Source organism: Rhodococcus sp. T9N (assembly GCF_024436645.1).
In the GTDB taxonomy this organism is placed as follows: domain Bacteria; phylum Actinomycetota; class Actinomycetes; order Mycobacteriales; family Mycobacteriaceae; genus Rhodococcus_F; species Rhodococcus_F qingshengii.
The window spans coordinates 169,447-221,784 of the sequence record NZ_JAMSKS010000013.1; the positions used below are offsets into that span (position 1 = coordinate 169,447).

Sequence of the window (52,338 nt, forward strand, 5' to 3'; positions counted from 1 at the left end):
TTCTTCTGGGGCGTCCCCACACCGACGAAATGGATGTCCGCAAAATCCGCGGCATCGGAGTAGGAAGTCGTGAACTGCAGCCGACCCGACGCCAGATTCTTCTCCAGCATGTCGGTCAGACCCGGCTCGAAGAACGGGACCTCCCCACGAGACAACTTGTCGACCTTGGACTGGTCGATGTCGACTCCCAGCACGTCGTGGCCAAGTTCGGCCATACACACTGCGTGGGTCGCCCCCAGGTATCCCGTTCCGAACACGGTCATCTTCATGTGTTGTTGGTATGCGTCCGAACTTTCCGAAACGCGTACGCCAGGTGGGCGCGAAACCAACATCGGGCGTACGACGAGTGCGTCGCGTGTGCAACCTATGCTTCTGCCATGCACGTTCTCTTCGTTTGTACGGGAAACATCTGCCGATCACCCACGGGCGAACGCCTTGCACGTGCTTATGCCGCCGAAGCCGGGGTCACCGGATTCACCGCCTCGAGTGCCGGAACCCGGGCGATGGTCGGACACCCGATCGAGCCAACTGCTGCGAGGGTTCTCGCGGGGCTCGGCGGCGACCCCACGGAGTTTCAAGCCCGACGCATGACAGCAGCGCTGGCCTCGGACGCCGACCTCATTCTCACGATGACCGAAAGTCAGCGAGACAAAGTCCTGGCGATGGCTCCGGCGCGGCTCAAGCGCACGTTCACACTTCGAGAAGCCGCACGGTTGGGCTCGCTCGCAGATGCAGGAACTGTCGAGGACCTCGCCGCCGCCAGACCCCGATTTCGTGCCACCGAACCCGAGGACGTCATGGATCCGATGGGTAAGGAAGAGAACGTGTTTCACGAGATCGGACTCGAGATCGCCGATCTCCTCGGCCCGCTGCTCAGCCGACTTCGCTTCGGTGAGCGTTGAGCGCGGGCACCGCGGTCAACTGCGGTAGCGACTTGTCCGACTCGTAGTAGTAGCTGTACTCGTACGCATTGCGTCCGCGAGACGGCGTCATCGTGATGACAGTGCCCAGGACGTGCGCACCCACACTCTGTAGGTTTCCGACCGCGCGCGCCAGTTGATCGCGTTTCGTGGAGCCGTGTCGGGCGATCACCAGGGCACCGTCCGACATCGCGGCCAGGACCGCGGCATCCGTGACGGGTAGCAACGGCGAGGCGTCGATGATGACGTAGTCGTATCGCGCCCGCAGTTCCTCGAGAACATGTTTGGCCGTGTCCGTGCCGAGTAGTTCGCTCGGGTTCGGCGGGATCGGTCCGGAGGCGAGCACTGTCAGCCCGTCGAACTCGGTCGGCTGAAGCACATCGTCCAGCGTCGCTTGACCGGAGAGCACCGAACTGACGCCGACACTTCCGAGCAATCCCAAATACTTCGATACTCGCGGCTTCCGGAGGTCGCCTTCCATCAGGCACACTGATTTGCCGGCCTCCGCCAAGACGAGAGCGATGTTCACGGCCGTGGTCGTCTTACCTTCGGAGGGAAGCGAACTCGTGACGACGATGACACGCGGCGGATGGTCCACCTCGAGGAACTGAAGGTTGGTGCGCAACTCACGGAAGGCTTCGGCACTCACGGAACTTCCGTCACTGAAAGCGATCGCGTGATTGACTTCGACGTCCTTGTCGAACGGGATCGTGCCCACCATCGCCGAACCCGCGATCTCTTCTACAGTTCGACGATCTTTCACCGTGTTGTCGAGTCGATCACGAATCAACGCAAGCGCGATCCCCACAACCAGTCCCGCCACCGCGCCGAGCGCGAGGTTGCGCGAAGTCTTGGGTGACACCGGAACAGTCGGCTGTTGAGCCTGCTGTTCGACGACCACACGTGCAGGCGGTGTTCCGCCGTTCTCGGGTGTCTCCAGTTCCTTTGCCAATGCCACGAATTCGGATGAGAGAGTGTTCGCGATCTCGCGTGCGAGTTCCGGTGACGCGTCCTTGACTGCGAGGTCGATCAACACAGTGTCGGGCGCCGACGTCGCAGTGACCTTGGAGGCCAACTCGTCAGCCGACATCCCGCCGACCACCCTCGGTCCCAGTTCGTCGATCGTCCGCTGTGCGAGTGTTCGGCCGGTCAGGAGTTTTGTATAGGACAGAACTCGCTGCTGTGAAAGTTGACTGCCCTGCAGTGCCTCGTTGACCGAGGTACCCGCCGACGTCGAAACGAACAGCCTCGTCGAGGCCTGGTAAACGGGCGTCGAAAGAAGAGAAGCGCCAAGGGCTCCGAGGATTCCGAGCAAGGTTACAGCAGCGACGATTCGCCATCTGGCTTGCAATATCTTCAGGTAGTCGACAATTTCCATCTTGATGTCTCCTTCGGCTCACGCATGTCCACTGCGGGTCTGAGCGGTCTTTGCCGGTCGGACCGCGAGGGCGAACCGGGCTTTATCAATTTCGATATAGATCAGCTGCGACGGACGAGACGTCCTGTGCTCACGGGCGTCCCAGTCCGCGGTAGTTCCAACCTGCGCCTCGCCAGGCGTCGGGGGAAAGGCAATTGCGCCCGTCGACGATCACTTTCTTGCGAACCAACGAATCGAGATCGGACGGCTGCAACTTCAAGAATTCGAGCCACTCGGTCAATACCAGGACGACATCGGCACCTTCGCAGGCCTCCAATGCATTTGCCGAGTAGGTCAGCGTCGGGAACAGCGCGCGCGAATTGTCCATGGCCTTTGGGTCGTACACGTTCACTGCAGCACCTTGGAGCTGAATCTGACCCGCGACGTTGAGCGCCGGCGAATCACGAACGTCGTCCGAGTCCGGTTTGAACGCGGCACCCAGAACTGCGACTCTCGCACCGAGAAGCGATCCGCATGCCTCCCGCGCCAGTTCGACCATGCGTGTACGTCTGCGCATATTGATGTTGTCGACTTCGCGCAGGAACGTCAATGCTTGGTCGGCACCGAGTTCACCGGCGCGAGCCATGAAGGCGCGGATGTCCTTCGGCAAACACCCTCCGCCGAAACCAATTCCCGCGTTGAGGAATCGACGTCCGATCCGAACGTCGTGCCCGATCGCGTCGGCGAGCACTGTGACGTCGGCGCCCGCAGCCTCGCACACTTCGGAGATGGCGTTGATGAACGAGATCTTGGTGGCCAGGAAAGCGTTCGCTGACGCTTTCACCAACTCCGCCGTCGCAAGGTCCGTGACGAGAAACGGAATCTCCTCATCGAGTAGCTCTGCATAAACTTCGCGCGCAACAGATTCCGCTCGACCGCGGACATTTCGATCGACTCCGAGCACAAGTCGGTCCGGGTGCAACGTGTCCTGGACGGCAAATCCTTCACGGAGAAACTCGGGATTCCACGCGACTTCGACGCTGTCACCGATCGGTGCCAGTTCCCGCGCGCGCTTACCGAGCCGTTCCGCGGTGCCCACCGGTACCGTGGACTTTCCGAAGATGACCGCGGGTTTGGTGAGCAGCGGCGCCAGCGTTTCGATCACGGCATCCACGTAGACCATGTCCGCGGCGAACTCACCCTTCTTCTGCGGCGTACCGACCCCGAGGAAGAACACGTCCGCAAATTCTGCAGCTTCCTCGTACGACGACGTGAACTTCAGTCGCCCTCGATCGATGTTTCGTCGTAGGACCTCGCCCAACCCTGGCTCGTAGAACGGAACTTCACCTGCTGCCAGTTTCTCCAGCTTTGCCGCATCGACATCCACTCCGAGGACCTCGTGACCGAGTTCGGCCATACAGGCCGCGTGTGTCGCGCCCAGGTATCCCGTGCCGAATACTGCTATGCGAGTGCTCATGTTGCTCGATCTGCTTTCTCGAGAGTGTGCGAAGTGTGTTGATGGGAAAAGTGATTCAGGTACGTACGGCACCGATGTTGTCGCGGTACCACGAGATCGTCGACGCGATTCCTTCGCGCAATCCGATTGTCGGCCGCCATCCGAGTTTCCGAATCATGCTCACGTCCAGCAGTTTCTGCATCGTTCCGTCCGGCTTCGAGGTGTCCCACCGCGTCTCTCCGGTGTATCCGACCTCCGTGGCGACTATCGAAGCGATCTCACGAATTGTGTGGTCCTCGCCGGTTCCGACGTTGACATGCGATGCACCGTCGTAGTTGTCGAGCAGATGCAGACACGCCGACGCCAAGTCGTCGACATGCAGGAATTCACGTCGCGGATTGCCACTCCCCCAGTTGACAACCGACTGGACTGCCGACGACTGCGCCTCGTCGTAACGCCGAACGAGGGCGGGAAGTACGTGCGATCCGTGCGGCGAAAAATTGTCTCCCGGGCCGTACAGGTTGGTGGGCATAGCTGAGATCCAGGGGCGACCATGCTGCCGCCTGGCAGCTTGAACATGGAGTATTCCCGCGATCTTTGCTATTGCATAGGCGTCGTTGGTCGGCTCGAGATGCCCGGTGAGCAGGTATTCCTCCTTGATCGGTTGCGGTGCCAATTTCGGGTAGATGCAGGATGATCCGAGGAACAGGAGACGCTCGACGCCGTGTGCGAGGGCAGCGTCGAGCACGTTCACCTGGATGCGCAGATTCTCCGACAGGAAGTCGACGAGGAAAGTGCTGTTCGCCGCAATCCCCCCAACTTTTGCTGCTGCGAGGATCACGTTGGTCGGCTTTTCGCGGGCGAAGAAATCGAAAGCAGCTTCCCGGTCACGTAGATCGAGTTCGGCCGACGTCTTTCCGAGCAACCTGGTGAAGCCCGCAGATTCCAGGTGTCGCCACACCGAAGAGCCGACCAGACCTCGGTGGCCGGCCACGTAGAACGGTGCGCCTCGATCGAGTGGTCGCGCTGCGAATGAATCACTCATCGCGTCGCCGACCAGTCGGGAAGTGCCGGAGTGTCGATCCACGGTCGCCCTTCGTGTTCGAGCGCTTCGATGTCTGCCTCGACCATGATCCGGGCCAGTTCGGGTGTGTGCACGCCGGCCTTCCAACCGAGTTTGCGCTCGGCATGACTCGGATCCCCGATCAGTGCGTCCACCTCGGTCGGCCGAAGATACCGTTCGTCGAATCGAACGTGGTTTTCCCAGTTCAGACCTGCATGTTCGAACGCGACGGTCAGGAAGTCGCGCACCGAGTAGTTGCCACCGGTGGCGAGCACAAAATCCTCAGGCTCGTCGACCTGCAGCATGCGCCACATTCCCTCCACGTACTCCGGCGCATATCCCCAGTCGCGAATCGCATCGAGATTGCCCATGTACAGATGATCCTCGATACCTGCCTGGATGCGTGCGACCGCGCGCGTGATCTTCCGCGTCACGAATGTCTCACCACGCCTCGGGGATTCGTGATTGAACAGAATTCCGTTCACAGCGAAGATCCCGTATGCCTCACGATAGTTCTTGGTGATCCAGTACGAGTACACCTTCGCCGCACCGTAGGGCGAACGTGGGTAGAACGGTGTCTCCTCGTTCTGCGGTGGCGGTGTGGCACCGAACATCTCGGAACTCGACGCCTGGTAGAACCGGCAGTCGAGTCCGGCCATCCGAACCGCTTCGAGTAGTCGGATCGACCCGACGCCAGTGGTGTTCCCGGTGTGTTCGGGTTCGTCGAAGCTGACCCTGACGTGAGACTGCGCAGCGAGGTTGTACACCTCGTCCGGCTTGATCTGCGCGAGTAGTGTCACCAGGCGCGCTCCGTCACTGAGGTCACCGTAGTGAAGAAAAAGTCGAGCATCCGCATCGTGCGGGTCAACGTAGATGTGGTTGATCCTCGAAGTGTTGAACGTCGAGGATCGACGGATCAGTCCGTGAACCTCGTAGCCTTTGGAGAGCAGCAACTCGGCAAGGTAAGAGCCGTCCTGCCCCGTGATTCCGGTAATCAGTGCGCGTTTCATCCTGCGTTCCTTCCGTTGCGGGACAGCCCGCCTGATAGTTGCGAAACCACGGTTGTGGTCCGTAGTCCTCCGAATCGCTCGGCAGTCTTGATCTCGCTCATGCGCGTCCCCCCAAACGGCCGAAGACTTTTCGTATGTCACGTGATGCCAGCCGTATGAATGTCGAGTTACCGAACAGGTAGCGCCGCCACAGACGTTTGGGTTCGGATACAAGTCGATACAACCACTCGAAACCCGAGTTCTGGACGAAAGATGGTGCCTCCGAAACAGTTCCGGCCAAGAAGTCGAAGGCCGCGCCGACACCGACGGCCACGTAGTCGGTTCGATCCGCTATCGCCTTCGTGACAAAGTCCTGCTTCGGCGCACCCAGACCGACCCACACGATGTCCGGTGACGTCGGATCGACCTTCGCGATGATGTCGTCGACGAACTCCTTGCTGAACGCGGCAAACGGCGGGGCATATGTGCCGGCCACCTTGATTCCCGGGTATAACTCCTCGACTCGATCCGTCAAGAGACCCAACGTCTCTTCTGTCGTGCCGACAAAATGGTGACGAAGGCTGTAGCGGCGTCCCTTGTCCAGGGTGGCCTCGAAGAACGACGGACCCCGGACTGGTCGAACACCGACGTGATCGGCGGTGCCGCCGATCAGGCGCATCACCCAGCTGACCGGGGTTCCGTCTGCGAAGTTCACACCGGGACCCTTCAAAACCGCGGAGTAGTCGCGATCACTGTGCGCCGCCGACACGCAGTAGGAATTCGACAACCTCACGGAGACTCCGGTTCCGGCTCCCTCTCGTCTGTCGTTGACCACCCAATCGGTAGCTCTCTCGAGATTGGTCGCGGCAAACGGAATGCCACCCACCTCGATGACCTCGAACGGACTGCTCATCTGTCTCACCACTTTTCCGAGTTCGTTTGTCGACGTTCATTGCACTGGCCGTAGCTGCGCGACAAGACCGATGTCAACCGGGACCGAGTCCAATCACGTTGCGGTTCAAAGAGAGAAAGCTCGGTCTCGACAATCGATCGAGCGATACGAGAGGCGAGAGTCGACGCCGGAGCAACCGGGATCGTCACGGCGTTCCTACCTGCCAGTGTCGGCACACCGCCGAGATCCAAACAGACCACCGGCAGGCCCACCGCAGCCGCTTCGGCCGCCACCCAGCCGCCCGAATCGTGCATGCTCGGGAAGAGCAGAGCGGAGGAGGCCCCCATCTCGCCCACCACTTCCGATCTGTCGCGCCATCCGCGAAGCGTGATCTGACCGCGCCGATACGGAAGCGACTTCTCGATCCGCCCGCGGGCGGGTCCCTCCCCGACAAAGGTCATGGACCACTCGGTACCCAGCTGCTCGAGCGCATCCAGAATCAGGTCGATTCCTTTGTATTGCAACAGTCTTCCTACGAACAAGAGTCTTCGTTTCGGTCTGGGTACCGCTTGCTTCTCGATTCCGTCGTAGCCCAGAACACAATTGGGTTGGACGACGACATTGCGTGCCCGCGGTGCGCCACGTCCGCTGTCGGAGTTCATCGCGATGAAAGTGTCAACTCGTCCGGACATGAAGATGTGTGTCAGTGACCGAACGGCTTTCGTCGAGCAGGTTCGAACTACCGTGGATGCCAGATACCGCATACCGATGCGCTTGGCGAGCCGCATCGGCGGGTAGGTGTTGCCCCCAGCAGGCCCCCATACCAGTCGTACTCCGCCGGCTCCACCGAACAGCACCGGTGGGGGCAGCCAGTCGGAGGCGAAAGTTGCATGGTGCAGGACGTCGAAGTTTGCCGCTTCACGCCGAACGAACAGTGAAGTGTGCCAGAGCCATCGGAGGTATCGACCGTACGATCCGGCTTCTTCCGCGGGCAAAGTCGCTATTCGCACGACACGAACCTCGCAACCGAGCTGTTCACACTCTGATTCCAATGCGGGAGCCTCACCGGAGCGAGTCACCACCGTGATCGACTCACACAGTTCGGAAGCTGCCGAGAGAAGCGCCCAACCCGCACCGGATTCACTCCCCTGATTCGGATCGCAGGCGTATGCCGTCATCAACAACCGTGTCATCGCGCTATCACCAGCCTCTGTGCGCGCGGCGTCCGAGAATCGCTGCGGCTGAATCGCTCTGAGAACCAACCGATGTTGCGTGCACCGTTGTCGAGAACCACGCGCTTGATCCGTGGACTGATCAAGGCAACGGGGATCAACGTCGCCGACGCGAGTACGAGCAGAGCGCGTTTGGCACTCTGAGCCGCCAACAGTGGCAGCTCGAGCTGTCCCTGACAGACCGCGAGGATTCGTCCGTTGTTGACATACCGGGCGAAGAGCCAGGAATCCCGACGCCGATCCTCGTCTACCGGTTCGTACGCAAGCGCCTCGTCGCACCACACCAACCGGACACCGCCGGCGCTCATCCTGAGCGTGAACTCGGTGTCCTCGCCGCCAGGTAGATCCCAGTCGTCACTGAAGTTCAAGCCGTTCAAAGCCTTCAGGTCCAACAACAGATTTCCAGCGCCTGCAGACGCAACCGGGGTGCCGGTCGAATGGCGAACGCGAGTGTGCAATGGAAGTTCCGAGGCAGGCAGACCCACCGGAATCACAGGACCGGCCACAGCACCTGCGTCGAAATCTGCGGCGCAGGTGAGGAGATTCGACAGCCAGTCGACATCGACGTACTCGTCGTCGTCGACGAAGACGATGTAACGACGATCTCGTGCACGGGCGAGATCGACCAGCGCACGTCGCGCCGGAGATACCCCGCCGAATCCGAGATGCAGTCGTTCGATCCCGTCGGCAACATACGTCGGCGTGGTGGATTCCGGATCGTTGTCGCCTACTACGACCTGGGCGGAGGCACCGGAAGCCTGGATCGATGCCCGGACGCTCTCGATGCAGACAGCCAGTTCCGATTCACGACGAAAGGTCAGAATCGCCACTACGACGCCGTTGGGATTCTTCATGAGAGGTCAACTTTCGGTCGGGCGTCACGGTTCATCGAAACCAGAAGTGCGACGCTCGCGCTGGCGCACGCCGACACGGCCAATGCTCCTGCGACGTATACGGCGCTGTCGGTCAGTCCCGCCCCGAGAACGATCAGAAACTGTAGAGGCAACAGCATGGCGCGAAATGTGTTGAGGTTTGCGGTCTTGTCCACGACGCGGATCGAGGTACCGACGCCCAGAAGAATCCCGTTGAACGCCACCGCCAACCCGCACAGCAGAATGACCGGTATCAAGTTCGGAAAGTGCGGCCCGACCAGATGATCCATCAATCGCACTCCCGAGAGTCGAATCTCGAGCGTGAGACAGATCAGCGAAACGCAGATGATCGAAACCCAGAAGATCTGCAAGCCCACTCGGCGGCCGAGTGCCATGCACTCGCTCGGGCTCATCGCTTCGACACCACTGCCGAACTTACGCATCAGAATTGGCGAGATGCCCGCGAACATCAAGGACAGCGGACCGAGCAGTGTCTGGGCAGTTCTGATCTCACCGATCATCGAGATCGACGCCACCACAGTGAGTATCAAGAACATCGCCTGCTGAGCAGCTGATCCCATCAATATCTCGATCGCAAACGGCACTGATCTATATCGGTGAGTGCGCGAGTACCTGATCGACGGTACCGGCGGTACCAGACGCATGGATGCGTGACCGAGAGCGAGCGCGACGAAGACACCGACCGTATAGGTCACGAGTGCAAGTGTCAGATTCTCGACCAGGAAAGCTGCAATAAGGACGAACGAGAGTGTCACGATCTGTATCGACACAGAGATCCAACTCGCACCGTCGTGCATCAGCATCGTGCGTATCACGTCCAACACCACGAAACCAGCTGCAGCCAAGGCGTATACCGTGAGATTCATCGAGTCCGAGCCGGCGATCACGAACAGTGCCCACACCGATGTCACCGATACCGCCGCCAGCACGATCGTGGGCGCCAACGCCGGTCCACGCTCGTCGGACCCCGCCCCTCGCGACAGCCAGACGTCGACGCCGATCGCTCTCCCCAGTGCCAGTGCCAACAGACCCGCCGATTGAATCACGGCAACCTGGCCGACTTCGATCGGACCACCGAGTCGTGCCACCGAGGTGAGAACGACAAAAGTGAGGACGCTCGAAAGCCCTTGATCGGCCATGAATGTCACATGCCGAGTGCGATCTTTCACGATCTCACCTCGTCGATGAGCTCACGCATCGACGTCGCCGCTTTGCGCGATGTGAAGCGATTCGAGTAGTGACGATAAGCGGATCTGCGTATCGCCGATCGATCGTCCGCTCCGAAGATTCGATCGAGGGCCTCGCGTATCGACGACTCTTCCAAGGTATGGAGAGGCGTTCCGCCCGGTCCGACGATGTCCGCGAGTGCACCGTTGGTTGCGTAGATGACCGGGGTGCCAACCGACATCGATTCGATCGCAACGCGTCCGAACGGTTCTGCCCATTGAGACGGCACCACGGACGCCGCACTGTCGCGAAGTATCTCGATCACATGTTCGTGCGAAGTGAATCCGGCCAGCGTGACGTTGTCGAGAGCTGCGCTTATGCTGGAGATCTCGCCGTACTGCGGTCCGTCACCGAGAACTGTGAGCGAGGGACTTCCAGCGCCCTGCGGCCAGTTGCGCACCAAATCCAGGACGCCCTTCTCCGGTGTCAGTCGGCTGACGCACACAACCGAATCAGTGCTCCGAAACTCGGGTTCATTTTCTTCGAATCCGAAGTTCGGACGAACCACGACGCGGCCAGAACTGATCAGTCGTCCTTCGACCAGACGTGCTGTCATCGCGCTCGTTGCGACGAACCTGTGCTGCTTCCACCCAAAGACGCTCAGCTTGACCGCCGTAGCGCTCAGGTAGCAGACAAGGCTCTGAAGTCGGCTGTTTCCGTAGCATCCGTTGCGGACACAACTCGTGAAGTATTTGGTGGAACCGCATTCGGTGCACGTGCCATCTGCGCGCAACTTGGCTGACGGTGTGGCGAGGCGATAGTTCCGAACCGCCTGCAACGTAGGAATTGCGGCGGCTCTTAAGGCCACGAGCAACGAAGCCGAGAACGCCGGCCAGAGATTGTTCACGTAGATGACGTCGGGGCGCTCCGAACGGATGATGCGCAACGCATCGACGAGTACGCGAGGACTGAACACTGCGGTGACTGCCGCCCACGGTCCCCGGGAGATCTTGGAATTCTCGGTGGTGCACTGAACCGTCTCGTATCCGATCGATTTCAGGAGCTTGGATTCGTTGGCGAAGCTCTGCTCCTCACCACCCGGATTCCGATAGATCGCATGGAACATCAAGGCTTTCGGCGGCGTGAATCCACCGGCGGACGTCGGGTTCACTTCAGGCTTCGAACGCGCTACATCGAACGACTTGTACATCTCAGTGACCTCCTCTTCGCTCCGGAGCGAACCTGTACGCGTCGTTCTTGTCGCCACGAACCCCACGGATCGACAACTCGGCGTTGCCCGCACTGTGAGAGCGGTGGGTCGAGGGTCCGTACGGCGCCAGGAAGACCCATGCGATCAGCCACATGGCGCCGAAGAAGAGCGTCGACTCCGTCAAGTCCATCGAGAAGACGAGAACCATGATCGCGACGACGGCGATGTACTCCGTTCTGCTGCGGGCTCGCCCGAGCGCCGTGCTCAGAAGCAGGTAATAGCCGGCCAACAGCAGCAGGAATCCGATCCAACCGATCTGCAGCCGAATGTCGAGCATTCCGTTGTGTGCGCTGGTCGCCGGAAAGGACAGCTTTGACCGAATCATCTGCCCCACTGCACTGTCCGGCGCCCACACCGAGCCGAAGCCCCATCCGAGCAGAGGCCGCTGTTCGGCGTAGTAGTCGGATACCGTCCAGAGATGTAACCGGCCGGTCAGCGTGACATCTCGCGAGAGTAGCGCCGCGACATCGGGTCCGAGCACCTTCATCGCGCCGGACACCCCGAGGTACAGGCCGATGATCACAGTCGAGGCGAGGTGAGCGTTCGGTGTCCGTCGAAAGCACCTCAGAGCAACCATTGTCGCCAGCGCAATCCCCGCAGCAACGAGACCGGTCTGGCTCCGGGCCTCGAACAACACGATGCCGGCGACAGCCAGCGCCGCCACCCACGGAATACGCTTGACGTCGGGAAGCATGAGCATGACACCGACAAGTACAACTTCGATGGCAGCCATTCGTCCCAAAGTGTTCTTGTGCGTGAAGATTCCGCGATAAGCAACGGCGCGGGTGTCCACGTCGATGCCAGTCGAAGGATCGAGGAACACGACCATCAACGACAGCACGAGAAGTACCAGCAAGGTGAGGGCAACAGTCCGCACTCGCACCGCGAAGGTCAACTCACGGGCGACGATGATTCCCGTGATCGCCAGGCACACGACGACGATGCCGGCGACGGCGGAGTTCCGGGGCAGTGTCGACCAGTACCAGCTGGTTGCCGGGACGCCGGCCGAGATCATAAGCGTGAAGACAGGCCACGTCGTATTGCGTGAGAATCGCCGGTCGAGGAAGTAGACCAACGCAATTGTCGCCGAAAGAACGGCCGAACCGTGTACGAGCAACGATCCGAGCGCTGTCCTCTGCGTGTACGCCTGAAAGGCTCCGCTCGCGCCGATGACCGCGATCACCAATGCCGTTCGCAAGATCAGCGGATTGTTCGGTGCCTCATTTTCGCAAGGCGCCGGTACCGCCTTCTTGTCAGTAGGCGCCATCACTTCCCACCACCGCCTTGAGCGTCTTCGCGACGATCATGACGTCACCCATCATCGACCAGTTGTCGACGTAGGAAAGATCCAGGCGGACAGTGTCTTCCCACGAAAGATCAGAACGTCCGCTGACCTGCCACAGGCCGGTGACACCGGGCTTGACCAGTAGCCGACGACTGACCGCGTCGTCGTACATCTCGACCTCGCGCCGAAGCGGTGGCCGCGGGCCTACAACGCTCATCTCACGCCGGAGGACATTGACGAACTGGGGCAACTCGTCGATCGAGTATCGGCGCATGAATCGACCGACCGTCGTCACACGCGGATCGTCTCGCATCTTGAAAAGCACTCCGGCGCCTTCGTTCTCCTTCATCAGCGCCGTGACCTGTGAATCCGCATTCTGGACCATCGAGCGGAACTTGAGCATGGGGAACGGCTGACCGTCCAACCCCATCCGCTCGGACTTGTACAGAACCGGCCCCTTGCTCGTGAGCTTGACGGCGATCGCAGCCGCCAGTAGCACCGGACTGATCACGGCGAGTACCACGGTTGAGAAGACGATGTCGAAGGTCGTCTTCGTGAACTTCTGCGCGCCGTGATAGCGCGGACGCTCGACATGGATCAGCGGAAATCCAGCGACCGGGCGCATCGAGAGCCTCGGCCCGGACACATCCAGAATCCCCGGTGCGACAACAAGGTCCACATGATCGCGCTCGAGATCCCAGGCCAGCTTGCGCAGCCCTTCCGGTCTGAGTCGCTCCGACGCCGTCACCGCCACCGTGTCGGCACCGACCTGTTCGAGTGCGTCGGTGACACTGTGCTCGTCTCCGAGCACCGGAATGTCCCGACCGTTCACTGTGACAACTTCGCCCACGTCTCCTCCGTAGCCGGGTACGCAGACTCCGACAACTCGGTATCCATGGGCATCGTCGCGCTCGAGGTTGCGTGCAAGATCGACAACCGCCCCTCGCACACCGACCACAAGTACGGCAGTTCGAAATTCACCTCGGGCTCGCTCACGAGCAATCACCCGTCGCCAGATCCAACGACTCGCGATCAAGGCGGTCAATCCCATCGGAAACGCCACGGCAAGGAACAGGCGCGCGATCTCCAGGTGAAGGAGAAGGCTGGCGATCGCAATCAGTCCGAACAGGCGGAGCGTTCCGACAGCGATCAATCGGTACTCTTCAGGGCCGCTTCCGATCACACGAGGAGATCTGGTCCGAAATACCCTCAGTACGGCAAACCAGCCGATAATCAGGGCGAAAGACAGTGCGGTGTAGCTGAAATGGCCGAATGCTTCACCGTCGACGACATCCGCGTCGCTACCGAATCGCCACCATTGAGCCAGAAACACAACTGCCGCAACGATGATCGTGTCGGTGATCGCCAGACGACGAAGATACGCAGATTGCCATTTCCTGCGTGCGGAAACTCCACCGGCCCTCTCCGGCGTTACTCGTCGGTGTTGTTGTGGCCGCTCTTTCGTGGGCGCGGCCATCTCGAGAACCATCATGTGTTCAGAAACCTTTCCCCATGCACAGAATTCGGCCTGAAGATGTTCACCGGCCGAGGTCCATCGGACCGCCTTGCCGATTCCCGAAACTTCGACAGCGAAGCAACTGCTCCGCATTGCTGCGTTCAGTGCGTATGGTCGCATTACGTGCGCCTTGCAGTTAACCCGGCGACTATTGTCAGGCCTCGGCCCAACTGTCGATTATTGCGGCATTGCCGCAGCTCACACCCCATGATTGAAGCAGAGTCCACTAACAACCCAAACACAGGACGATCGGCGATTTCTCCTCGCCCGCTGACGTCGCCGGCCTCGATATTGCCAGGACTCACATCTTGGCAACTCTTCGGCTAGCTGGTCAGTACCAGTGAGGAGTTTGCCACATTCCGGACAGCGTGGCAATGGCGCTTTCCGAAGTTCTTCCCGACGCCAGCATTGACGTCAGTTATTCACCCTCCGACAAGAAGGAGTGAACATTGCTCACCATTACCATTGCGTACCTATAGTTTTCATCGCCTAGCCCATTTGGGCTCCGCGTTTGGACGGAAACCAGCACGCGGTTGGTAAACACTCTGCAATCCATACTTTGATGCGCTCAGCGTCGACTCAGCCCTGGACGATTGTTCGACACTTCGCCTCTGGGCGTCTTACCTACTCCTGGCCGGCATTGCGCGAACCTACGATCGGGCGACACCGAGAATTCAGACATGCAAAAGGAGGAGTGTGGACCGCCAGCGATCGCCGGTGATGTCCTGAAATAGTTGCAGCACAGCCCAATTAGGGACATGCGAGTTGCGCAGCCGCTCGGCTGCAAAGCGGGGCGACTGCTACCGATGGCTATGGCTATGGCCATGGCAAACGTGTGTGGCCGTGTAGGGTCAACGGACGCTCGACACGCTCGTTCGCACCCAGTAGCGGAGCGTGTCTCTCGAACAACCGACATTGCGGGACAACTGATCAGCTGGGCGCACGCTCTCGAGTAAACCCCCGCACGCTTCGATTGCCTTACGCGAAACCGGGTTCCTTTCGTCGCAGGTAACCAGGACGCGACTGAGCCCCACCGGGTCGCCGACATACGCGAGCGCCTCACCCAGAGCAGTCGACGCTATCCCTTTCCGGCCCTCCGACCGACGGACCCGTGGCCGATATGACCACCGACATCGGCCAAGAACTCGTTCATGCTGAGTCGCAGCTGGCCGACAACCCCCGCACCCGCTGTCCAAATCCATCGAGGGATGCCAGATCGACATCTAGGCGTTGCGAAACTCTCGAGGCCGAATCGGGCTGGTCCGCCTGCGGTCCGCCACACTCGCTACGCGATTCCAACCAAGACGCCCAAGGCCCCGTCGGGCGCAACCAGATCGACAGTCATAGAGGCACTGGTCAAGCAGGGACAGCTCAGACCGCAGCGTCACATCCCGCATGCCCGTGCCTACCCAATTACTGCGACGGCCGATGAACCCGTATTCCGCACTGCGCGTCGCAGACTCAGAGGACCCGACTAGAGAATTGCGTCCGATTCACCACACAGAGAAGGGCCCTCGAGCATTGCTCGAGGGCCCTGTGAGGCGTCGGGATTTACCGTACGACCAGGTCAGATGACTGTCGACGTGACCTTTCGTTCGCCGACTGGATTGCTGTCCACGGACCCTTCCACGGCCACGTCAGCGACAACCGGATCGGAATCGTAGTAGTACTTGTACTCGTAGACACCACGACCGTTCAGCGGGGTCATCGTGATGACAGTACCGAGAATCGTCGCGCCCACACTGTGGAGATTGCCGACCGCCCTGCTCAGCTGTTCCCTCTTCGTCGTGCCGTGACGAGCAATCACTAGCGCACCGTCCGCCAGCGCTGAAAGAACTGCAGCATCCGTAACCGGAAGCAACGGCGAGGCGTCGATGATGACGTAGTCGAACCTTCTGCGGAGATCGGTAAAGACCGCATGGGCAGTGTCAGTGCCCAGAAGTTCGCTCGGGTTCGGGGGAATCGGACCTGAGGCAAGAACCGTCAGGTCAGCATTGCTCGTGACTTGAAGTACGTCGTCGAGATCTGCTTGCCCGGCCAGGACCGAGCTCAGACCAACGCTTCCGATAAGTCCCAGATACTTCGAAACGCGAGGCTTACGGAGGTCACCTTCGACGAGACACACCTTCTTGCCTGCCTCGGCTAACACGAGTGCGATGTTCACCGCAGTCGTGGTCTTTCCCTCGGAGGGAAGAGAACTCGTAACGACGATGACACTCGGTGGGCGATCCACGGCCAGGAACTGCAGATTGGTTCGCAGCTCGCGGTACGCCTCGGCACTTGCGGAGTTGCCCTCGTGGAAGTTGATCGCTTGATGAACTTCGCGTTCCTTGTCGAACGGAATTGTTCCCACCATCGCCGCGCCGGCGATGTCTTCGACCACCTTGCGCTCTTTGACGGTGTTGTCCAGGCGATCACGCACCACAGCCAACCCGATCCCCAGCAGAAGCCCGATCGCGGCACCGAGCGCCACGTTCCGCGAAGTCTTCGGCGACACCGGTTCCGCGGGAGTTTGTGCTCGCTGTTCGACAACGACGCGCGCAGGTGCTGTGCCACCATTTGCGGGCGTACCCAGATCTTTGACCATCACCACAAACTCGTCCGAGAGCGCATTTGCGATTTCACGTGCCAGTTCAGGCGACGCATCTTGCACGCTCAAATCGAGCAGTACTGTATCCGGCGCCGATGTGGCGGTCACCTTGGACGAAATCTCCGCAGCGGAAAGCCCGCCGAGTCGATCGGGCCCGACTGAATCGATCGTTCTCTGTGCCAGTGTCTCGCCGGTAAGGAGCTTGGCGTAGGAAGTGACCAACTGCTGTGAGAGCTGGTTACCTTGGTAAGCCTCGTTCACGGTTGTTCCGGTAGAAGTCGACACGAACAGGCGCGTGGAAGCCTGGTAGATCGGCGTGGCAATCAACGAGGCGCCCAATGCGCCCAAGATCACGACCACAGTGACGACAGCGACTATCTTCCACCGTGCCTGCAAAATCTTCAGGTAGTCCCGTACATCCATCGTCGAATCTCCTTCGGCTCGAACACGTATCACGTCTTCGAGTAGTAATCGACAGCCGCTGTCGAGCCGCTGCACTCAATGCAGGCTGAACGAGGCAGCCAATCTTCTATCGCGTGTCCCTGCGTCACAGCGCGAGGTATTTGCCGAAACAGCCAGGGGGGAGAGTCCTTCACGGCATCTCACACATCTCACTTCCTGGCCGATGCATGATCGGGAAGTGGCGAACACGCGACACTGACAAACCCGCGACACTGACATCGGGCCCACTCACACATCGCGCAGAGCAGACACAACGTGCAGCCAGGCTGAACTCTACTGCGTCATTGGTCTTTTCACCACCGCAACGGAGCCTCGAAACTTCCTAGACATCGTCAGTCGACTGTGCCGACCATGAAAGGGTCACATACCACAGCGGGCCGTAGGACCAACGTCCGTCGACGACCAACTACGCAACTTGCCGCCGGAAGTTGATGCATACCAACCGAACAAGGCAACATGCCCCTCACCCTGTGATGCACGAGCGGCTATCCCAGCATCTCCCCCGGCCACAGCTCGCTCGCTGACGGACTTTGGTCCCGGGCACACGGCCACTTCCCCTCGATGCCTACAACACCCACCCTCCGTGAAGGTTTCACCGGTTTACGGCCTTCCGAGACCTCGGTAGGTCCACCCTGCGTCGCGCCAGGTGGTCGGTTCCAGACAGTTACGTCCGTCGATGATGACCTTCTTGCGGACGACAGGTTCGAGGTCCGACGGCAACAACTTTCGAAACTCGGCCCACTCGGTCAGAACCAAGACGACATCAGCGCCTGCACACGCTTCAAGTGCGCTCGAAGTGTAAGTGAGGGTGGGGAACAACGCCTTCGAGTTTCCCATCGCCTTCGGGTCATAGACATTGACGGCAGCGCCTTGCAGCTGAATCTGCCCGGCAACGTTCAGCGCAGGTGAGTCGCGCACGTCGTCGGAGTCAGGCTTGAAGGCTGCACCGAGAACCGCCACATTGGCTCCGAGTAGAGAACCACACGCTTCTCGAGCCAGTTCGACCATCCGAGTACGACGACGCATGTTGATATTGTCGACTTCGCGTAGGAATGTGAGTGCTTGATCTGCTCCCAGCTCACCAGCACGTGCCATGAAAGCACGGATGTCCTTCGGTAAGCAGCCCCCACCGAAACCGATTCCGGCGTTGAGGAATCGCCTACCAATTCTCTCGTCATGGCCGATGGCATCGGCAAGAACGGTCACATCCGCACCTGAAGCCTCGCACACCTCCGAGATCGCATTGATGAACGAGATCTTCGTTGCCAGAAATGCATTGGCTGATGCTTTGACCAACTCCGAAGTCGCAAGGTCGGTCACAACAAAGGGAATACCTTCGTTCAAGAGTTGCTCGTACACTTCACGCGCAATCGATTCCGCACGTCCGGGTCGATTGCGGTCGACCCCGAGCACAAGCCGGTCCGGGTGAAGCGTGTCTTTCACCGCGTAGCCTTCCCGGAGAAATTCCGGGTTCCACGCCACCTCCACGTCTTGTCCGGCAGGCGCCAGTTCCCGTGCCCGCGCACCCAATCGCTCTGCTGTACCGACTGGCACAGTTGATTTCCCGAAGATTACGGTCGGCCTGGTCAAGAGGGGTGCGAGTGTCTCGATCACCGAATCGACAAAACGCATGTCGGCCGCGAACTCCCCCTTCTTCTGCGGCGTACCGACGCCGAGGAAGTGGATGTCGGCGAACTCTGCGGCCTCCTCGTAGGAAGCCGTGAATCGAAGACGTCCCGCGGCTATGTTGCGGCGCAGTACTTCCTCGAGTCCCGGTTCGTAGAAAGGAACCTCCCCAGCTTCGAGCATAGCGAGCTTGTTCGGATCAACATCCACCCCGAGAACCTCGTGACCCAACTCGGCCATGCAAGCTGCGTGTGTCGCCCCGAGGTAGCCTGTGCCGAATACCGCAATACGAGAAGTCATAACGATGTCTGCCTGTCGAAGTCGAGTTTACGTCGAATAATGCTGTAGTACTTCATGTCCTGATCGAATCGACGTTCTGTCGATACCACTCCACGGTCGATGCGATCCCCGCACGAAGATCAATCTTGGGCTGCCACCCCAAATCTCGAAGCTTCCCGATGTCAAGCAACTTCCGCGGCGTCCCGTCAGGTTTCGAATGATCCCATTCGATCTCGCCGTCGAACCCGATCTCGTCCGCCACGATCGCAGAGATCTCCGCGATGCTCTGGTCCTCGCCTGTACCAACATTGACGTGTTCTGCTCCGTCATAGTGGTCGAGCAAATGAAGGCAGGCATCCGCCATGTCGTCGACGTGGAGAAACTCGCGCCTCGGCGTCCCGCTGCCCCAGTTCACGACTGAAGCAGCTCCATCGCGGCGCGCGTCGTCGAAGCGTCTGATGAGGGCTGGCAGCACATGAGAGCCCTTGGCAGAGAAGTTGTCACCCGGGCCGTAGAGATTGGTCGGCATCGCGGAGATCCACGGACGCCCGAACTGCTTTCGAACAGCCTGTACCTGCAGGATTCCCGCGATCTTGGCGATGGCATATGCATCGTTCGTCGGTTCCAAATGACCGGTCAGCAAATATTCTTCGCGAATCGGTTGAGGAGCGAATTTCGGGTAGATGCAGGATGATCCGAGGAACAGCAGGCGATCTACGTCGAACTCGGCCGCCGCGTCCATCACGTTCACCTGGATGCGAAGGTTGTCGGAGATGAAGTCCACCGGCAGTGTGCTGTTCGCCAGTATCCCGCCCACCTTGGCTGCCGCGAGGACCACGTTCTTCGGCCTCTCGGCGGCGAAGAACTCGAACACGGCACCGCGGTCGCGAAGATCGAGTTCGGCGGACGTGCGACCGACAAGGCGATTGAAACCGTCGGCCTCCAAACGACGCCAGATCGCTGAACCCACGAGTCCACGATGGCCCGCGACGTACACCGCATCGTTCCGATCGAGGGACTTCTGCGCGTACTCCCCCGTCATCGGGCATGCTCCCAATCCACCAGGTTCGGGCGGTCGATCCAGGGCTTGCCCTCACACTTCAGAGCCTCTATGTCCGCATCGACCATGATTCGAGCCAGCTCGGGGGTATGTACAGTCGCCTTCCAGCCGAGCTTCTGCTCCGCCTTACCTGCATCTCCGATCAACGCGTCTACTTCCGTCGGCCGCAGATAGCGCTCGTCGAAGCGCACATGATCTTCCCAGTTCAGACCCGCGTGCTCGAAGGCCACCGTCAGGAAATCCTTGACCGAGTAGTTACCGCCTGTCGCGAGCACGTAATCGTCCGGCTCGTCGGCCTGAAGCATCCTCCACATTCCCTCCACGTACTCCGGCGCGTAGCCCCAGTCGCGGATTGCATCGAGATTACCCATGTACAAATCGTTTTCCAGGCCGGCCTTGATCCGCGCCACCGCTCGCGTGATCTTGCGAGTTACGAATGTTTCGCCTCGCCGCGGAGATTCGTGGTTGAACAGAATTCCGTTCACGGCAAAGATCCCGTACGCCTCGCGGTAGTTCTTGGTGATCCAGTACGAGTACACCTTCGCCGCACCGTACGGCGATCGCGGATAGAAGGGAGTCTGCTCGTCCTGCGGAGGCGGTGTCGCACCGAACATCTCGGAGCTGGACGCCTGGTAGAACCTGCATTCGAGACCAGCCATCCGGACTGCTTCGAGCAGCCTGATCGACCCGATTCCCGTCGTGTCACCGGTATGTTCGGGCTCGTCGAAACTTACCCGTACATGGGACTGCGCTGCGAGGTTGTAGACCTCGTCCGGGCGTATCTGTGCGAGAAGAGTGACCAAACGCGCCCCGTCGCTGAGATCTCCGTAATGAAGGAACAGTTTTGCATCCGGCGTGTGGGGATCCACATACATGTGATCGATTCGAGCTGTATTGAACGTGGACGATCTACGAATAAGTCCGTGGACCTCGTATCCCTTGCCCAGCAACAACTCCGCGAGATAGGAGCCGTCTTGACCGGTGATGCCTGTGATCAGTGCCTTCTTCATTTCTCTCCTTCATGTATGTGCGACTTCACGATTTTCGGGCAGCTATTCACACGGTCACGCCTGCCTCCACCGCCTTCTCCATGCTTGAAATTCGCCGAACCGAAATATAGATACACGGAATAACCTGGAGTACAACCATTCCTGCGGATAGTCCCAAGTAGAGTGCGGCGGCTCCGAGTTCAGGAATCAGGGATATTGCCAATACCATTCCGACGAGGCCGCTCAGCCAGACACAGAGGACTTGCAACCATAGTCCTCGCGGGTCCATGAGGAACATCGCCGCCGGCTGATGCACCGAAACAACAAGGATGTAAACACTTCCGGCCAAAACGGTTGCCAGCGGGACGACAAGACTTCCACCCGAGACAAACCGAATTCCCGGATAGCTGATGACGACCAGAGCAAGCGCAAATACGGCGCCCACAGTGCCGAGAAGTACTATATGCTGGGCGAATTCACGCACCCGAAGTGTCCCGATTCGGTATCGCTCGCGATATCTTGACCACAAGTTCTGGCCCATCACTCCCAAGATAGCCAGCAGGGGTCCAGCGAATTGCGCCACCACCGAATATTGTGCGACGTCTTCGACCGTTCCAAAAGTGGAGATCAGCAACCTATGGCTCTGGAACCCGACAACCATGCCGATCGATATGAGAAAAAACGGAACCGCCGTTTCAGCTATGCGAACTCGCACCGGGCTTGTAAGACGCCAGCCGATCAACGAACCCTCATCGCCGGAAATCGATCGAAGCGCGAGAGCAAGGGTAAGAAATCCGACGGCGAGGTAGCCTGCGCACGGTGCCAGAACAAACAGGTAGGCCGGCGCCTGAGTAGTCCAACAAACCCCTATCACGATCAGTTGAATGATCGGACCGATCAACGCTGCGGTAACGACAACGCGCATCTTTCCGCAACCCTGCAGGATGCGTGACCCCAAACCCAATGGAATACCAACTGCCGCAGATACAATCACTACTGTGGCCAGCGCCGACGCATGATCCATCTCACCGACTGCGCCTAGAACTGGCACCCACAGCCCCATCTGATAGAACAGGAACGCGAGGCTTGCGACAGCGAGGGATACCAGAACGGTGACCAGACTCGCCCGCCGAAAATGGGATTGGAACGACATCCGATCGAGTGCACCACTTCGGTAATCTGCTGTCGCGTTCACCATGGTCGCGCCGATACCGAAGTCCGCGAAGGGAAGTAGATTCAACATGGACGCCATCAGCGCATAGAAGGCGTAGTACTCGACGCCGTAGTCCCGAGACAGAATTGCTATTACGGCGAAGTTCGCGCAAGCGCCGGCCAGCAGACCTACCAGTCGAAAGAACCCGGTCCCGCCCAGGTCGATCGACTTCGCCGACCTCACGTATGAGCTGACCACTGTGTTCACCCTCGTGTCTCCGAGGTTCCAGCGCCAGACACGATTGTGGACTGCTTCAGACCGCTGTCGCCGATCCGAGCGAGTACCTTGTAGCACGCGGCAACTGCTACCTTCACGCAACCCCGCCAGTACAAACCTTGCGCGAACGACGCTCGTCCCATGCGTGCGTTCGCAGCTGCGGCAACCGCCGATGCGCTCATCAGCCGAACTGGGATCCCCAGATGTCGCGCGTAGTGCCCCCTGATCGATTCCTTGCACAACAGCGATTTCTCAGGAGAACCAATGGATTTGCCTGCGTACATCGAATACACGAGGGAAACGGTGTTGTGTTGAACGACTCGGCCGACGACGGATAGACGAATGAACATTTCGTAGTCGTCGGCGTAACGCTCGACGATCTCCGGTACGTCCAGCGCAATCGCTGCTTCGTAATCGGCACGCCGAACCAGCGCCGCTCCCGGTGGAAACGGACCATACCCTTGTGTCAACAGGGTTCGAGTATTGATCTCGGAGTACGACTGATTGTTCAACCGACTACGCCCACGTGGGAGACTCGCCATCACACGTCCAGCGACGACTGCGCAGTCCGCCTGTGCAGAGAGAATACGCAAGGACTCGTGAATGCCGGGTGCGACCAGAAGATCATCCGCGTCCAGGAACACGATGTACGGTGCCGTGACGAGCGTGGCCCCCCGTCGTCTCGCGAGGTATGCACCCGCATTTGGCTGCGTCAGGACACGTATATCGTGGGCGCGACATAACGCGGCGGTACTGTCTGTGGATCCGTCGTCCACCACGATGACTTCCGAAGCGCCCGCATTGTGCGCGCTCTCGATTGACGCCAAAAGTGTGGCTTCCGCGTTGAAAGCTGGTATGACAACTGCGAATTCCGCACTTGATTGCGTTGTGGGTTCCAAATAGTCATCGGACACGAGGAGTCACCCCTGCTAGAACTCGTCTTTGAACACGGTCGGTTTTTGCGAGAAGCGCAACCCCCAAGGACACCGCATAATCGAGCCACTGCGCCCTGAAGACTGTAATTCCGGTCAGGGCGCGTGATCGCCGCATGTCCCGGTAATGATCCATCATGCCCCGCACCGAACCAGCGCCGGCCGAATCAAAGTCACAGAAGAACTCGGTCCACACGCGCGGTTGCGATCGGACCGCCATCTTCAACAGATACAGTTGGTCGGCACTGAGTCCGAATTCGGTATCGTAACCGCCGATCTCAACATGCAGCGACTTCTCGATCACACATGCTTGATGGGGAATGATGTTTCCACCTAGCGCGAATCGGGACAGACTGAACGGGATACGGCCACCGATTCCGATGGAACTTCCGGAGTCGTGGATGTTGCTCAGCCCGTAACCCCACCGCCAAGAGACGCCCCCTCCTTGATGATCTCGAGAGACTCTCTCCAGAACGTCACATGAATGGAACACGTCGGACGAGTGCATGAACCACAGCAACTCGCCACTCGCCAGTTCCGCACCGATGTTCATTGCGTCATAGCGACCGCTGTCGAGGCCTGTGTTCCACACTAACGAATCACCCAACGAATCAAGGTATTCGACAGTTCCATCCGTCGAACCACCATCGATCACGATGTGTTCGACTCCCTGTGCACTCTGAGCCCGGACGCTCTCGATCGTGCGGACCAGCCCCGAAAGATCATTCCTGGTGATGGTAATGACGGTGACCGATGAAGTCATCGAGAAGCCCCTATCGCGAATGCATAGGCGTCGATGAGTGCTGTACGCGAACTCATGACGTCCACTGTTCGGTTGAAATATTGTGTCTTGGCTTGAACAGTCGTTCGGTAGTCCAGGCAGTCGAAGTAATGTGTGACGGCCATTGACAGAGACTCCGCAGTATTGCCAGCGACTGGATAGCCAAGCGAGACCATACTTTTGATGTCACGACTGATCACCGAGACACCGACCGCGGCGGCTTCCGCAGCGGAAATCGGAGCGCCCTCCCAGGCCGCGGTATGGAGATACAGCGAACTGGCGCGCACTTCATCCAGCACCTGTTCAGCTGGAATCCAGCCCGTCACCCGAACCCCGGATTCCACGAGACTTTCTTTCAACCCGGCTTCGCCGTCTCCTACCCACACGAACTCGAACCTGCTCGACAACCTTGCTGCAATATCGGCGAACAGTTGGGGATCCTTTTGGGGAAATATCCTTCCCACCATCACTACTCGGCTTCTTTCAGCCGATGCTTCCGCTGTCCGAGGGCTGCTTGCGCGCAAATATGCGCCGTGATCGGTCGGGGATACATTGCCGACCACGATGGAGGTGGAGGAGTTCGACAACTCCGTAGTCAACTCGGCTTCTCGTCCACTCACGGCAACAACGCACTGACGCCGAATCGAGAGTAGCCCACGCTCAACGGACTTGTAGAGTACCCGCGCCAGGGGACTGACGTCGGTGCGCTCGAATGCGTAACAGTGTGGGGTGTATACGATTCCAGCTCGGTGCCCCGGGATGATCCGGGCGAGACCGGCAAGACTGGAATGCAGGTGGAGAACATCGAAATCTCCCCGGCGCACCATACGAATCGCGGACAGCAAAAGTGCGGCCAAACTTCCAGGTACCAATGTCACGCTGAGTTCGGAGGGGAAATTGTATGTGCTCTGCCCGGCCCGTTCGCGAGCAATCACGCAGTGATGCATTTCTGGCGTCAACGCCTGATAGTTCAAGATCGCGGTGCTTACACCTCCTCCGAGCGCTTCCGTGACATGCAGAACTTTCATCGCGCACCATCCCTCGTCAGGCCGGCATCAACATGTGAGCTTCGAATATCTTCCATCGCAAGGTCTTCCGTCTCCGAAGTATCAACTGATCTTTTCCGCATACCCGAGGAGCACAAGAGAAGAATGAGAGGGCACAGGAAGGGAAGCAGACCGGTTCGATACGGTTGGATGGGCGCCTCCAGAAATCCCACAGCGACCGTAGTTACGATCAGCGCCCATGCCAAGTATCGATTTTCCACGTCAGTGGTCAGCAACGCCCAGGCCGCAGCGACGACAAGCACGGCAATTCCGAGAAACCCGACGGCAACGCCGAGTTCTAACCAAATGTTGTGCGCGGCATAGTTGGAGGAGAAGCGATACGCGTTATGCTCCGTCCAATAGTTCGCGCCGTGACCAACATTCGGACTCTCCGAAATCAGCTCCTTCGCCCTCATCCACAAAGCACCGCGATAGGTGTAATCGCGGAGCCCGTAAACTCGGAACACTGGCACAAAAGAAATCACCAACGCAACCATCGCAGCTGCCAGAGCCACAACCCGCGACATGCGGTTTCCGATACCGAGGACTACGAGGTAGCCGAGAACCAGACCGATCATCGCTGTTCGACTGCCAGAAATTTCGATCACGATGAGGCTCGCCAGTCCAACCGCCGCAACTGTGATCCAGTGTTGCCGATACACGGCAACGACGCTCAGCAGTGCGACACACAGCCCCAGGAAGTTGCCATTGCCTGTGATCGATGACGTGAGCACTTGGCCCGCCACAGTGCACTTGTCCAACCGACAGGTCTCGACCACAGCCTCAGGCCAGACGACGAAAACCACAGCCATGCTCAGACAAAGCGCAAGCAGACCCTGGTAACAAAGACGGGGCCAGTTCAGTACGTCAACCGAGAGCGCGCGGCACCACAGGAGCGTAGGCACAATCATGAATATCGCTCCGACGACACCGATGTCCACGACCCCGAAGATGAGGATCGGCATGATCGCCACCGCCATGACCAGTATCGCGGGGATATAGGGGAATGAATCTCGGGACCCGAGAGAGGCGATGAAAATCGCGATTCCGATGACAATCGAAGGCACGTAGGAGATCACGAAGACCGCGGAGCCAGAAACTGGAAGGTATAGGGCAAGGACGCTACCTAACACCGCCTTGAAAAGGACCGGCCATATCACCGATACCCAAAACCAGATCCCGATCAGCCCGCTTCTGGTACCTGTTGAGGTTTGACGGCGGGTTGGCAACACCGTCACCCCACGTACACGTGCGATCAGCAAGAGAAAAACACTGGCAAACAACAGGAACGAGAGGTTCATGTCATTGGCCAGCCGTCGGCAGGTGGCATGGCACAGCCAGGGAGCCGAGTAGGCGTTCCCTCTGGGACGCGACGGCCTCGATGCGTGAATCGATCAGGCGCCAGTAAGTGGCTGGATCGTCTCGTATCGATTCCACCGCGTCGAGAACGCGAGTTGCCGAAGTCCGTCGGGCATCGAGAACGTACTGTTCCAACCCCAGATCATGAAATGCTCCCCATGATTTTCGTTCGTAGCCCAGGTGCACACTCGGCTTTCCGGCGAGCAATGCAGACAACGATCCATGCAGGCGTGTACTGACAACGACGCGATTCTCCGCGCTCTCCAGATAGTGCTGCAATGGCTTTGGGGTTCCCGAGGAGTATTTGACGGTGAGTGGAGTGTCATTGTTTCCGCCACCGGTGGACTGAATCGCCCATACAACATGATCTGACCGAGCCAAGTCGGACAGAGTGTTCTCGTAGGATCCAGGGCGGGACAGCTCACGTGCCACGACTACCGGGCCATGCGTGATCTCGATAGTACGAGGTGTACGGACCTCCGCCATCTTGAGAACCGCCAGATCCGAGATTCGTTCGACATTGGTCAGGTCGGCGAACAATTCCCGTGATCGATCGTCACGAACGAGCACCTGATCCATCGCCTTCAGTGAACTCGCGATACGCCGACGGAGAATGTTCGGGAACGGACCGATACTCTGCGGCAGATAGATCTTGCGCGCACGACTTCGTGCGGCAAGATCGAGTTGACCGAAATGCGCCCCCGCAGTTTTCAGGGCCTCGGAAACGGACGAACCCCGAAGGTATCCGCCCCCGACAGCGACTATCAAATCCGCTTGCTCGAACAGTATCCTGACAGGTGCCGGCCCGCCGGTGACGGTACTGGCCAGCATGGAAACACGTACGGATGCCTTCTTTTTCGGGTTCGGAATCCATGCCGACGTCCACTGATGAAACTTGACATGATTCGCGATCGGATGGTGGCGGAACGATTCGGCATCAGTGGCAATCACGTCGACGACAGAATCCGGCCACACCGATCTCAGCAATTCGAGTGTTTCCTCCACCAGCAACCGGTCGCCGGAGTTTTGAGCACTGTATGCGTGAATGACCAGGATGCGCGGGTGGTCACGATTGTATTCGGGCAACGATCTCACTCCTGGTCGTCATGGTTCGGGACGCCTGCAAACCCATTGAATAGGCGAAATCTCGGTACTCGTCACTCGATACGACGCCGAGGGCGGACCGAAGGCTGGCCGCGCCGGTAAATGTGAGCACCGGCCCGGAGGTTCGCAGATCCTCGAATGCAGGTAGATGGGCAGCAACAACCGGCCGGCCGCGCGCCCACGCCTCCCATACGAACACAGGGTTGAGTTCGTTTCGGCTGGGCATAAATGCCGCGTCTGACCAATCCAGATAGGGCACAACGTCATCGACGCGTCCTACTAGTTCCACCGTATGCGAAGAAGGCTTCGTATTGCCGAACCGCCGTTTCAGGTCTTCTTCTTCCGGTCCTGATCCCAAGATCTTTATTTCACACGGAATCTCGATATCTGACAGCAGTTCGGGAATACGATCGAAGCCCTTCTGCTTGGATAGACGGCCACAGGCCAGGAGCCGTAGAGGTGCCCCCGAAGATTCACGACGAATGGTTTCTCTCGAGTCAACTCGGATCAAGTTCGGCTCGTAAACAAGCCGAGCGTGCGGTCCGTAACGTCGTTGACGAATCTGACTCACGGCTGATTCCGAAGGTGCGGTGATCAGCTTTGCGTGCCGAAGTGCTTTACGAACGAGCATGTTCTCGACCAGGGAGAAAACGCCAGTTTCATCCGCACTCGGCAACTGATGGAAGGTCGCAATCAGCTCACTCGGAAGACGTTTGAGCAAACTCGAAACGCCTAGTGCGACATGGCTACCCCTCATCAGTGAATAGACCACATCCGAATGCTGTAGATGTGTTGCTATGGCACGACTGGCTCCGACCAGTCCGCCAGGACTCCTTGGATAGTCGAGCATGACGAACTCGTCTGCGAGGTCCGCAACCTCGTTGAAGTCGCGGCAGCCTGCAAACAAAGTGACCACGGTCGTATGTGTGTCGGTAAGCCCGCGCAATAACCCGCACAATGATTTCTGTGCACCCCCACCTTCCAACCAGGGCGCCACAACAAGCAACGACTTCAACTTTGGCGGTTCCGACACAAACTTCTCCTGGTCAATTTGCTCCATCACTTCCCAACATCGCCTTGAGCGCCTTCGCGACGATCGTGTTCTCGCTCGCCATCGACCAGTTGTCGACGTACGAAAGATCAAGGGGAGCTATGCCTTTCCACCGAGAACGTCACGAACTGAAGTCGGTCCCGAATCCGCATTCACGTCTCAGTACGCACCGTCACTGGCCAACACCGCTTTCAACGTTTTGCCGACGATCAATACATCACCCATCAGCGACCAGTTGTCGACGTACGAAAGGTCCAGTCGTACAGTCTCTTCCCAAGAAAGGTCCGATCGTCCACTGACCTGCCACAATCCTGTGATCCCCGGCTTGACAAGAAGTCGGCGACTGACAGTTCCGTCGTAGGCCTCGACCTCGCGGCGAAGCGGAGGCCTGGGGCCGACCACGCTCATCTCGCGCCGAAGAACATTGACGAACTGTGGCAGCTCGTCAATCGAGTAACGGCGCAAGAAGCGCCCGACCGGTGTAACGCGCGGGTCGTCGCGCATCTTGAAGAGCACACCGGCGCCGTCGTTCTGGGCCATCAACGACTCCACCTGTGAGTCTGCGTTCTGGACCATCGAACGGAACTTGAGCATCGGGAATGGTTTGCCGTCCAGTCCCATTCGCTCCGCTCGATACAACACCGGGCCCGGGCTCGAGAGCTTGACCGCCAGAGCCGCGGCCAGGAGAACAGGTGCAATTGCTGCCAGTAACAATGACGCGAAAATTACGTCGAACGAAGATTTCGCAAAGCGTTGCGCACCATGATATTTCGGGCGCTCGACGCGTATCAAAGGCTGACCGGCCACCGGCCGCATCGACAGGCGCGGCCCCGACACGTCGACGATACTTGGCGCAACGACCAGATCTACGTCCCGCGATTCCAGATCCCAGGCAAGCGCACGGATTCCATCCGAGCCGAGATGTTCGGTTGCCGTCACGGCAACGGTGTCTGCGCCGACCAGTTCCAGCGCTTCGACCACCGATGTCTCACCACCGAGGAGCGGTATGTCACGCCCGTCGACTGCGATGGACTCGTCCGCGCGCCGAAGGAACCCCGGCACACACACTCCGACCACGCGGAAACCGTCTGCGCTACCCCGCTCGAAGTTTCGTGCAAGTTCAGCGCCGGCATCCTTGCTGCCCACCACCAGTACCGATGTGAGGCACTCACCGCGAGTACGCCTTCGCACGATCACCCCACGCCAGAGCCAACGGCTCACCAGTAGCGCGAGAAGGCCGACAGGGAACGCGAATGCGAGGTAGAGCCGGGCGATATCGAGACGAAGCAGAAGGCTTACTATCGCAATGACGCCGAACAATCTCATCGCGGACACCAGGATTCGCCGATACTCCTCAGGACCGCTTCCGATCACACTCGCAGATCTGGTCCTGAATATCTGCAACGTCGCCAGCCACGCGATCACCACGCCGATCGACAAACCGGTGTAGCTGAACTGCCCGAGCTCACGAGCGTCGACGGCGGTCGGCGCGGCGCCGAATCGAAGCCACTGCGCAGCCGAAACCGCCGCTACGACAATCAGCGAATCCGTCACTGCCAGAGCACGTATGTATCGATGCTGCCACGCAGCACGCGAGGAAAACTCCGCACGGGAGTCCGGCACGATGCGCGGACGCCGATACCCGAGCGACGGCGCCATGGACATGTCCAATGCCGACATCTGACCAACCTTCCCGTTTGCGAGCCGCCAGGCCCCGACCGTTCTTCGGAATTTCCCGTTTGCACCCGAATGCTTCAGGCACAGCTAGAGATGGAGAAGAGCAAATGTTCCGCTTAGGTATCGGCAACATTGCAACTCGATAATCCGGAGGCATTGCACGTGCCGCGTGAGTACTATGAGAACATCTCCAAGGCCGGAGTTCAATTCGAATAATGTTGCAGGTCAAGACTCTAACCGGCAATTTTTCTTCCCAGCACACACCCAAAGAATGTTGGACGATCGTTCACGTTCAATCGCCGCAATGTCACGGTGCCATTTACGCTGTAGTTACCAGTTAGTAGCTATAGTTCAGCTATTGAGTAAATCCGCGGAAACGTCGAGGGCTTAGGTCCCGACGACTGCAATAGCTCACAAAGCGGACATTGCCTCTCACTGCTGACCACAGTTCTTTCGCATGGGTAACTGGACCCGAATCCACGCAACCGAGAACCGTCCCTGCACGCCGGGGACCTATGTCCCCGTAGGTCGAATCCGCCGGACCTGATTGAACTTTCTGCAATTCGCAAGTGAATTGCCCTTCGATATGGAGTAATTCGGCAGACCCGAAATCCCGCCATGCCATCCGGCCAACCCAGACCCGCACTGGGTACCGAAAAAAAGATTTCAAAATTCCCACTATGTGAGATGTGAGCATGTGAGACGTTCCGGCCGGACTGCTCGGGGACTGGCGCTTCGACGTGGCGAGGGCGATATGTCTCGATCAAGTAATGTCTGCATATGGCGCCGGACCGATGGCGATGGTCGGCAGTCCCCAGCGGTGCGCAGCCTCGAATCGCACGCAGATGTCGGGTAGTAAGCGAATGGAACTGGAAATGTTGAAGATTCGTGAGATCCGCTCCGAGTCCGGGATCATTCCTCGACTCGCAGTGCGGTGGTTGATGATCGCGCTCGCCACGATCTTTGCATTTTGGCCCACCTGGACCAAGCTTTGGCAGAGCACGGCCAGCGGAACTGCCATCGGCTACGTCTTCGCTCTACCGCTCTTGTGCCTGGTTGCAGCCGTCGGAACAGACTTGAGGCGCGGCCCGGAGCTTCCGATTCACGATCGTGAGACCGACAAGATAGTCGGCTGCATCGGTCTCTTCGTCGCGTTGGGACTTCAAGCGCTCCTGCTACCGCGTTTCGCCGAGACCTACGAACTGATGCATATCGACGTCATCGCAGCCTGGGTATTCGTCTGGAGCGCAGCGGTTCTGATGTTCGGCCTCCGTCCGGTCAATCGGTACTGGGCAATCTGGGTGGTCCCGATCATCTTGGCGCCGCTGCATTACCGCGCCATCGCGACCGAAATGGGCGGAACTCGTTTCGACTACAGCGTCCTCATGGTGCTTGTCGCGTCTGCCGCGACCACGATCGCCGTCAGTAGAACGTGGAGGCGAGGGGCGATCGCCTTCGTCGCCGCGACGGTGCTCGGTGTGGTGATTCTCTACTTCACGATTCAGACGTATCCCGCTGCTCCGCTTTTCGCCGTGCAGTTGTTTCCGGCACTCGGAACCGCAATCGTCGTCGGCGGTGCCTTCTATCTGTACGAACGCCGGGGTAAGTCGCTCAAACCGTTCGACCGACCACTCCGAAAGCCTTCGACAGCCACAAGCAACTGGACCATCCTCGCGGTGTTTGCCGCCGCAGTGCTGATGTTCTTCACGCCGCTGCCATCGACAAGTTTGACCGTCAACGTCGGTCCGCCCCCGGCTACTGCGGATCCTCGACTTGTCGTTCCGCTGGGCTGGCATCAGATTGGAGCATCCGAATACGACTGGCCCCGTCGCTACTTCGGCAGCACCGCCGAACTGAGTCGTCAGACCATTCGGGCCGACACTCCGAATCCCGCTTGGGACTCACAGATGCGGCCTCGCACGGTACAGATTGACGTCGTCCAGGTCCGTCGACCCTCCACGCTCGCCGTGTATCCCAGCAAGACCACCTACGACCTGGAGAACGCGAGAGTCAGCCCGACGGTCACGCTGGAGCTGCCGCACGGGATCGTCGCCGAGATGTACACGATCGTCGACGACGCTCTCCTTCTCACATGGAGCAATCTCAATTTCGTCTGGACGCGGGGCGACGGAGCAGCGCAACGAGTCAGCCTGATCAGCGTCGACAATCACGAACCCGACGCCTACTTCCCTGAACCGAAGCCGTCGATGGCGTCCAACGGTAGCAATACCCTCGCCGTTCTACTGCGTGGTGAAACCTCGACCGAAGACACCGAATCCGAGTACAAGGACCTGGACATGCTCGAAGCACTCGCTCGACTACTCGTGGAGGCTCAGACGTGGTGAACGCAAACCGAAGCCAGTCCAACAGTGTCGTGGTCAGCGGTGACCCGGATACAGCGGAGTACCGCGAGGCCGCCCTGCACGATGCAGTGAACGGTCTACGCGAGCGCCATCCGATCTCATCCGCCTCCGTGGCCTTCTATCCGTGGCAGCGAAATACGTTGTTGGCAGGCTTTGCGCTGGTCGTCGTCAGCCTCGTGTTCTTCCTCGTCCCGACTCTCATCGCGCTGACATTGATCTGCACCATTGGATACATCTGGGCGATGGTCGACCGTCTGATCTTGTTCACGAGGGGTCTCGATGCGTCCTCGATCATGACGATCAGTGACGAAGAGGCACTTGCTCTTTCATACGACGACCTTCCCACCTATACCATTCTGGTCCCCGCATACAACGAGCCTGAAGTCGTCGGCGACCTCATCGCAGCCATGCGAGCGATCGAGTATCCGGCAGACAAGATGCAAGTCCTTCTCCTACTGGAGGAAGACGACGCCGTCACTATCGAAGCTGCACTTGCCGCCGGTGTGGACGAGGTCGTCAGCATTCTGAAGGTGCCCGCGGCCGATCCACGAACCAAACCGAAAGCATGCAACTACGGTCTGCATTTCTCGACGGGCGAGATCGTCACGATCTACGACGCCGAGGATTCCCCCGACCCACTCCAATTACGTCGAGTAGTCGCAACTTTCGCGAAACTTCCCGAGAACACTGCTTGTGTTCAGGCCAAACTTGCATTCCACAACGGAACTCAGAACCTGTTGACCGCGTGGTTCACCGCCGATTACGCGCTGTGGTTCAGCTTCATCCTTCCTGGATTGATGCGGAGCAATTCACCGATTCCTCTCGGCGGCACCTCGAATCACCTACGCCGTAGCGTCCTCGACGAGATCGGGGCGTGGGATCCTTTCAATGTCACGGAGGATGCGGACCTCGGCGTGCGGATTGCAGAGAGCGGATATCGCACCGCGGTCTTGAATTCCACCACGCTCGAAGAAGCCAACAGTGACACGATCAACTGGATCAGACAGCGCTCGCGTTGGTACAAGGGCTATTTGCAGACGTGGCTCGTCCACATGCGCCAACCCGTCAAATTATGGCGAGGATTGGGTCCGATCGGCTTTCTCCGATTCACGATTCTCATGGCCGGCACACCTTTGGTCGCCACTTTGAACATGGTGTTCTGGCTCATCAGTCTGGACTGGATTCTCGGACAACCTGAAGTGATCCACCAGGTCTTCCCCAACTATGTCTATTTCCCCGCGTTGATCTCTCTGGCATTCGGTAATGCCGCTGTTCTCTACATGAACCTCGTGGCGTGCCGAGAAACGCGAAACGCGATGCTCCTCCTCGCCTGTCTGACTGCTCCGTTGTATTGGGTGCTGATGAGCATCGCGGCGATCAAGGGGACCTACCAATTGATTCGCAACCCGTCCTACTGGGAAAAAACCTTCCACGGTCTGAACACGTGACAACGCAACCCTCACGTTCTACACAGGTGTGAGTTATGTCTACTGATCCGCCTCACCCACAATTTCACCCGATTTCGGGTTTCACCGGAAAACGCACAGCTAGATGGTTGCGGTAAACACACAATCCAGTCACAAAACTTAACTACCGGTACGCGAGAACTGCGGTGATTGGTTGCCGAATGATCACAGATCAGCCGTCGAGCGCCTTACGTGTCGAGACGGCGCTGGCTTACCGCGCAGCACTCAGGCACTATGACCGGTATGAGCGGTTTTTCGGAATGGGTGAAGCATCAACTGGAACTTCGCCAAGAAACTGACGTAGCCGATGCTGCGCGTGCGCTGGGAATACGCCCCTCCGAACTCGGTCGGTGGCTGTCCGCGAAACGCCCCCCCACGCAGGACACGATCAGAACTGCTTGCCGCGTCTTCGACGTCCACGTCCAGGAAATTCTTGTCGCGGCGGGCTACATGACACCTGACGAGTCGGGTCTGGACGACAAGCCGATTTCGCTGTCGTCGCTCAGCACGCAAGATCTCCTCGATGAGCTGGCGAGACGCTCCGCGTCGCATAGCCTTGCACGTCAGTAGGTCAGCTGCGGATCCGGCTGATCCAATCGTTCCTTGAGCCAGACTCGCAACTCCGGTCCGTACTCGGTGCGACTGAGCGCATGGTCGAGAGATGCTCGCAGAAAGCCTCCCGGGTTACCAAGATCGTGGCGGGTTCCGTGATGGACGACGACGTGAACCGGATGCCCCTCCGCGATCAACAGCGCTATCGCATCCGTCAGTTGTAGTTCGCCACCCTGCCCGGGTGAGATTCGTCTGAGCGCGTCGAACACGGCGCGATCGAGAAGGTATCGTCCGGCCGCGGCGAGAGTGGACGGAGCATCCTCAGGAGCCGGCTTCTCAACCATGCCGATGACGGCAAGCACATCGGGATCGCTGCCCTCCACAGGTGTTTGGACGTCGAATACTCCGTAGGCCCCAACACGATCGGGCGCGACGTCGAACGCGCACAGCACAGAACCACCACGCTCGGCACGTACCTTCGCCATCGCGTCGAGAATGCCGCAGGGGTGGACCAGATCGTCGGGAAGCAGCACCGCGAACGAGTCCTCGTCCGCGTCCAGCACCGATTCGACCAGACCGACAGCGTGTCCCAATCCCAGCGGAGACTCTTGCACAACCGGCTCCACCGAGATCAGGCCCGGAGCCCGACGCACACGTTCGAGTAGATGGTGCTTCCCGCTGGCGGCGAGCTTGCCCTCGAGCACCAGGTCCTCGACGAAATGCCCGACGACCGATGCCTTGCCCGGCGCAGTGACGATCACCAGACGTTCCGCGCCTGCTTGCGCCGCTTCGCTGGCGACCAGCTCGATCCCGGGTGTATCGACCACGGGGAGCAACTCTTTCGGAACCGTCTTGGTGGCCGGGAGGAAACGAGTCCCCATTCCGGCAGCCGGAACCACAGCAGTCTTGAAAGGCCGTTCAGCGCACCCAGTCATCGTTCACCTCTCCGCTCACGCGATGTTTCACACACTTACCGTTACGCGCATGCAGCGGTCGTCCCCTCATTTCGACGACCGAAGCTCACACCGCATGTACAGCCTGCGCACAAGGTCTACCGGGCGGCCGATGCCGCCGCAAGTTGACTCGAACTCGGAATTCGTTGCGCGCGAGAGCTACACACCACCCCTCGATGTCACTTCCACGAGGGGCGCGCCGCACTCCGCGCACTACCCGTTACCGCGGCGAACGGTTGTGATCGTATTTCGACGTTGACCACGGCGGGACGTAGCAACTGACCAAAGAGACAGGTACGACACAACTTCCGAACTCAGCGCCTCAACCGGACCGTCCCCAGCCGACCCGGACGTAGGTCCTGGAGGCGTCGCATCGATGGTCCCGTGCGACTTCACCAGCCTTCAAGTTCGGTTATCCACAGGTGAATGCCACTGAATACCATTGAATACGAACGAAATACGATCATCACGCCGCAACACCAGGTTCAGGTTGTTATCAAATCGTGACCATACTCCCACTGGGCGGAACTCCCAGTGGACTACTCGCAGTGTCCTAACTTGCCAGTGAAGCAATTACGTCGAAGAGTGGATCGTCAGGCCCGATATCCATCGTGCATTCGTTCGGCCGTGGATCCGGCACGAATGCCCACAGGAGAGCTCCGGCCGTACCGGCCACCTTCTGCCCCGTCAGCTTCGTCTCGATATTCGTGGCTCTGGTCGCCAGTGATTCACAACTGCCTGCCAATTCGCCTGTCTCGGCGACCAACAACGGCTTCCCGACGTTCGCGGCCTGTTCGATGCGACGCGCCAGTCCGTTCCACTGGTCGCCCGGAAGCGGAACCCCGTCTGCTCCGTAGTCGTGATACTGCAGAACGTCGACGAAGTCGGACTCGCTCACGTACTGGTAGTCGTCACCCGCAGTGCCGCACTGACCGCCCCCGACGTATCCGGCCGTGATCAGGGTGTTCGGATCGATCGCCCGAAGTTCGGCGCCTGCCGTGTCGAAGAACTCCCGCAACACCTGCGCGGAATCAGACGGGCACGTTCTTGTCCACCAATTGCAGGCGGCATCGGTACACAGGCTCGGTTCCGGCTCCCCCACCAATTCCCACGCCGCGACGGAAGGCTCGTTCTTCCAACGGTCGACGGCGGTGTGCATCCAGTCCTGGAAGCTCATGGTGGCTCGACCTGGGATCAGGTTCGCGACCTTCCACTCGTCGGTGTACCAGTCCCTGGATTTGAACAGCCCGTCATCACACCCGCTGTCCTGGGGTGAGAGCACCGGAATCGTGAACTGATTGTGTCGCGCCGCAGCGTCGAACACCGCGTCCATCGGGCCGAAATCCATCTCCCCGGACACCTTGTTCACCGCGAGCGCCTGGAACGCGTTGAAACGCGTGACGGAGTTCGGTGGCAGAGAACCGAAGTAGGCATCGAGATCGACCATGGCGCCACAGCCGAAGTTCACCGACCAATCAGTGGCCAGTTGATAAGCATTCAGCCCGGTAGGCCACCATGGCTGTCCGTCGAGCGTCAGTCCGCTCGACGACGCTCCCACCCGAACCGTCTTGGGCGAATCGGCAACCACCGGCGTCGTGAACATTCCTGTCACCACCGCGACGGTTGCAAAGCTGACTACAGCGGCAGCGATACGGCGACGCACTGTGCCAGGCACACGCGGACGCACTTCTTCAGAAGACATCTACAACCATCCACGTCATACGGACAATCCTCCCACACGAATTGCCTCATCGACCCGTTTGCCGTTCACCGGTGACGCGATACAAACGCCAGGCCGAAGGGTCCATGCCGCCGTCGTTGGGAACCTCGAGTACCAGCGCTCCCACACCGCCGGCCCCGGTGTCGTACATCGTCGGATAGCGCCGATTGACCGCGTCCGACACACCGCGACCGGTGTTCGGCACCGACAGGATGTATTCGACGTGATGTTCGGCGGGGTTGTTCAGTACGCGCACGAAGTCCGCATCGGAAGGCACGACGAATTGCCGAGGATTGTTCGACGACGCCACGACGGCATAGCTCTGCACGGTGTCGAGCAGAACCGACCCCTCCGGCAGAGCCAAGTCGTCCAGGTATCTGGCGATGCGACGCTCGGCCGCAAACGTGCGCAGATTCGTCTGCTCCTCCAGGTTCTGCCGGCCCGGAATGATCGCACTGGCAATGGAATGCTCGAGCACTGCGATCCGCGCATTACCCATCGCGACAAACGTGACCAGCGTCGACCCGACCAGCAAGCACAGAGAGATCACAAGGGGCAGAGAGGGCCCCGACTGCTCGGGGTACGTCGATACCGAGCGTGACGCAGCAGCCCCCGGTCGACGCGTGACGACCGGCGCACCGCGAGGTGCGATCAGGACGACCAACACGAAACACAGCGGAATGATCGAAATGTAGAAGCGCAGAAGGGGAAACGTCGATCCCATCACGTAGAGCAAGGTTTGGGCACCGAGGATGGCGCCGAACAACACAAGAGGCACGACCACTTCGGTGTCGCGCCGCCGAAGTGCGTAGATGATTGCAAGGACCGCGAGCACCGGGAGCGCCGGGCCGAGTACGGCCATTTCGGTAATCGAGAACGCAAGACGGGCGATCGGTGAGTCGGTTCCGGCACCAGCCTGCTCCAGGATGGAACTGTTCCCGTAGACCGACGAGAACTGTTGGAACGCTTGACCTGTGATGAGCCAACTGGCAAACGACCACAAGGCTAGGGCAAGGAATCCCGGCATCAGCACTACGGCACCGTCGAGGGCTGCTGCCCAGAGCCGCAAGCCAGGCCCCGCGCCCTCGCCGCGCTCCTCAGCAGTCGGACGGAAACGAAGCCAACTCACCACGGTCACCAGCACCACCGCGACGAACAGCGGGGCCAATGCGTCGTATCTGGTGAGGTACGCCAGAGCGAAAGCGAGGCCGGCACCGATGAGGTCGTGTACGTCGTCGCTTCGCATCCACCGAATCAATCGACGTGTCGCCCACAGAACGAAGAAGAGGAACGGAGCTTCGCTCATTCCGCTCGCCGCGTACATGACGATCATCGGGTTGACAGCGAACAGCACGGTCAGGACGACGGTGACCCATCGCGCACACCCACGGTCGCGGCTGATCCCACGTACCTGAATCACAGCACCAGCCATGAAGGCCGCGGACATCACGACCGCAGTGATGTTCCACCGCAGCAGATCCGGCCACCAATGACCCATCAGGCCCATCGGAATCTGGACTGCCGCCGTCAACGGGGTGAACACGAACCCGATCGCCGCGAAGTGCGGATCACGGCTGAGCAACATCGCCGACACCGCGGCGACGCGGCTGAGCGAATCGGTGAAGATGAACCCGATACCCGCGTTCATCCACACGCCCAACGCGGTGTAGATCGCGAAGAGCGCGACGAACATCCGCCATGGCTTGCGGCCCGGTAGATCGTGGACCGCGACGGACAGGGCCGGGCGATCGGTGACGGTCACTGTCCGCGACGCCGAGCCACGAGCACACCACCGACGGCAACAGCGATCAGAACCACGGTCCCGAATCCGATCCAGCCGATCGTGACCGCGCTCAGTCCGGTCTCCTCTTCGGCCGAGGTCGCGGTGCCCAACGGGGCGACGTTGACTCCGACATCGAAGGGCTCACTTCCCCGAGGCGCGACCAGGAGATCGCCGGTCAGTTCTGCGAACCGGTCCTTCCCACCTTCCAACCAGTTGAGCAGACCGTCGGCATCGGCCGCATCACCCTCAGAGGTCAGCGCCACCACTTCGTTGTGCGAACCCGAAACCACCTGCAAGGCACCGTATTGTCCACCGAATTCCAGACCCTGCAAGCGCAGGAGCCCTTGATCTGCTGTGTCCATGGGTAGAGCCACCGGAGTGGGAAGCTTCCCGTCCGCCGCGATCAACAACGCCGGCAGCGAACTGGTCGCCGCGTCGCCGAACGGGAGCACACGCGGTTGCAGCGGCAGATAGCTCAACCGCTGCATCGCGACAACGAGGCGCTGCGCGCGAACGAGATCTGCGAAATCACCGTGACTCAAACCGACATCGAGTGTGGGCAGCATCGACTGCGGTAATGCCTGGAATCCTCCAGGCGTCGGCGGGAATCCGGTAGTGGACGTGATGGTGCTTGCCGGATCGACAGTGAGCGAAGACGGGCTACTGGTGCCGCATTGGAAGTCGCCGGTCACATCCATCGAGACTTCGAAGGTCAGGTCGCGACGCAGGAGTTCGTTCGGAACATCGACGCCGATGTCGAAGCGCCCTGTCTCGTTCACCGTCTGCGAAGCAAGCCGTGAGTCCCCCAGCGAAATCGACAGTTCTCCGTTGCGTGAATTCGGCAGCGGTACATAGGAACCGATCATTCGGATCGACACGTCCTTCATCGGACGCCCCAGTTGCGACTGGCTGAACGGGACGTCGACCTCGATGTGATTGAGACCGGAAGCCGTCAACGTTCCGAGCTTCAGCTCACCGACGGTGATGGCGTCCTGGGAAATCTGGGCAACTGTGTTGTCCGGTGACGCGAGCGCCCTGCTCGCCGCCCAGTAGCCGTCGAAGTTCGCCGCCAACAGACTGACCTGAGGAACGAGGGTCTTGTCGTCCCCTGAAATTCGCAGCACTGGTGCACCATTCGGAGCAGCCGCGAGATCGATGCCGGCGTCCCCACTGTTGCCGAGTACTACAGCTCTCTCGAACAGTCCCGGCTCAGCGGACGGCAGACTCTGGCCGTTCGGCAGTTGTTCCACCACCACGGCGTCAGGCTGACTTCCGTACTTGTTGACAATCGCTGCACTCAGCTGCAGAGCCGCACTCTGCTGTGACCGTGACGAACCATCCGTGACGTAGATGGTTGCCTTCCTCAAAATCGGCGGAAAGAAGGTTGCAACAGTCGTGGGCTGCTGCTCGGCACCGTCGTAGGCGACAAAGGCATCCCGGAGCGCAAGGGGCTGGTATCTCGTTCGGTCGTAGCAGCGGTCGTCGACGGGAACGAGGTGAGCGATCATCGACACGGTCACGCTCCGGTCGACCACTTCGAGACCTTGCAACGGAACCGAAATCGGTAGGCCGGTTCCGGCCTGCCCGGCGTCGAAGTCGACGCGGCTCACCAATCTGCCGTCCGCAGTCACTTCGAGCCAACCCCTACTGAAGTCGGTCGGGGCAGTCAGGATTCCGGTCACGGCTGTTGCGGTGAGTCCGTCCGGCACCGGCACGGTCACCAAGACGGGTGCGTCATCGGAGGAGAACACGATGTCTGTTCCTCGTCCGAGTTCGGTGAAGGAGATCGGAGTTGTGGCTGCGGCGGCCACCGAAGTATCTGCGTCGTCCTCGAAATCCTGGGCGGAGGCGACACTGCCGAGCGGAAGCAACAAAGTGACCGCGACAGCCACCGGCATTGCCAGCGCGCGCGTCAGCCAGGTTCGAGAGTGGCCCATCAGCGTGTCTCCTCGACATTTCTTGTTTCCGCGCAATCACCAAACACAAATCACGAGTAGCAATCTCGCCAGTTCGCGACGGTCGCAGGTCCGATCGCACCGTTACGGACAAACAAACCATAACGACCAATTTATGCGTTTGGCTAATTATCCCGGCGGGCGAGACTTTTGTTACGGCATGTCACATGATTAGCAATCACCACCACTGGGAAGTCGAAAGACGCCACTGAAAAGCCCGTCAATACGCCTGAACGTCCGTCCAGTCCGGGCGCTTCACGGGCGGAGAATTCTCAGATAAAGGAAGCTGTGACGATCAATTCGATCATCCCCGCCGGCAAGAGTGCGATCGGGAAGCTGGTCGGTGCGCCGTTCCACTTCGCATCATCGCTGCGCATGGCCAGGGTTTTTCACCCTCACGGGATCGAGCTGAAGGGAACATTGAAGCCGGCCACCCCATGGTGGCCGGTATCGAAGTCGTCGACGATTACCGTCACCGCTCGAATGTCGAAAGCCCTCGGAACACCCGGAGACCTACCCGACGTACTCGGCCTGGCGCTTCGGTTGCACGATGTCGGCGCAGATGAAAACCCGTGGGACATTCTTCTCGCAACATCAGGACTTTCTACCTTCTCGAAAATGTTTCCAGCTCCGGCTTTCTCGTGGAACGGCGCGAGATACAGCACACTGGTTCCTTACTCACGCGCGGGCGGTGCCGCGGCGTGGCTGATCGTGACACCGCGCGGTGTCCATCCGGCCGGCACTTCTTTGTCTGCATTGAAAGCTGCGGTCGATCATTCCCCGCTGCACTTCTCCGTGTACCTCGCGAGAATTCAACTTCAGTTGATACCGATCGGGCATCTCTGTCTCGACGAAGTCGAGGACCACCCGGATTGCCTCCAGCCGTCCTTCGATCCGATTCTGAACACACCGGCCCACATGCGCATGCTTCCGGAGTGGCTCGCAGAAACGCGCAAGTTCGCGTATCGCGGTAGCCGCAACGGCCGGGGAGGCACACAAAAGCGCGGTTGACCGGACGTGCCGATCAACCGCGCTGAAGCTCACTCAGCTTGTGAACTTGTCCTTGATATCCGAGACCTTGTCACTGACAGTGTCTCCGGCCTTCTTGACCTTCGCCTCGCCCTGATCGGCAACACCCTCGGCAGCCAGATCATCGTTGCCCGTGGCGTTTCCGAACTTTTCCTTCGCCTCGCCGATGAGATCCTCAGCGCGGTGCTTTGCCTTGTCGATGAAGTCAGACATGTATTTCTCCTTCTTGGGTTCGGTCGTGCGTTCGGCCGTGGAATTCGGTCGTGGATTCAGTCGAACTCGAACTGCGTGGACAAATGTGTCAGCGTTTTCCGGTGACTGCCTTGACCAGGAACAGCAAGATGACAGCGCCGAGGAGGCAAGTGAGGAAGCTGAAGATCCAGCCCGCGCCCTCGACATCGACGCCGAAGACTCGAAGCAGGAAACCACCGATCAGGCCGCCGATCACACCGACAACGATGTTGAGGAAGATCCCCTGCTGCGCATCGGTTTTCATGATCTTGCTGCCGATCCAACCCGCTAGTCCACCGATGATGATCCAGGCGATGATTCCGAGTGAGAGCATTGTGACTCCTTGAGGTAAGGGACGGCGCAATGAGAGACTGCCGGTGAAGGGAGAGTTCCGAGCGATCGGCCCGCGCAACTAGACCGTGATCGCGGGTTGTGTTTGCACACAACCGGACTCTCCGCCGCACGACGCGGGGGATCGTGCACTCAGTAGCAGCCACATTGTCTGCTTACCTTTCTATCAGGTGTTCACGACAGAACCAAAATGACTGGCGATTCACCACATACGAGAAACGACACTCACCGACGCGCACATGATCAGCGTCACTACGATCGCGATCGCCATCGAAGTGACGGTCGCAAGGAGCACCGTGACGCACAGTGCCACAGCAACATCCATGACTCTGTGCACGATCGGGAGGTCTACCAATACCCGGCCGTCGGGAGGCTCAAACCTCGATTGATCAGAGAGTTCTCGGCTCATCGCGTTTCGCGCTTTCCACGGCGATGTGAGTTCTGGTCGCGACGGATGGATCACCGACCACCGCAGCGACTTGATCCCCCGTGTCAGTGACGCGAGAAATCAACTCGGACAACGTTTCCGATCCGGATACGACGCTACGTCTCAATGTCACTCGCAAATCGATCGTGCGAACTCCACGATCGAGCAACGCTTTTCCTCGGACACGCGACACTTCGTCGAAGTCCTCCAGTGATGCGCTCGCCCCTTCCGCCACCGCACCCAGATCCGCGGTGATGGAATTGTGCGAGTTCGACCCAGGGACCGTGATCTCCTTCACCCGACGCAGCGGCACATGCGCGATCAACCACCGCAACGCGAGGAGGACTAGCAATACTCCCCCCAGCTCCGACAGCCCATGGCCACCACGAGTGATCGACAAGATCTTCAGCCCACGGGATCTCGATACGCGCCGGGAAATCCTTGATCACGTCGCGATTCCACAGGATCGCTGCAACTCCCACCGCTATCGCGAGCATCCCCACGACGCATGTCGCCACGCGATCCATCGCCGTCGCCGTCCGAGTCATGACAGCGATCCCGTCTGGATACGAACCTTGATTCGCGGCGATGGTGACAGCGACCCGGCCAAGTCCCCCAGCACCGCACGGATTTCCGATTCAGCGGTGGCGGCTCCATCGGGCGTGACCGAGGCCTTCACTTCCAGCTTGCGCCGGGTCGCGTGTGACGAAGCGGATCGAACCTGGGCCAGTGACTCGACGCGAACAGACGCTATCGCCGCTACATCGGCGGGATCGATCCACGTATTCGCGACTCCGACCAAGGCATTGGCAGTCTTTCGTCGCGGTTTGAGTCCGAGGATGACGAACCACAGGCCGAGAACGACGGCTGCGATCCCCGCCGGGAACATCCAACCCTGGTACGCGAGCCCGTCCACATATGCGGCAGCACTTGGTATCCACTGCGACCCGGTGATCACGCCGGTATCCACCAGCGCGTCGCGGACGCCGACCACGCCGAGCGCAAGTAGCGCCGCGGCGATGAGGAATCCCGTGACGGCCGATCCGGGCGCCGCAAGGGGAACAGGAGCAGCAGCCCTCGAGGCAGTGGGTGGTGCGACCTTGTCGGCGGTCATCGCACTTTCCTTCCCGCGTCACGCGTGGTCGATGCCAAGAGAACGCTCACGATCGCCACGTCCACGCCGTCTACGTCCAGGCCCGATACAGACTGCAACTGGGTTGTCACGTTCTCTCGCACCGCGGTACCGATGACCGACAAGGATCCGGGCCACTCGATCGCGATGTCCACCTTGGCCCGTACCCGCTTGCCGGATACCAGCACTCGCGCCCTCGGCAGTTCACGCCCGGTCAGTTTGTCCATGCCGCCGGCGTGATGACGCACCCCCGGGGTCCCGCGCGTCGCCTCGAGAACCAACTTCTGCGCGACTCTGTCTCGAATCGTCAGCGTTCCGCGATCGCCCGGCTCGGCAAGCACAGACGACTCCGGTCGAGCTGTCTCAGCCACGTCCGCGACCCTTCAGCATCACACCGAGATCGAACTCGCCGTCACGCTGACCACCGACGAGGTATCCGATCACACCGAGAACCAGAGCGATGAGGAATCCGGTGAAACCGCCTGCAGCAGCTGCGACTCCGAGAAGTAGTCCTGCCAGTAGGCCGACAGTCGAGGTGGTCATGTGAATCCTCCGTTGTGGATGATGTTCGTTGGTGCCTGTCAGATCTCGGTGTAGGTCTTTGCACCCGGAAACCGAGCGCGCAAACGCGTGTACTGGGTCCGAGCGGGTTTCGCTATCTGCCGCATCGTGCCGCGCAGTGTCCTGCGCACACCCACACCGATCGGGGACGCGAAGTCCCGGTCGACGCGTTCGAGCGCTCGATTGAGCGCGTCGGCAGATCCGCCCACGTCGGGGTGGTAGCTCCTGATCGCCTCTCGGCGTGCGGATCGGCGATCAGGAACTGGACCACGAGAGTGCTCAGGCATCGTGCGCACGACCGACTACGTCTTCCACTGTCACGTTCACGGGGCCTGTAACGATTCCTGAAACCGCTTGGCGGATACGTAAAGCCGTATCTCGAACGGCGGCGTCGGCGAAGATGCACACATGGATGTCTGTCGACGACTCCGTCACCCGCACGCCGACGACGCGGCGGCCGGGGAGGTACGTGCCAACCTCGCCGAACATTCCGGCATGAAGCGAGGCGACCCCAGGTATCCCCGTCACAGCCGCCGCGATGGTGTCGGCGATTTCGGAACTCACTGCACCCGTGCAGTCTTGGGCTCGCCGGTTTCGTCGTCACTGCCCTCGTCGAGGTGAACGTCGTGAACCGTGATGTTCACCTCGGTCACTTCGAGACCCGTCATCCGTTCGAGCGCCGCAATGACGTTGCGGCGAATGCCGGTGGCCAGATCGGCGAGCGATACGCCGTACTCGGCCACGATGTCGATGTCGACCGCTGCCTGCTTTTCGCCGACCTCGACCGATACTCCCTGGGAGTGGTTGACACTCGCGCCGGGGATCCGCTCGCGCAGTGCCCCGACAACCCGCGACGCTCCGCCGCCGACGTCGTACACGCCGCTCACCTCTCGCGTGGCGATGCCGGCAATCTTCGAGACAACGGTGTCGGCGATCGACGTCTTTCCTTGCGAACTCACGAGAGCCGAGTCGTTCGATGATGCAACATCCTTCGTAGATGCTGTCGCAACCTGCGTGCTGACCATTGTCATCTCCTCCTGTTGATCGATCTACCTGTGTAGTCGTCACTCGAAGGCAAAACCGAATGCCCCAGTCAGGTGACGTGCATCACTGACACTTGTTAGTTACTGTCCGTAACATTCAACGCCCCGGCCGGGCGAACAATCTTCGAACGCAGCCGAGTTTTCCGCATTTCCGCGAGAGGAGCGACTGTGGCGTTACCGCATACACAGGGGCTCACCGAAGCACCTGACGGTTTGGACACCGCGACAGTGAACGCTGCGATACTCGGCGACCGAGAAGCATTCGAGTCACTGGTGCACTACTACGGACCTGCACTTCACCGCTATGCGCGTCGCATGCTCGCAGACGAAGGTGACATTCTCGAGGTAGTCCAGGACACCTTCGTGGCCGCCTGGCGTCGACTCGATTCGTTTCGTGGCGAATCGTCGATGCGAACATGGCTTTTCGCGATCTGTTCCCGAAAGATCGTGGACAGCTATCGAATCAAGAGAGCTCAACCGATCGACGACAGATTGCTCGATCCTCTCGTGCCGTCTCCCGAGGCCGGCCCGTTCGACACGACCTCGAACTCCGCGTTCCTCGAGGCACTGGAAGAAGCGTTGGGTGAACTGCCTTATCGCCAGCGTGCGGCATGGACGCTGCGAGAGGTGGAGATGCTCACGTTCGTTCAAATCGGCAAGATTCTAAGACTCACCCCGGATGCGGTGCGCGGGCATCACCATCGTGCACGGGCTAACCTGAGTGAACGAATGACGAGGTGGCGATGACTGAATCACGAACCGACGCATTGATGGCGCACGCATCCGACGTCCTGCGGAACGCTCCCGAGCCGGGCTGGGATCGAATCAGCGACAAGGTGATCCGGGCGCTACGGTCGACCTCGGCGTCCGGTTGGCCGCTCGACGCACACGCGTCGGAAGGTCCACGTCTAGGCACTGTGTCGGTGAGCGATCACGTACTCCGCACCCACTTGGCCGCCGAGATACGTTCTCGGCACCACTGCTCGCCGAGCAGCATCGAGTTCTTCGTCGACGGCCACGAAATACGTTCACTACGTATCGAACTGGCAGCGCCATACGGAGTGGATCTGGCCGAACTGTCGGACCGGGTTCGGTTCACCGTCGTGGACGTCGTTCACCTGATCCTCGGCGACACGGACCCACCGGTCTCTGCAGAGAGCATCCACGTCGCCGTAGTCGACATCGTCGATGATCTACCTGCCGAAGGGAACACCAAAAGCCACTCCGAACACTAGGTGTTTGTTCGGCAAGTGTTTGGGAACCCGGCACTCATGACCACTCCCCCACCACCGGATCCGGGCCCCGCCCCCGACCCGGGGCCGCCGACACCACCGGCGCCGACACCACCCGATCCGATGAATCCGCCGCCCGTGCCACCGACTCCGACGCCACCGAACCCGTACCCTCCGGATCCGATCCCGCAGATCTGACGTCGGCTGCCCCGAACTTCGGAGTTCAACCGCCGAGTTCGGCGATCATCTCGCTCAACGATTCTGCGGCGATACGTAGTTCACCTTCGTCGGGATTGTCGGGTGAGGACGGTAGACGTTCGGCCAACTGCTCGCGAGTGACAAGCGAGATACCCTCGAGACCGAACCCTTCTTCATCGGGGACGTAGATCTCGATCTCGCCCCCGACCGCTACCAGTTCCGAATGGGGGCCACTGCCCAGCAGTGCACGCAGGTGTTCGGTCGTCACGGTCATATGGTTCACGTGAAATCTCCTGCTTCGGTGACAGCTGACTTTGCCGGTATGGACTCGACGTGACGTACTGGCTCGACGTGACGCACTACCCCCTACTGAGTACCCCTCGCGGGTGAGCAGGAAACGACAAGTACATGAACAACGACTTCCCGAAGGAAACGCGCACCATGAGTGAACAGAATTCCACCGACCGCACGGATCAGACGGACGAGCCGCAGACCACCGGCACCGACCACGGTCCGGGAACCGGCTCCGACACCGCACCCAAGGACGTTCAGACCGATCCGTCGGGCGAACGTACGTGGGCCGACGAGGGCGGAGCCTCGAGCACCGGCCCGGCGACTGACACCGACTGATCCCGGAAGGTCTGAACCATCGGGACCAAGGTCCCGTGGGCCGACGCTCACGGGACCTTGAAATCCGTACGGATCTAACGCTTTTCACCTGGGTTTTCGCGATGCGGTAAGGTAGGCACTCAGCACGGTTGAGTACCCAGCCGTTGAAGACGAGCACGGTTCGTGCGTTGCTTCCCGTGCCGTTTCCCGGTTTCGAACGAAACCGTTTCGAACCAGACCGTTCGAACGAACCGTTTCGAGCAATCCGTCAGGAGTTTCGATGAACGAGTTTTCGAGAACTACAGATGAGCGTACGGACAGTCCCCCCACCTTCACGACGACCTGTGCCGAAAACATTCAGTCGCTCGTGGTCAGCGGCGAGATCGACGTCCGGTCCCGAGCTGATTTCGCTGCCTGCGTCGACGACCTGATCGGTGAGCGACACCCGTTCGTACTCGACTGCTCGGACGTCCAGTTCATCTCCGTCGGAGGTCTTTCCATCATCGAGACTCTGTCGGCCAAGGCACGGAGGCTCGGCGTGCCGTGGACGCTCGTCGCAGCGCACCCTGTCAGGCGTCCGCTGTCTCTTCTGAAGATGGACACCGACATCGTGTACACCGACTCGACAGCCGATGCAGTCGCGTACCTGTCCTCGACCTCCGTCCTGGACGAGACCCTGGCGGAGCCGATGTCGGCGTGAGTACCGATCTCGAAAAGCTCTCCGAATTCGTCGTCGTCGCAAACCGACTGCCGGTCGATCTCGAAACCGACGAAGACGGAAGCAAGAACTGGAAGCGAAGTCCGGGTGGGCTCGTCACTGCGCTCGAACCCATCCTCCGACAGCGGGATGGCGCCTGGGTCGGCTGGCCGGGGGTCGCGGACGAGAAGGTCGATCCGATAGTGGTTGACGGCCTTCGTCTGTTTCCCGTCGAGCTGACCTCTCAGGACCTCGCCGAGTACTACGAGGGGTTCTCCAACGACACGTTGTGGCCGCTCTACCACGACGTTCTGGTGGCTCCGACGTTCGAGCGGTCGTGGTGGCACACCTACGTCGCAGTCAACCAGCGGTTCGCCGAGGAAACCGCGCGTTGCGCCGCGGACGGAGCGACTGTCTGGGTGCAGGACTATCAGTTGCAACTTGTGCCGGCGATGCTGCGCGAGCTGCGCCCAGATCTGACGATCGGGTTCTTTCTTCACATCCCGTTCCCTCCGGTCGAGCTCTTCATGCAGCTTCCGTGGCGCAAGGAAATCGTCAGGGGAATGCTGGGCGCCGATCTGATCGGCTTCCACTTACCTGGTGGCGCAAACAATTTCCTGTTCTTGGCCCGCAAACTTCTCGGCCTCAAGACGACGACCGCGGGCGTCGGTGTTCGAAGTGCGCTCGGGCATGTGGATTTCGATTCTCGCGTCGTCAAGGTGGGCGCCTTTCCCATCTCCGTCGATTCTGCCGAACTCGAGCGCCAGTCGAAAAGCGATTCGGTCCTGCGTCGCGCGCGCGAATTGAAGGAAGAGCTGGGAAATCCCGAGAAAATCTTGCTGGGAGTCGACCGGCTGGACTACACCAAGGGTATCGACCTGCGGCTTCAAGCCTTGAAGGAACTCCTCGACGAGGATCGTCTGGATCCGGAGAAGTACACGATGGTGCAGCTCGCGACGCCCAGTCGTGAACGCGTGCAGCACTATATCGACCTGCGTAGCGTCATCGAAGAGCAGGTGGGCCGCATCAACGGTGACCACAGTCAGATCGGCCGCCCCGTCGTTCACTACCTGTATCAGCCGGTCGACCGTGAAGAACTGATCGCACTGTTCGTCGCTGCCGACGTCATGCTCGTGACGCCGATGCGCGACGGGATGAATCTGGTGGCCAAGGAGTACGTGGCCTGTCGTGGCGACCTCGGAGGTGCTCTCGTTCTCAGCGAGTTCACCGGTGCCGCAATGGAATTACGACAGTCATACCTGGTCAACCCGCACGATTTGGACGGCGTGAAGAATACGATCCTGACCGCGGTTCATCAGGATCCGAAGGAAGGCCGTCGACGTATGGCTGCGCTGCATCGACAGGTCATGACACACGATGTGCATCAGTGGGCCGAGTCGTTCCTGACTGCGCTTGCCCCAGCTGGACCGCTTCCGGACGATCAGTTCCTCACGGAGCGTGAGTCGAACTTTGCGCGCAACAACTGACCCTCACGGGCTTGCGTCAGTGCGCTCGGAGACTCGAGCTAGGATTGGTTTCAGTTCATCGTCAAGCAGCGGCTGCGAACTGATCTCCTCGACATAGCCGTGCAATGCTGCATCGGCCCAGAAAGACAGGCCGACCATGCCCCTCACGATGAAGTACTCCGAAACCTACAACGACGCTCTCATTGCGCTCGCTGCCGCTACTCATCGGCCGGCCAACGTGGTGAACCTGTTCGGCGAGTACGCCATTCGTGTTGACCTCGAATACAACCGGTTCCTTCTGGCGACCAATACCGCGGCTGGACTCTCCGATCGACCCGACAACGGAGAATCATGGCTGGTGCGGTTCTTCCAATCCGAGAACACCGACACTCCGGATCGCCTCCTCGCGGAGGCGTCGCATCAATGGTTGGTCGATGCTTTGGACGCCGCGCTCGAACAGATCGCAGCGGCAGGGAACAAAATCTCCGCCGACGCGGACTTCGGCGACCCTACCCGCACCGAAACTCCATCCTGAACGGCATCGTCTCGAGCAGCACCACTAGTCCCCCTCGGCGGTCAACTGGCTGATTCGAGCCGCTAAGACCGCATTCTCGGCCTCGAGGGACAGAATCAGACGAATACCGACGAGATTGACTCCGTCGTCGATCAGCGCGGTGATTCGTCCGAGCGTATCCAGGTCGGCCTCGCTGTACCGGCGCGTACCGCCATCGGTGCGGGTTGGTGTGAGCAAGCCCCTTCGCTCGTAAAGGCGCAGCGTCTGAGGTCCTACCCCGGACAGTTCAGACATCACTGAGATCCCGTACACGCCGCGCAGCGCCCGGGTCTGGGATTCCGACGTCACTGGAACCTCCTAGTTCGGTGTGGGCTGTCTCAATCGGCGTCACCCGACCTTAGCACCATCACGCAGTGAATCTGACGCCCAGGACATAGATTCAAGCGTGTCCAGGACCACTGACAACAAGAATCATCGAGCAGAAAAGGCGTGAAATGGCAGATCAAAGCCGATTTCGACAAGATTGCACAATGCGCTTTCCTTCGCCCGCGAATCGAAGTAGCCTTGCCAATTATCTACATCGGCTGATATAGATTTTGTAGCACCTGAAAGCGCCATAACTGGAGCTCGAAGGCGCAGAACACCCAGACGTCGGAGTCGGTGGTTCAGCCGACTCCCTCACGGCACACTCTTCACCGGGAGCAAGATGACGACGATCGACATCCCGCCCACACAGGGCGAGAGCACCACCGGCATCGGAATCACTGTCGCAAGTGCGACTTTGACAACCGAAGAGGTCAAGCGCCGAATCGCGATGATGTACGGCGACCCGGTGACAGAGGAGCCAGTAGCACTCGCGCACTGAACCTGACCGACACGCGATCCGATTGACGATGGCGCGAGACCGCCCCACTGGAGGGCGATCCCCATCAAGACGAGAGGAAAACATATGTCCGAGTTCACCGTACCGGGACTGAGCAGCGCAGACGGTTCGTCCGTCGCCGATATTCTGCAGGAACGCCTCAGCGCCTACAACGATCTTCACCTCACGCTCAAGCACGTTCACTGGAACGTCGTGGGCCCCAACTTCATCGGCGTGCACGAGATGATCGACCCCCAGGTGGAGTTGGTTCGCGGCTACGCCGACGATGTGGCCGAACGTATCGCGGCACTGGGTAACTCACCCAAGGGCACCGCGGGAGCAATCGAGCGCGATCGAACGTGGGACGACTACTCCGTCGGCCGCGACGACGCTCGTGCGCACCTCGCTGCGCTCGACCTCGTCTACACCGGGATCATCACCGACAGTCGCACCGCAATCGACAGTGTCGGCAAGATCGATCCGATCACCGAGGACATGTTGATCGGCCAGACGGCGCAGTTGGAAAAGTTCCAGTGGTTCGTTCGTGCTCACCTCGAGAACTCGGGTGGCAGCCTCGTACACGAAGGCGCGTCCACCGAGCAGGATGCCGCAAATGAGGCGCGTCAGAACTGATTCACCGTCCGCGGGTTGGGGCGCGCGGGGGGGGGGCCGCGGGTTTTGGGTGGCCCGCGGGGCCGGGTGCGTTTTTTGGGTTTGGGCCCCAACAAAACCCCCCCACGGGGGCGTCAGCCCCTCCGAGCCGCAACGG

The 52,338-nt window shown here is 59.8% G+C and carries 54 protein-coding genes and 1 pseudogene (1 of these 55 only partly in view); 13 read left to right on the forward strand and 42 right to left on the reverse strand.

The annotated features are described in order from the left end of the window. Nucleotides 1-269, reverse strand: the 5' portion of a protein-coding gene (locus M1L53_RS21205; protein ID WP_054187546.1) for a UDP-glucose/GDP-mannose dehydrogenase family protein. It extends 1,051 nt beyond the left edge of the window; the window shows 269 of its 1,320 coding nt (coding positions 1-269); the start codon lies at nucleotides 267-269; its stop codon lies off the left edge, out of view. 108 nt (nucleotides 270-377) lie between these two features. Here M1L53_RS21205 and M1L53_RS21210 point away from each other — a divergent pair, with 108 nt between their 5' ends. Further along, nucleotides 378-902 carry a protein-tyrosine-phosphatase gene (locus M1L53_RS21210; RefSeq protein ID WP_003943651.1) on the forward strand — a complete coding sequence of 175 codons (525 nt, stop codon included), beginning with the start codon at nucleotides 378-380 and terminating at the stop codon, nucleotides 900-902. Here M1L53_RS21210 and M1L53_RS21215 read toward each other — a convergent pair. From M1L53_RS21215 to M1L53_RS21330, 25 genes and pseudogenes are all read right to left on the reverse strand, one after another. After that, nucleotides 874-2,298, reverse strand: a complete 1,425-nt coding sequence (locus M1L53_RS21215) for a polysaccharide biosynthesis tyrosine autokinase (protein WP_054187547.1) — start codon at nucleotides 2,296-2,298, stop codon at nucleotides 874-876. The two genes, M1L53_RS21210 and M1L53_RS21215, sit on opposite strands and share 29 nt — an antisense overlap. A 130-nt stretch (nucleotides 2,299-2,428) precedes the next feature. Beyond that, nucleotides 2,429-3,754, reverse strand: coding sequence for a UDP-glucose/GDP-mannose dehydrogenase family protein (locus tag M1L53_RS21220; RefSeq protein ID WP_054187548.1), 1,326 nt, complete (start codon nucleotides 3,752-3,754; stop codon nucleotides 2,429-2,431). A 55-nt stretch (nucleotides 3,755-3,809) separates the two neighbouring features. Continuing rightward, nucleotides 3,810-4,778, reverse strand: a complete 969-nt coding sequence (locus tag M1L53_RS21225; protein WP_054187595.1) for a GDP-L-fucose synthase — start codon at nucleotides 4,776-4,778, stop codon at nucleotides 3,810-3,812. Next, nucleotides 4,775-5,806, reverse strand: coding sequence for a GDP-mannose 4,6-dehydratase (gene gmd, locus M1L53_RS21230; RefSeq protein WP_007726640.1), 1,032 nt, complete (start codon nucleotides 5,804-5,806; stop codon nucleotides 4,775-4,777). Before gmd (M1L53_RS21230) ends, M1L53_RS21225 begins: the two co-directional genes overlap by 4 nt. Nucleotides 5,807-5,903: 97 nt before the next feature. Continuing rightward, entirely contained in the window at nucleotides 5,904-6,698 is a 795-nt protein-coding gene (locus M1L53_RS21235; protein ID WP_054187549.1) for a WecB/TagA/CpsF family glycosyltransferase, read from the reverse strand. A 5-nt stretch (nucleotides 6,699-6,703) separates the two neighbouring features. Continuing rightward, nucleotides 6,704-7,870 (reverse strand): glycosyltransferase family 4 protein, encoded by a 1,167-nt coding sequence (locus M1L53_RS21240; RefSeq protein WP_054187550.1) that lies wholly within the window; start codon nucleotides 7,868-7,870, stop codon nucleotides 6,704-6,706. Beyond that, complete coding sequence (locus tag M1L53_RS21245) at nucleotides 7,867-8,763, reverse strand: glycosyltransferase family 2 protein (protein ID WP_054187551.1); 897 nt, start codon at nucleotides 8,761-8,763, stop codon at nucleotides 7,867-7,869. Before M1L53_RS21245 ends, M1L53_RS21240 begins: the two co-directional genes overlap by 4 nt. Continuing rightward, complete coding sequence (locus tag M1L53_RS21250) at nucleotides 8,760-9,971, reverse strand: hypothetical protein (protein ID WP_054187552.1); 1,212 nt, start codon at nucleotides 9,969-9,971, stop codon at nucleotides 8,760-8,762. The genes M1L53_RS21245 and M1L53_RS21250 overlap by 4 nt, the downstream gene beginning before the upstream one ends. Next, entirely contained in the window at nucleotides 9,968-11,179 is a 1,212-nt protein-coding gene (locus M1L53_RS21255; RefSeq protein ID WP_054187553.1) for a glycosyltransferase family 4 protein, read from the reverse strand. Before M1L53_RS21255 ends, M1L53_RS21250 begins: the two co-directional genes overlap by 4 nt. Nucleotide 11,180: 1 nt before the next feature. Beyond that, entirely contained in the window at nucleotides 11,181-12,506 is a 1,326-nt protein-coding gene (locus M1L53_RS21260; protein ID WP_054187554.1) for an O-antigen ligase, read from the reverse strand. Beyond that, a complete protein-coding gene (locus M1L53_RS21265) occupies nucleotides 12,493-14,016 on the reverse strand; it encodes a sugar transferase (protein WP_054187596.1) in 1,524 nt (507 codons plus the stop codon). Before M1L53_RS21265 ends, M1L53_RS21260 begins: the two co-directional genes overlap by 14 nt. Before the next feature lie 875 nt (nucleotides 14,017-14,891). Next, nucleotides 14,892-15,263 carry a GNAT family N-acetyltransferase gene (locus tag M1L53_RS34900; protein WP_116057106.1) on the reverse strand — a complete coding sequence of 124 codons (372 nt, stop codon included), beginning with the start codon at nucleotides 15,261-15,263 and terminating at the stop codon, nucleotides 14,892-14,894. Nucleotides 15,264-15,607: 344 nt separating this feature from the next. Beyond that, complete coding sequence (locus tag M1L53_RS21270; RefSeq protein WP_007726623.1) at nucleotides 15,608-17,053, reverse strand: polysaccharide biosynthesis tyrosine autokinase; 1,446 nt, start codon at nucleotides 17,051-17,053, stop codon at nucleotides 15,608-15,610. Between the two features lie 639 nt (nucleotides 17,054-17,692). After that, nucleotides 17,693-19,018 carry a UDP-glucose/GDP-mannose dehydrogenase family protein gene (locus tag M1L53_RS21275; protein WP_007726621.1) on the reverse strand — a complete coding sequence of 442 codons (1,326 nt, stop codon included), beginning with the start codon at nucleotides 19,016-19,018 and terminating at the stop codon, nucleotides 17,693-17,695. A 52-nt stretch (nucleotides 19,019-19,070) separates the two neighbouring features. Then, a complete protein-coding gene (locus tag M1L53_RS21280) occupies nucleotides 19,071-20,039 on the reverse strand; it encodes a GDP-L-fucose synthase (RefSeq protein ID WP_054187555.1) in 969 nt (322 codons plus the stop codon). Continuing rightward, nucleotides 20,036-21,067 carry a GDP-mannose 4,6-dehydratase gene (gene gmd, locus M1L53_RS21285; RefSeq protein ID WP_003943737.1) on the reverse strand — a complete coding sequence of 344 codons (1,032 nt, stop codon included), beginning with the start codon at nucleotides 21,065-21,067 and terminating at the stop codon, nucleotides 20,036-20,038. Before gmd (M1L53_RS21285) ends, M1L53_RS21280 begins: the two co-directional genes overlap by 4 nt. Before the next feature lie 46 nt (nucleotides 21,068-21,113). Continuing rightward, nucleotides 21,114-22,244, reverse strand: coding sequence for a polysaccharide biosynthesis protein (locus M1L53_RS21290; protein ID WP_232319026.1), 1,131 nt, complete (start codon nucleotides 22,242-22,244; stop codon nucleotides 21,114-21,116). Between the two features lie 218 nt (nucleotides 22,245-22,462). After that, nucleotides 22,463-23,389 (reverse strand): glycosyltransferase family 2 protein, encoded by a 927-nt coding sequence (locus M1L53_RS21295; protein WP_007726615.1) that lies wholly within the window; start codon nucleotides 23,387-23,389, stop codon nucleotides 22,463-22,465. Continuing rightward, complete coding sequence (locus tag M1L53_RS21300) at nucleotides 23,379-23,711, reverse strand: hypothetical protein (protein ID WP_228232624.1); 333 nt, start codon at nucleotides 23,709-23,711, stop codon at nucleotides 23,379-23,381. The genes M1L53_RS21295 and M1L53_RS21300 overlap by 11 nt, the downstream gene beginning before the upstream one ends. A 168-nt stretch (nucleotides 23,712-23,879) precedes the next feature. Then, nucleotides 23,880-24,170: pseudogene (locus M1L53_RS21305) on the reverse strand (glycosyltransferase); the annotation flags it as partial. Continuing rightward, a complete protein-coding gene (locus M1L53_RS21310) occupies nucleotides 24,167-25,162 on the reverse strand; it encodes a glycosyltransferase (RefSeq protein ID WP_228232493.1) in 996 nt (331 codons plus the stop codon). The pseudogene M1L53_RS21305 and the gene M1L53_RS21310, both read right to left, overlap by 4 nt. Before the next feature lie 50 nt (nucleotides 25,163-25,212). Next, nucleotides 25,213-26,535, reverse strand: a complete 1,323-nt coding sequence (locus tag M1L53_RS21315) for an O-antigen ligase (protein ID WP_054187556.1) — start codon at nucleotides 26,533-26,535, stop codon at nucleotides 25,213-25,215. Nucleotide 26,536: 1 nt separating this feature from the next. Then, entirely contained in the window at nucleotides 26,537-27,679 is a 1,143-nt protein-coding gene (locus M1L53_RS21320; protein WP_003943694.1) for a polysaccharide pyruvyl transferase family protein, read from the reverse strand. Beyond that, complete coding sequence (locus M1L53_RS21325; RefSeq protein WP_054187557.1) at nucleotides 27,660-28,757, reverse strand: glycosyltransferase; 1,098 nt, start codon at nucleotides 28,755-28,757, stop codon at nucleotides 27,660-27,662. The genes M1L53_RS21320 and M1L53_RS21325 overlap by 20 nt, the downstream gene beginning before the upstream one ends. Before the next feature lie 150 nt (nucleotides 28,758-28,907). Next, complete coding sequence (locus tag M1L53_RS21330) at nucleotides 28,908-30,428, reverse strand: sugar transferase (RefSeq protein WP_007726602.1); 1,521 nt, start codon at nucleotides 30,426-30,428, stop codon at nucleotides 28,908-28,910. Between the two features lie 872 nt (nucleotides 30,429-31,300). On the opposite strand from M1L53_RS21330, the gene M1L53_RS21335 reads away from it, so the two are divergent. The 3 genes from M1L53_RS21335 to M1L53_RS21345 all read left to right on the forward strand — a co-directional run bounded on the left by M1L53_RS21335 (nucleotide 31,301) and on the right by M1L53_RS21345 (nucleotide 34,824). After that, the gene (locus M1L53_RS21335; RefSeq protein ID WP_228401969.1) at nucleotides 31,301-32,770 is read left to right on the forward strand and encodes a hypothetical protein; all 1,470 of its coding nucleotides are present in this window, start codon (nucleotides 31,301-31,303) and stop codon (nucleotides 32,768-32,770) included. Continuing rightward, nucleotides 32,764-34,236: a glycosyltransferase gene (locus M1L53_RS21340; RefSeq protein WP_081305432.1), complete on the forward strand. Its 1,473-nt coding sequence runs from the start codon at nucleotides 32,764-32,766 to the stop codon at nucleotides 34,234-34,236. The genes M1L53_RS21335 and M1L53_RS21340 overlap by 7 nt, the downstream gene beginning before the upstream one ends. Before the next feature lie 261 nt (nucleotides 34,237-34,497). After that, a complete protein-coding gene (locus M1L53_RS21345; RefSeq protein WP_232319027.1) occupies nucleotides 34,498-34,824 on the forward strand; it encodes a helix-turn-helix transcriptional regulator in 327 nt (108 codons plus the stop codon). On the opposite strand, the gene M1L53_RS21350 is transcribed toward M1L53_RS21345, so the two are convergent. The 4 genes from M1L53_RS21350 to M1L53_RS21365 all read right to left on the reverse strand — a co-directional run bounded on the left by M1L53_RS21350 (nucleotide 34,818) and on the right by M1L53_RS21365 (nucleotide 41,199). Then, nucleotides 34,818-35,741: a UTP--glucose-1-phosphate uridylyltransferase gene (locus M1L53_RS21350; RefSeq protein ID WP_007726597.1), complete on the reverse strand. Its 924-nt coding sequence runs from the start codon at nucleotides 35,739-35,741 to the stop codon at nucleotides 34,818-34,820. The two genes, M1L53_RS21345 and M1L53_RS21350, sit on opposite strands and share 7 nt — an antisense overlap. 571 nt (nucleotides 35,742-36,312) lie before the next feature. Next, nucleotides 36,313-37,461, reverse strand: a complete 1,149-nt coding sequence (locus M1L53_RS21355) for a cellulase family glycosylhydrolase (protein ID WP_054187559.1) — start codon at nucleotides 37,459-37,461, stop codon at nucleotides 36,313-36,315. Nucleotides 37,462-37,507: 46 nt separating this feature from the next. Next, nucleotides 37,508-39,241, reverse strand: a complete 1,734-nt coding sequence (locus M1L53_RS21360) for a glycosyltransferase family 39 protein (protein ID WP_054187560.1) — start codon at nucleotides 39,239-39,241, stop codon at nucleotides 37,508-37,510. Then, the gene (locus M1L53_RS21365) at nucleotides 39,238-41,199 is read right to left on the reverse strand and encodes a hypothetical protein (RefSeq protein ID WP_054187561.1); all 1,962 of its coding nucleotides are present in this window, start codon (nucleotides 41,197-41,199) and stop codon (nucleotides 39,238-39,240) included. The genes M1L53_RS21360 and M1L53_RS21365 overlap by 4 nt, the downstream gene beginning before the upstream one ends. A gap of 306 nt (nucleotides 41,200-41,505) precedes the next feature. Between M1L53_RS21365 and M1L53_RS21370 the strand changes: the two genes are divergently transcribed. Next, the gene (locus M1L53_RS21370) at nucleotides 41,506-42,228 is read left to right on the forward strand and encodes a hypothetical protein (protein WP_261949266.1); all 723 of its coding nucleotides are present in this window, start codon (nucleotides 41,506-41,508) and stop codon (nucleotides 42,226-42,228) included. A gap of 33 nt (nucleotides 42,229-42,261) precedes the next feature. Here the strand turns inward: M1L53_RS21370 and M1L53_RS21375 are convergent, their stop codons facing one another. The 10 genes from M1L53_RS21375 to M1L53_RS21420 form a co-directional block, all read right to left on the reverse strand. Beyond that, nucleotides 42,262-42,459 (reverse strand): CsbD family protein, encoded by a 198-nt coding sequence (locus M1L53_RS21375; RefSeq protein ID WP_007726588.1) that lies wholly within the window; start codon nucleotides 42,457-42,459, stop codon nucleotides 42,262-42,264. A gap of 88 nt (nucleotides 42,460-42,547) precedes the next feature. Next, a complete protein-coding gene (locus tag M1L53_RS21380; protein WP_047890188.1) occupies nucleotides 42,548-42,811 on the reverse strand; it encodes a GlsB/YeaQ/YmgE family stress response membrane protein in 264 nt (87 codons plus the stop codon). A 219-nt stretch (nucleotides 42,812-43,030) separates the two neighbouring features. Continuing rightward, nucleotides 43,031-43,153, reverse strand: a complete 123-nt coding sequence (locus M1L53_RS21385) for a hypothetical protein (RefSeq protein WP_003943707.1) — start codon at nucleotides 43,151-43,153, stop codon at nucleotides 43,031-43,033. A gap of 64 nt (nucleotides 43,154-43,217) precedes the next feature. Next, on the reverse strand, nucleotides 43,218-43,655 hold the full coding sequence (locus tag M1L53_RS21390; RefSeq protein WP_261949267.1) for a hypothetical protein: 438 nt from the start codon (nucleotides 43,653-43,655) through the stop codon (nucleotides 43,218-43,220). A gap of 144 nt (nucleotides 43,656-43,799) precedes the next feature. Further along, nucleotides 43,800-44,369, reverse strand: a complete 570-nt coding sequence (locus M1L53_RS21395; protein ID WP_054187563.1) for a DUF6286 domain-containing protein — start codon at nucleotides 44,367-44,369, stop codon at nucleotides 43,800-43,802. Continuing rightward, nucleotides 44,366-44,758, reverse strand: coding sequence for an Asp23/Gls24 family envelope stress response protein (locus tag M1L53_RS21400; RefSeq protein ID WP_054187564.1), 393 nt, complete (start codon nucleotides 44,756-44,758; stop codon nucleotides 44,366-44,368). The genes M1L53_RS21395 and M1L53_RS21400 overlap by 4 nt, the downstream gene beginning before the upstream one ends. Beyond that, nucleotides 44,751-44,930 (reverse strand): hypothetical protein, encoded by a 180-nt coding sequence (locus M1L53_RS21405; RefSeq protein ID WP_003943629.1) that lies wholly within the window; start codon nucleotides 44,928-44,930, stop codon nucleotides 44,751-44,753. The genes M1L53_RS21400 and M1L53_RS21405 overlap by 8 nt, the downstream gene beginning before the upstream one ends. A 38-nt stretch (nucleotides 44,931-44,968) precedes the next feature. After that, nucleotides 44,969-45,157, reverse strand: a complete 189-nt coding sequence (locus M1L53_RS21410; RefSeq protein ID WP_007726577.1) for a hypothetical protein — start codon at nucleotides 45,155-45,157, stop codon at nucleotides 44,969-44,971. Nucleotides 45,158-45,227: 70 nt separating this feature from the next. Beyond that, nucleotides 45,228-45,512, reverse strand: coding sequence for a hypothetical protein (locus M1L53_RS21415; RefSeq protein WP_007726575.1), 285 nt, complete (start codon nucleotides 45,510-45,512; stop codon nucleotides 45,228-45,230). Continuing rightward, nucleotides 45,509-45,973: an Asp23/Gls24 family envelope stress response protein gene (locus M1L53_RS21420; RefSeq protein WP_003943699.1), complete on the reverse strand. Its 465-nt coding sequence runs from the start codon at nucleotides 45,971-45,973 to the stop codon at nucleotides 45,509-45,511. Before M1L53_RS21420 ends, M1L53_RS21415 begins: the two co-directional genes overlap by 4 nt. 186 nt (nucleotides 45,974-46,159) lie before the next feature. Between M1L53_RS21420 and M1L53_RS21425 the strand changes: the two genes are divergently transcribed. Both M1L53_RS21425 and M1L53_RS21430 read left to right on the forward strand, forming a co-directional pair. Beyond that, the gene (locus M1L53_RS21425) at nucleotides 46,160-46,738 is read left to right on the forward strand and encodes an RNA polymerase sigma factor (RefSeq protein WP_007726571.1); all 579 of its coding nucleotides are present in this window, start codon (nucleotides 46,160-46,162) and stop codon (nucleotides 46,736-46,738) included. Then, a complete protein-coding gene (locus tag M1L53_RS21430; protein WP_218960345.1) occupies nucleotides 46,735-47,226 on the forward strand; it encodes a hypothetical protein in 492 nt (163 codons plus the stop codon). The genes M1L53_RS21425 and M1L53_RS21430 overlap by 4 nt, the downstream gene beginning before the upstream one ends. Nucleotides 47,227-47,446: 220 nt before the next feature. On the opposite strand, the gene M1L53_RS21435 is transcribed toward M1L53_RS21430, so the two are convergent. Then, complete coding sequence (locus M1L53_RS21435; RefSeq protein ID WP_007726566.1) at nucleotides 47,447-47,695, reverse strand: hypothetical protein; 249 nt, start codon at nucleotides 47,693-47,695, stop codon at nucleotides 47,447-47,449. A gap of 167 nt (nucleotides 47,696-47,862) precedes the next feature. Between M1L53_RS21435 and M1L53_RS21440 the strand changes: the two genes are divergently transcribed. The 4 genes from M1L53_RS21440 (at nucleotide 47,863) to M1L53_RS21455 (ending at nucleotide 50,728) form a co-directional block, all read left to right on the forward strand. Then, nucleotides 47,863-48,051, forward strand: a complete 189-nt coding sequence (locus tag M1L53_RS21440; protein WP_136472457.1) for a PI-type proteinase — start codon at nucleotides 47,863-47,865, stop codon at nucleotides 48,049-48,051. A gap of 259 nt (nucleotides 48,052-48,310) precedes the next feature. Further along, nucleotides 48,311-48,730, forward strand: coding sequence for an STAS domain-containing protein (locus M1L53_RS21445; protein WP_007726563.1), 420 nt, complete (start codon nucleotides 48,311-48,313; stop codon nucleotides 48,728-48,730). Then, nucleotides 48,727-50,214, forward strand: a complete 1,488-nt coding sequence (locus tag M1L53_RS21450; RefSeq protein WP_054187565.1) for a trehalose-6-phosphate synthase — start codon at nucleotides 48,727-48,729, stop codon at nucleotides 50,212-50,214. The genes M1L53_RS21445 and M1L53_RS21450 overlap by 4 nt, the downstream gene beginning before the upstream one ends. Nucleotides 50,215-50,350: 136 nt before the next feature. Further along, a complete protein-coding gene (locus M1L53_RS21455) occupies nucleotides 50,351-50,728 on the forward strand; it encodes a hypothetical protein (protein WP_007726560.1) in 378 nt (125 codons plus the stop codon). A gap of 24 nt (nucleotides 50,729-50,752) precedes the next feature. Here M1L53_RS21455 and M1L53_RS21460 read toward each other — a convergent pair whose 3' ends face one another. Beyond that, nucleotides 50,753-51,055, reverse strand: coding sequence for a MerR family transcriptional regulator (locus tag M1L53_RS21460; protein ID WP_003943719.1), 303 nt, complete (start codon nucleotides 51,053-51,055; stop codon nucleotides 50,753-50,755). 358 nt (nucleotides 51,056-51,413) lie between these two features. On the opposite strand from M1L53_RS21460, the gene M1L53_RS21465 reads away from it, so the two are divergent. Together M1L53_RS21465 and M1L53_RS21470 are read left to right on the forward strand one after the other, a co-directional pair. Continuing rightward, nucleotides 51,414-51,572: a hypothetical protein gene (locus M1L53_RS21465; protein WP_003943664.1), complete on the forward strand. Its 159-nt coding sequence runs from the start codon at nucleotides 51,414-51,416 to the stop codon at nucleotides 51,570-51,572. 84 nt (nucleotides 51,573-51,656) lie between these two features. After that, nucleotides 51,657-52,202, forward strand: a complete 546-nt coding sequence (locus M1L53_RS21470) for a Dps family protein (protein WP_003943731.1) — start codon at nucleotides 51,657-51,659, stop codon at nucleotides 52,200-52,202. The last annotated feature ends 136 nt before the right edge of the window (nucleotides 52,203-52,338 follow it).

Excerpts from the sequence above, each read along its gene's own strand:
- M1L53_RS21225 (WP_054187595.1), bottom strand. The coding sequence starts at position 4,778 with ATGAGTGATTCATTCGCAGCGCGACCACTCGATCGAGGCGCACCGTTC.
- M1L53_RS21350 (WP_007726597.1), bottom strand. The coding sequence starts at position 35,741 with ATGACTGGGTGCGCTGAACGGCCTTTCAAGACTGCTGTGGTTCCGGCT.
- M1L53_RS21470 (WP_003943731.1), top strand. The coding sequence starts at position 51,657 with ATGTCCGAGTTCACCGTACCGGGACTGAGCAGCGCAGACGGTTCGTCC.
- M1L53_RS21210 (WP_003943651.1), top strand. The coding sequence starts at position 378 with ATGCACGTTCTCTTCGTTTGTACGGGAAACATCTGCCGATCACCCACG.
- M1L53_RS21235 (WP_054187549.1), bottom strand. The coding sequence starts at position 6,698 with ATGAGCAGTCCGTTCGAGGTCATCGAGGTGGGTGGCATTCCGTTTGCC.
- M1L53_RS21265 (WP_054187596.1), bottom strand. The coding sequence starts at position 14,016 with ATGATGGTTCTCGAGATGGCCGCGCCCACGAAAGAGCGGCCACAACAA.
- M1L53_RS21455 (WP_007726560.1), top strand. The coding sequence starts at position 50,351 with ATGCCCCTCACGATGAAGTACTCCGAAACCTACAACGACGCTCTCATT.
- M1L53_RS21435 (WP_007726566.1), bottom strand. The coding sequence starts at position 47,695 with ATGACCGTGACGACCGAACACCTGCGTGCACTGCTGGGCAGTGGCCCC.
- M1L53_RS21330 (WP_007726602.1), bottom strand. The coding sequence starts at position 30,428 with ATGTCGGCATTGGACATGTCCATGGCGCCGTCGCTCGGGTATCGGCGT.
- M1L53_RS21405 (WP_003943629.1), bottom strand. The coding sequence starts at position 44,930 with ATGACCACCTCGACTGTCGGCCTACTGGCAGGACTACTTCTCGGAGTC.
- M1L53_RS21275 (WP_007726621.1), bottom strand. The coding sequence starts at position 19,018 with ATGACTTCTCGTATTGCGGTATTCGGCACAGGCTACCTCGGGGCGACA.
- M1L53_RS21440 (WP_136472457.1), top strand. The coding sequence starts at position 47,863 with ATGAGTGAACAGAATTCCACCGACCGCACGGATCAGACGGACGAGCCG.
- M1L53_RS21380 (WP_047890188.1), bottom strand. The coding sequence starts at position 42,811 with ATGCTCTCACTCGGAATCATCGCCTGGATCATCATCGGTGGACTAGCG.
- gmd (WP_003943737.1), bottom strand. The coding sequence starts at position 21,067 with ATGAAGAAGGCACTGATCACAGGCATCACCGGTCAAGACGGCTCCTAT.
- M1L53_RS21420 (WP_003943699.1), bottom strand. The coding sequence starts at position 45,973 with ATGGTCAGCACGCAGGTTGCGACAGCATCTACGAAGGATGTTGCATCA.
- M1L53_RS21430 (WP_218960345.1), top strand. The coding sequence starts at position 46,735 with ATGACTGAATCACGAACCGACGCATTGATGGCGCACGCATCCGACGTC.
- M1L53_RS21395 (WP_054187563.1), bottom strand. The coding sequence starts at position 44,369 with ATGACCGCCGACAAGGTCGCACCACCCACTGCCTCGAGGGCTGCTGCT.
- M1L53_RS21280 (WP_054187555.1), bottom strand. The coding sequence starts at position 20,039 with ATGACGGGGGAGTACGCGCAGAAGTCCCTCGATCGGAACGATGCGGTG.
- M1L53_RS21220 (WP_054187548.1), bottom strand. The coding sequence starts at position 3,754 with ATGAGCACTCGCATAGCAGTATTCGGCACGGGATACCTGGGCGCGACA.
- M1L53_RS21465 (WP_003943664.1), top strand. The coding sequence starts at position 51,414 with ATGACGACGATCGACATCCCGCCCACACAGGGCGAGAGCACCACCGGC.
- M1L53_RS21335 (WP_228401969.1), top strand. The coding sequence starts at position 31,301 with ATGTTGAAGATTCGTGAGATCCGCTCCGAGTCCGGGATCATTCCTCGA.
- M1L53_RS21240 (WP_054187550.1), bottom strand. The coding sequence starts at position 7,870 with ATGACACGGTTGTTGATGACGGCATACGCCTGCGATCCGAATCAGGGG.
- M1L53_RS21385 (WP_003943707.1), bottom strand. The coding sequence starts at position 43,153 with ATGGATGTTGCTGTGGCACTGTGCGTCACGGTGCTCCTTGCGACCGTC.
- M1L53_RS21255 (WP_054187553.1), bottom strand. The coding sequence starts at position 11,179 with ATGTACAAGTCGTTCGATGTAGCGCGTTCGAAGCCTGAAGTGAACCCG.
- gmd (WP_007726640.1), bottom strand. The coding sequence starts at position 5,806 with ATGAAACGCGCACTGATTACCGGAATCACGGGGCAGGACGGCTCTTAC.
- M1L53_RS21345 (WP_232319027.1), top strand. The coding sequence starts at position 34,498 with ATGAGCGGTTTTTCGGAATGGGTGAAGCATCAACTGGAACTTCGCCAA.
- M1L53_RS21445 (WP_007726563.1), top strand. The coding sequence starts at position 48,311 with ATGAACGAGTTTTCGAGAACTACAGATGAGCGTACGGACAGTCCCCCC.
- M1L53_RS21245 (WP_054187551.1), bottom strand. The coding sequence starts at position 8,763 with ATGAAGAATCCCAACGGCGTCGTAGTGGCGATTCTGACCTTTCGTCGT.
- M1L53_RS21290 (WP_232319026.1), bottom strand. The coding sequence starts at position 22,244 with ATGGTGAACGCGACAGCAGATTACCGAAGTGGTGCACTCGATCGGATG.
- M1L53_RS21375 (WP_007726588.1), bottom strand. The coding sequence starts at position 42,459 with ATGTCTGACTTCATCGACAAGGCAAAGCACCGCGCTGAGGATCTCATC.
- M1L53_RS21215 (WP_054187547.1), bottom strand. The coding sequence starts at position 2,298 with ATGGAAATTGTCGACTACCTGAAGATATTGCAAGCCAGATGGCGAATC.
- M1L53_RS34900 (WP_116057106.1), bottom strand. The coding sequence starts at position 15,263 with ATGTCGATCTGGCATCCCTCGATGGATTTGGACAGCGGGTGCGGGGGT.
- M1L53_RS21260 (WP_054187554.1), bottom strand. The coding sequence starts at position 12,506 with ATGGCGCCTACTGACAAGAAGGCGGTACCGGCGCCTTGCGAAAATGAG.
- M1L53_RS21365 (WP_054187561.1), bottom strand. The coding sequence starts at position 41,199 with ATGGGCCACTCTCGAACCTGGCTGACGCGCGCGCTGGCAATGCCGGTG.
- M1L53_RS21355 (WP_054187559.1), bottom strand. The coding sequence starts at position 37,461 with ATGTCTTCTGAAGAAGTGCGTCCGCGTGTGCCTGGCACAGTGCGTCGC.
- M1L53_RS21325 (WP_054187557.1), bottom strand. The coding sequence starts at position 28,757 with ATGGAGCAAATTGACCAGGAGAAGTTTGTGTCGGAACCGCCAAAGTTG.
- M1L53_RS21270 (WP_007726623.1), bottom strand. The coding sequence starts at position 17,053 with ATGGATGTACGGGACTACCTGAAGATTTTGCAGGCACGGTGGAAGATA.
- M1L53_RS21315 (WP_054187556.1), bottom strand. The coding sequence starts at position 26,535 with ATGAACCTCTCGTTCCTGTTGTTTGCCAGTGTTTTTCTCTTGCTGATC.